At 68.2% G+C, this 47,483-nt stretch carries 48 protein-coding genes and 1 tRNA gene; 36 read left to right on the top strand and 13 right to left on the bottom strand.

Going from position 1 to position 47,483, the window contains the following annotated elements; all coding sequences use genetic code 11:
* Positions 1-29 precede the first annotated feature (29 nt).
* The 3 genes from Q7S93_RS19015 to Q7S93_RS03195 all read left to right on the top strand — a co-directional run bounded on the left by Q7S93_RS19015 (position 30) and on the right by Q7S93_RS03195 (position 2,124).
* Positions 30-260, top strand: a complete 231-nt coding sequence (locus Q7S93_RS19015) for a DUF6538 domain-containing protein (RefSeq protein ID WP_370652058.1) — start codon at positions 30-32, stop codon at positions 258-260.
* Entirely contained in the window at positions 196-1,191 is a 996-nt protein-coding gene (locus Q7S93_RS03200) for a hypothetical protein (protein WP_304712131.1), read from the top strand. Before Q7S93_RS19015 ends, Q7S93_RS03200 begins: the two co-directional genes overlap by 65 nt.
* A gap of 102 nt (positions 1,192-1,293) precedes the next feature.
* Positions 1,294-2,124, top strand: a complete 831-nt coding sequence (locus Q7S93_RS03195; protein WP_304712130.1) for a DUF5677 domain-containing protein — start codon at positions 1,294-1,296, stop codon at positions 2,122-2,124.
* Here Q7S93_RS03195 and Q7S93_RS03190 read toward each other — a convergent pair.
* The 3 genes from Q7S93_RS03190 to gph all read right to left on the bottom strand — a co-directional run bounded on the left by Q7S93_RS03190 (position 2,081) and on the right by gph (position 4,532).
* On the bottom strand, positions 2,081-3,481 hold the full coding sequence (locus Q7S93_RS03190; protein WP_370652056.1) for a DUF6538 domain-containing protein: 1,401 nt from the start codon (positions 3,479-3,481) through the stop codon (positions 2,081-2,083). The genes Q7S93_RS03195 and Q7S93_RS03190 overlap by 44 nt on opposite strands.
* Positions 3,482-3,718: 237 nt before the next feature.
* A tRNA-Val gene (locus Q7S93_RS03185) sits at positions 3,719-3,793 on the bottom strand.
* A 16-nt stretch (positions 3,794-3,809) separates the two neighbouring features.
* Positions 3,810-4,532 carry a phosphoglycolate phosphatase gene (gene gph, locus Q7S93_RS03180; RefSeq protein ID WP_304712128.1) on the bottom strand — a complete coding sequence of 241 codons (723 nt, stop codon included), beginning with the start codon at positions 4,530-4,532 and terminating at the stop codon, positions 3,810-3,812.
* A 90-nt stretch (positions 4,533-4,622) separates the two neighbouring features.
* On the opposite strand from gph, the gene glmU reads away from it, so the two are divergent.
* The 6 genes from glmU to Q7S93_RS03150 all read left to right on the top strand — a co-directional run bounded on the left by glmU (position 4,623) and on the right by Q7S93_RS03150 (position 12,365).
* A complete protein-coding gene (gene glmU / locus Q7S93_RS03175; protein ID WP_304712127.1) occupies positions 4,623-5,984 on the top strand; it encodes a bifunctional UDP-N-acetylglucosamine diphosphorylase/glucosamine-1-phosphate N-acetyltransferase GlmU in 1,362 nt (453 codons plus the stop codon).
* Positions 5,985-6,082: 98 nt separating this feature from the next.
* The gene (rpiA, locus tag Q7S93_RS03170; protein WP_304712126.1) at positions 6,083-6,766 is read left to right on the top strand and encodes a ribose-5-phosphate isomerase RpiA; all 684 of its coding nucleotides are present in this window, start codon (positions 6,083-6,085) and stop codon (positions 6,764-6,766) included.
* Positions 6,767-6,780: 14 nt separating this feature from the next.
* Entirely contained in the window at positions 6,781-8,163 is a 1,383-nt protein-coding gene (gene gor / locus Q7S93_RS03165) for a glutathione-disulfide reductase (RefSeq protein WP_304712125.1), read from the top strand.
* Positions 8,160-9,407 (top strand): O-antigen ligase family protein, encoded by a 1,248-nt coding sequence (locus tag Q7S93_RS03160; RefSeq protein ID WP_304712124.1) that lies wholly within the window; start codon positions 8,160-8,162, stop codon positions 9,405-9,407. The genes gor and Q7S93_RS03160 overlap by 4 nt, the downstream gene beginning before the upstream one ends.
* A 76-nt stretch (positions 9,408-9,483) precedes the next feature.
* Positions 9,484-10,863: a class II 3-deoxy-7-phosphoheptulonate synthase gene (locus Q7S93_RS03155; RefSeq protein ID WP_304712123.1), complete on the top strand. Its 1,380-nt coding sequence runs from the start codon at positions 9,484-9,486 to the stop codon at positions 10,861-10,863.
* Between the two features lie 125 nt (positions 10,864-10,988).
* Positions 10,989-12,365, top strand: a complete 1,377-nt coding sequence (locus Q7S93_RS03150; protein WP_304712122.1) for an MATE family efflux transporter — start codon at positions 10,989-10,991, stop codon at positions 12,363-12,365.
* Positions 12,366-12,369: 4 nt separating this feature from the next.
* Here the strand turns inward: Q7S93_RS03150 and Q7S93_RS03145 are convergent, their stop codons facing one another.
* Positions 12,370-13,272, bottom strand: a complete 903-nt coding sequence (locus tag Q7S93_RS03145; RefSeq protein ID WP_304712121.1) for a cobalamin biosynthesis protein CbiG — start codon at positions 13,270-13,272, stop codon at positions 12,370-12,372.
* Positions 13,273-13,407: 135 nt separating this feature from the next.
* Between Q7S93_RS03145 and Q7S93_RS03140 the strand changes: the two genes are divergently transcribed.
* From Q7S93_RS03140 to Q7S93_RS03105, 8 genes are all read left to right on the top strand, one after another.
* Positions 13,408-13,749 (top strand): lipoprotein, encoded by a 342-nt coding sequence (locus tag Q7S93_RS03140; protein WP_304712120.1) that lies wholly within the window; start codon positions 13,408-13,410, stop codon positions 13,747-13,749.
* Positions 13,750-13,839: 90 nt separating this feature from the next.
* A complete protein-coding gene (locus Q7S93_RS03135; RefSeq protein ID WP_304712119.1) occupies positions 13,840-14,760 on the top strand; it encodes a Gfo/Idh/MocA family protein in 921 nt (306 codons plus the stop codon).
* 118 nt (positions 14,761-14,878) lie between these two features.
* Complete coding sequence (locus Q7S93_RS03130; protein ID WP_304712118.1) at positions 14,879-16,975, top strand: TonB-dependent siderophore receptor; 2,097 nt, start codon at positions 14,879-14,881, stop codon at positions 16,973-16,975.
* Complete coding sequence (locus Q7S93_RS03125) at positions 16,969-18,207, top strand: PepSY-associated TM helix domain-containing protein (RefSeq protein WP_304712117.1); 1,239 nt, start codon at positions 16,969-16,971, stop codon at positions 18,205-18,207. The genes Q7S93_RS03130 and Q7S93_RS03125 overlap by 7 nt, the downstream gene beginning before the upstream one ends.
* Positions 18,208-18,264: 57 nt before the next feature.
* Complete coding sequence (locus Q7S93_RS03120) at positions 18,265-18,741, top strand: glutathione peroxidase (RefSeq protein ID WP_304712116.1); 477 nt, start codon at positions 18,265-18,267, stop codon at positions 18,739-18,741.
* 134 nt (positions 18,742-18,875) lie between these two features.
* Positions 18,876-21,269 carry a TonB-dependent receptor plug domain-containing protein gene (locus tag Q7S93_RS03115; RefSeq protein WP_304712115.1) on the top strand — a complete coding sequence of 798 codons (2,394 nt, stop codon included), beginning with the start codon at positions 18,876-18,878 and terminating at the stop codon, positions 21,267-21,269.
* A 12-nt stretch (positions 21,270-21,281) separates the two neighbouring features.
* Positions 21,282-22,553 carry an aminotransferase class V-fold PLP-dependent enzyme gene (locus tag Q7S93_RS03110; protein ID WP_304712114.1) on the top strand — a complete coding sequence of 424 codons (1,272 nt, stop codon included), beginning with the start codon at positions 21,282-21,284 and terminating at the stop codon, positions 22,551-22,553.
* Between the two features lie 90 nt (positions 22,554-22,643).
* On the top strand, positions 22,644-23,372 hold the full coding sequence (locus Q7S93_RS03105) for an aspartate/glutamate racemase family protein (RefSeq protein ID WP_304712132.1): 729 nt from the start codon (positions 22,644-22,646) through the stop codon (positions 23,370-23,372).
* Here Q7S93_RS03105 and Q7S93_RS03100 read toward each other — a convergent pair.
* From Q7S93_RS03100 to erpA, 4 genes are all read right to left on the bottom strand, one after another.
* Positions 23,342-24,034 carry an NnrU family protein gene (locus tag Q7S93_RS03100; protein WP_304712113.1) on the bottom strand — a complete coding sequence of 231 codons (693 nt, stop codon included), beginning with the start codon at positions 24,032-24,034 and terminating at the stop codon, positions 23,342-23,344. The genes Q7S93_RS03105 and Q7S93_RS03100 overlap by 31 nt on opposite strands.
* A gap of 49 nt (positions 24,035-24,083) precedes the next feature.
* Positions 24,084-24,800, bottom strand: a complete 717-nt coding sequence (locus tag Q7S93_RS03095) for a hypothetical protein (RefSeq protein WP_304712112.1) — start codon at positions 24,798-24,800, stop codon at positions 24,084-24,086.
* Between the two features lie 40 nt (positions 24,801-24,840).
* Positions 24,841-25,620 (bottom strand): exodeoxyribonuclease III, encoded by a 780-nt coding sequence (gene xth, locus Q7S93_RS03090; RefSeq protein WP_304712111.1) that lies wholly within the window; start codon positions 25,618-25,620, stop codon positions 24,841-24,843.
* Positions 25,621-25,696: 76 nt separating this feature from the next.
* Complete coding sequence (gene erpA, locus Q7S93_RS03085; protein ID WP_300573711.1) at positions 25,697-26,029, bottom strand: iron-sulfur cluster insertion protein ErpA; 333 nt, start codon at positions 26,027-26,029, stop codon at positions 25,697-25,699.
* 82 nt (positions 26,030-26,111) lie between these two features.
* Between erpA and Q7S93_RS03080 the strand changes: the two genes are divergently transcribed.
* The 12 genes from Q7S93_RS03080 to Q7S93_RS03025 all read left to right on the top strand — a co-directional run bounded on the left by Q7S93_RS03080 (position 26,112) and on the right by Q7S93_RS03025 (position 36,907).
* The gene (locus Q7S93_RS03080) at positions 26,112-27,290 is read left to right on the top strand and encodes a deoxyguanosinetriphosphate triphosphohydrolase (protein WP_304712110.1); all 1,179 of its coding nucleotides are present in this window, start codon (positions 26,112-26,114) and stop codon (positions 27,288-27,290) included.
* A 109-nt stretch (positions 27,291-27,399) separates the two neighbouring features.
* Positions 27,400-28,161 carry a cell division protein FtsN gene (ftsN, locus tag Q7S93_RS03075; protein ID WP_304712109.1) on the top strand — a complete coding sequence of 254 codons (762 nt, stop codon included), beginning with the start codon at positions 27,400-27,402 and terminating at the stop codon, positions 28,159-28,161.
* Positions 28,158-29,174, top strand: coding sequence for a beta-N-acetylhexosaminidase (gene nagZ / locus Q7S93_RS03070; RefSeq protein ID WP_304712108.1), 1,017 nt, complete (start codon positions 28,158-28,160; stop codon positions 29,172-29,174). The genes ftsN and nagZ overlap by 4 nt, the downstream gene beginning before the upstream one ends.
* A complete protein-coding gene (locus Q7S93_RS03065; RefSeq protein ID WP_304712107.1) occupies positions 29,174-29,989 on the top strand; it encodes a segregation and condensation protein A in 816 nt (271 codons plus the stop codon). Before nagZ ends, Q7S93_RS03065 begins: the two co-directional genes overlap by 1 nt.
* On the top strand, positions 29,986-30,636 hold the full coding sequence (scpB, locus tag Q7S93_RS03060; protein ID WP_304712106.1) for an SMC-Scp complex subunit ScpB: 651 nt from the start codon (positions 29,986-29,988) through the stop codon (positions 30,634-30,636). The genes Q7S93_RS03065 and scpB overlap by 4 nt, the downstream gene beginning before the upstream one ends.
* Positions 30,637-30,880: 244 nt before the next feature.
* A complete protein-coding gene (locus tag Q7S93_RS03055) occupies positions 30,881-31,093 on the top strand; it encodes a twin-arginine translocase TatA/TatE family subunit (RefSeq protein ID WP_304712105.1) in 213 nt (70 codons plus the stop codon).
* A gap of 116 nt (positions 31,094-31,209) precedes the next feature.
* A complete protein-coding gene (tatB, locus tag Q7S93_RS19010; RefSeq protein WP_370652055.1) occupies positions 31,210-31,779 on the top strand; it encodes a Sec-independent protein translocase protein TatB in 570 nt (189 codons plus the stop codon).
* The gene (gene tatC / locus Q7S93_RS03045) at positions 31,776-32,675 is read left to right on the top strand and encodes a twin-arginine translocase subunit TatC (RefSeq protein ID WP_304712104.1); all 900 of its coding nucleotides are present in this window, start codon (positions 31,776-31,778) and stop codon (positions 32,673-32,675) included. Before tatB ends, tatC begins: the two co-directional genes overlap by 4 nt.
* A 132-nt stretch (positions 32,676-32,807) precedes the next feature.
* Positions 32,808-34,088 (top strand): serine--tRNA ligase, encoded by a 1,281-nt coding sequence (gene serS / locus Q7S93_RS03040; protein WP_304712103.1) that lies wholly within the window; start codon positions 32,808-32,810, stop codon positions 34,086-34,088.
* Positions 34,085-34,861: a 5'/3'-nucleotidase SurE gene (surE, locus tag Q7S93_RS03035; RefSeq protein ID WP_304712102.1), complete on the top strand. Its 777-nt coding sequence runs from the start codon at positions 34,085-34,087 to the stop codon at positions 34,859-34,861. Before serS ends, surE begins: the two co-directional genes overlap by 4 nt.
* 2 nt (positions 34,862-34,863) lie before the next feature.
* The gene (locus Q7S93_RS03030; protein ID WP_304712101.1) at positions 34,864-35,520 is read left to right on the top strand and encodes a protein-L-isoaspartate(D-aspartate) O-methyltransferase; all 657 of its coding nucleotides are present in this window, start codon (positions 34,864-34,866) and stop codon (positions 35,518-35,520) included.
* Positions 35,521-35,623: 103 nt separating this feature from the next.
* Positions 35,624-36,907: a LysM peptidoglycan-binding domain-containing protein gene (locus tag Q7S93_RS03025; RefSeq protein WP_304712100.1), complete on the top strand. Its 1,284-nt coding sequence runs from the start codon at positions 35,624-35,626 to the stop codon at positions 36,905-36,907.
* A 27-nt stretch (positions 36,908-36,934) separates the two neighbouring features.
* Here the strand turns inward: Q7S93_RS03025 and Q7S93_RS03020 are convergent, their stop codons facing one another.
* Positions 36,935-37,774 carry an ATP-binding protein gene (locus Q7S93_RS03020; protein WP_304712099.1) on the bottom strand — a complete coding sequence of 280 codons (840 nt, stop codon included), beginning with the start codon at positions 37,772-37,774 and terminating at the stop codon, positions 36,935-36,937.
* Between the two features lie 175 nt (positions 37,775-37,949).
* Here Q7S93_RS03020 and yajC point away from each other — a divergent pair, with 175 nt between their 5' ends.
* From yajC to Q7S93_RS02990, 6 genes are all read left to right on the top strand, one after another.
* Entirely contained in the window at positions 37,950-38,237 is a 288-nt protein-coding gene (gene yajC / locus Q7S93_RS03015; protein ID WP_370652057.1) for a preprotein translocase subunit YajC, read from the top strand.
* A 35-nt stretch (positions 38,238-38,272) separates the two neighbouring features.
* Entirely contained in the window at positions 38,273-39,877 is a 1,605-nt protein-coding gene (gene secD / locus Q7S93_RS03010; protein WP_304712097.1) for a protein translocase subunit SecD, read from the top strand.
* A gap of 11 nt (positions 39,878-39,888) precedes the next feature.
* Positions 39,889-40,842, top strand: a complete 954-nt coding sequence (gene secF, locus Q7S93_RS03005; protein WP_304712096.1) for a protein translocase subunit SecF — start codon at positions 39,889-39,891, stop codon at positions 40,840-40,842.
* Between the two features lie 3 nt (positions 40,843-40,845).
* A complete protein-coding gene (locus Q7S93_RS03000) occupies positions 40,846-41,205 on the top strand; it encodes an Mth938-like domain-containing protein (RefSeq protein WP_304712095.1) in 360 nt (119 codons plus the stop codon).
* A 96-nt stretch (positions 41,206-41,301) separates the two neighbouring features.
* Positions 41,302-41,907, top strand: coding sequence for a urate hydroxylase PuuD (locus tag Q7S93_RS02995; RefSeq protein WP_304712094.1), 606 nt, complete (start codon positions 41,302-41,304; stop codon positions 41,905-41,907).
* A gap of 65 nt (positions 41,908-41,972) precedes the next feature.
* The gene (locus Q7S93_RS02990; protein WP_304712093.1) at positions 41,973-42,665 is read left to right on the top strand and encodes a squalene/phytoene synthase family protein; all 693 of its coding nucleotides are present in this window, start codon (positions 41,973-41,975) and stop codon (positions 42,663-42,665) included.
* A 1-nt stretch (position 42,666) separates the two neighbouring features.
* Here Q7S93_RS02990 and trmFO read toward each other — a convergent pair whose 3' ends face one another.
* A complete protein-coding gene (trmFO, locus tag Q7S93_RS02985; protein ID WP_304712092.1) occupies positions 42,667-44,064 on the bottom strand; it encodes a methylenetetrahydrofolate--tRNA-(uracil(54)-C(5))-methyltransferase (FADH(2)-oxidizing) TrmFO in 1,398 nt (465 codons plus the stop codon).
* Positions 44,065-44,201: 137 nt separating this feature from the next.
* Between trmFO and Q7S93_RS02980 the strand changes: the two genes are divergently transcribed.
* Positions 44,202-45,149, top strand: a complete 948-nt coding sequence (locus Q7S93_RS02980) for a hypothetical protein (RefSeq protein ID WP_304712091.1) — start codon at positions 44,202-44,204, stop codon at positions 45,147-45,149.
* Positions 45,150-45,161: 12 nt separating this feature from the next.
* On the opposite strand, the gene Q7S93_RS02975 is transcribed toward Q7S93_RS02980, so the two are convergent.
* The 3 genes from Q7S93_RS02975 to Q7S93_RS02965 form a co-directional block, all read right to left on the bottom strand.
* A complete protein-coding gene (locus Q7S93_RS02975; protein WP_304712090.1) occupies positions 45,162-45,773 on the bottom strand; it encodes a glutathione S-transferase family protein in 612 nt (203 codons plus the stop codon).
* 54 nt (positions 45,774-45,827) lie between these two features.
* Positions 45,828-46,670 carry a nucleotidyltransferase domain-containing protein gene (locus Q7S93_RS02970; protein WP_304712089.1) on the bottom strand — a complete coding sequence of 281 codons (843 nt, stop codon included), beginning with the start codon at positions 46,668-46,670 and terminating at the stop codon, positions 45,828-45,830.
* A gap of 13 nt (positions 46,671-46,683) precedes the next feature.
* Positions 46,684-47,483: ATP-binding cassette domain-containing protein (locus tag Q7S93_RS02965; RefSeq protein WP_441339425.1), on the bottom strand; the 800-nt coding region annotated here is incomplete at its 5' end.

The raw sequence follows: 47,483 nt of genomic DNA, 5'->3' as shown, positions 1-47,483 counted from the left end.
GAGATTCGGGGTGCCGACACTCGGGCCTGATGGTCAGGGGAAGGGTCTTCTACGTTCGTCTCAGAGTGCCGAGGTCGTTGGAACGAACGGTCGGGCGAACGCATGTCTGGCGGTCGTTGCACGCGACCAGCCTTGCTGGGCGTGGTTCAACGGGGGCAAGAGAGTCTCTCGCGCGATTCAAGCTGGGTGTTCAAAATGAAGTGGAGGGATCGCACTCTCGACGAGATTGCCGAACTGGTCTGCGGCAATGGTCCCGATGATGCGACCTACTTCCCATACCGCAGCAGCTACTACCTGACGCGCTTCTTCCGTGATGCGGATACCGACTACGCGCACGATGGATCGACGCGAAGTTTGTGGGTTGCCACGACGCTCGCTGAGATACTGAACGAGCCGCACCCAAACGCCCAAACGCCGCCCGATACCCTTTGCCGCGTCATTCGGACGTTGATGGACCCTGCCGATGCGAGAAACGAAGGGGCAGAGCGGTCAAATGCGTTAGCCGCGCTGAACATCCCGCTCTCGCGGGAAGGTTTTGAGGCTTTCTATGCCTCAGACAACCAGTGCTACCTCCGGCACATTGGAACAAATACGGTCGCCGCGCCTGCGGCCAACCCACACCGCCCGCTCTCAAAACTCGAAATCGAGCGGCGTGACTGGTTGAACCAGTATCTCGATCAAGCCAGTGAAGACGAACTAATTGAGGAGGTTCTCCTACCTCTTTTCCGCCAGCTTGGCTTTCATAGGATCACGGCGGCAGGGCACAGGGACAAGGCCCTCGAATACGGCAAGGACGTGTGGATGAAATACACCTTGCCGACGCAGCACATCCTCTACTTCGGCATACAGGCCAAGAGAGGGAAACTCGATGCTTCCGGCGTGAGCGGCGCGGCCAACTCAAACGTGGCCGAAATCCACAACCAAGTGACCATGATGCTTGGCCACGAGATTTTCGACCCCGAGGTTAGTCGACGAGTCTTGGTGGATCACGCCTTCATTGTGGCAGGCGGCCAAATTACGAAAGCCGCGAGGAACTGGATCGGGGGTAAGCTCGACCAAACGAAACGCAGTCAGATCATGTTCATGGATCGGGAGGACATCCTCAACCTGTTCATCGTCACGAACCTGCCGCTGCCGACCGGTGCGGTGCCTCAACCGGCACCGAAGGATGACGACGAGATACCCTTCTGAGAACGCATCTTCCTGCGACCCTCCACTGACAACTCGGACCCGTCCGCCAAGATGCCATTATCTCCGAAGAGCCTATCGCCCGGACTCAAGCCACTTCCCATCGTGGTCGAGAATGCCGAACGACTCCGCGAGATTTTATCGCGGCTCGATCAAATGACGGCTGACATCGGGACGGTGCGCGTCGGAAATAGCGTGGCGGCCAAGTATGACGAGATCGTCCAGCGGGCTGCACTGGTTCGCCAACGTGAAGCCCTCGATGCTGTGGTGACGCTTTGCGAAACGGGACATTCGGCTTTCGCCGTTTGCCTACTTCGCCCAGCCTACGAAGAACTCCTGTGGTTGGAATACCTCGCCAAGCACAAGGATGTGGCCAACGACTTGCTCATCAAGGCCGTCAAGCACGGCATCGCAGAGTCATTGGAAGCTCAGACTGACTTCATTGGCCGCGCGGCGATGCAGGAGTTGGGCTTCTCCATGCGCTTCGTGAAGGTCCGCCTCGCTGCCGATGGTGCCGTGGTCAAAGCTCTGCGAGAGCTTGGCGCGAAACTGGGATGGCGGCAGGGCGCCGACAGCCCAAGCGTCGCTTATCTGGCGAAGCAGGTGGGCCGAGAGAAGGAGTATCCCTACCTCTACCGCGCGACCTCGCGCTTCGTTCATTTCTCTCCGCATGAGCTTGTGAGGAGAGCTTGGGGCGATCCGAATGAGGTGAAAATCGGCTCCTCCAAGTTCGTGGGATATTGGTCAGCATTCGCGCTTCACTGGGGGCTGCGGATTTACGTCGAGACGTTCGCTGCCTGTGCTGACCTTGCCAATTTCCATGGGGCGGGGCCGAACACGCATGAAGAGTTGCTCGCCCTGATCGAGGCCTATGTTCCGCCGGTGCCAATCATCACGAGGGAAGAGCTTGAGTGGCCGTGGTCGGAGGCGAACTGATGCCCATGAGGTGCGACAGATCGAGCATCGGATAGTCCACCCGCTGCATCGCCTCGAACAGCGTCTTTGCGCGGAACCCTCGACCATAGGCCTCGGCGGTGAGCGTGCCCTCGGTGCCGCTACCGGAAGACCATCCTCCCAACGCCAGAGCTACATCATGGTCGATCCGGGCCTCACGCAGCGCATCGCGGAAGCAGTGGCGAAACGAGTGGAAGCATGTCTTCGGGCGCGTCGCCTTCGCCTTGTGGATGAAGCGTCGGAACCACTTGGAGAACGGGTCAGAGTAGTAGCCCGTGGTCGAAAGCGGCAGTTCGGGAAAGAGCTTCGCCGACTCGCTCCGACGAAGCTCATCCACGAAGTCCAAGAAGCCGATCTCGATTAGGCGCGGGTGGATTGGGACGAACCGTTCGCTCGTCGAGGTCTTGACCTTCTTGTCGGCACCGCCACCACTCGAACGGCTCGTGACGAGGAAACAATCCACCTCATCGACGCGCTGGATGTCGGCGACATCAAGCTGGCAGATTTCGTTCATCCGCATTCCTGAGAAGAGGGCGATGAGCGGCACCCAGAAGCGGGCGCGGCGCGGACGCGCGGGGCCGATGTCAGCGTAGCCGTGTTCATCGTCCACGCAGCCTCGATAGAGAGGGGCATGGAAGATCGCTCGAAGCTGGTCGTTCGAGAACGGGAGTCGCCGGTCGCGGCGATGCCTCGGATCGACGACCCGAAGGCCCCTCGCGGGGTTGCGGTCGATGTAGCCCTCGTTGACCGCGAAGTTCATCAGCGCGCTGAGGCACTTCAGATACGAGTTGATCGCGGCGTAGCCCAGCGTCGAGGTGAGCTTCTTGGCCTTCGCCATCTCAGAGGCTTCGACGGCGGTCATCTTGGGGAACCGCTTCTTGCTGTTGGTCGGTAGCCATCGAAGCATGTCCATCAACCGGCGACATGCTTCGCGGTCGATGGAGCGCAGCGGCGTATCCATCCCCAGCACCTCGCCGACGATGGGGATGGCGTTGTCGTAGATCATCCGCACCTTGTCGCCGCGCAACTTGGTTGCGTCGTTCAGAAAGATCGGGAGAAGCGTCCGTAGGGTCTTCTCTGGCGGCTTTGGCGGGTAGGGGGGCTCGACGGTTGCATCAGCGTTCTGAGTGGCTTCAGCGGCGATCTGAGGCCGATCTGCGCGGGGTTCACGCTCGCCCCGAAGGGCGACCTCAAGATCGTAGGCGACGATTCGAGCCTGCCTGATGGCCTCGGCTTTGTTGGCCGTCCCCAACGACCGCCAGACATGCGTTCGCCCGACCGTTCGTTCCAACGACCTCGGCACTCTGAGACGAACGTAGAAGACCCTTCCCCTGACCATCAGGCCCGAGTGTCGGCACCCCGAATCTCGCCGTGACCGTGACGACGGTGAAGAGGCCGTCTGGGACGGTTTGTGAACCACACTGGTGCAGCAGTCCGAGGGCCGAAAAGGCCTTTCGTCACAACGTGTTGACCCATCGTCGGAGGGGCGATTGTGAACCACGTTGGTGCAGCAAACAGGGTCGAGCGGCTCCCCGATGGGGAGAAACTTCAACCGTTTGAAAGTGTTGGAGAAAAATGGTGGATGCGACAGGGATTGAACCTGTGACCCCCTCGGTGTGAACGAGGTGCTCTCCCGCTGAGCTACGCATCCATCGGAAGGGATGCGCCTATAGCGTCTCGTTCGCCGCGGGGCAAGCCGGCAGTAGCTGCAAACAGGCGGCGGGCAGATCGGCGTAATGGTCGATCAGGATATCGGCCGCGAGCTCGGCCACGGGAACCTCGGTATAGCCGAAGCTGACCAGGATCAGGGGTACGCCGGCGGCCCGGGCGGCGCCGGCGTCGGGGGCGGCGTCGCCGATCATGACCGCGCGGTCGGGGCGGCCGCCGGCCCGGGCGATGGCGGTTTCCAGGTGGCGGCGGTCGGGCTTCTGGGCCGGGGCGGCGTCGGCCCCGACAATGGCCTCGAACAGGGATGAGAGGTTCAGGGCGTCCAGCAGATTGGTGGAAAGGTCCGTGCGCTTGTTGGTGCAGACCACCAGGCGCGCGCCGGCGCCGCGCAGGGTCTCCAGGGTCTCGACCATGCCGGGAAAGGGGACGCTCTCATCGGCGATATGGGCGTTGTAGCGGGCGATGAACCGCTCGAAGAGGCCGCCCATGGCGTCGTCCGAGATGGGCGCCCCGGCCTCGGTGAATCCGCGCTGCAGCAGCCAGCGGGCGCCCTTGCCGATGAAGGGCCGCGCCTCGGCCAGGGGCAGGGGGGCGTGGCCCTCCTCCTGCAGGATGACGTTCAGTGTGCCGACAAGGTCTGGCGCGGTGTCCACCAGGGTGCCGTCCAGGTCGAAGGCCAGACTCGCGCCGGCCAGGGCCGAGAGATCGAGGGGGGCGGCCATGGCGATGCGTCTCCTTTCGTCGAAACCTGTCGCCGTTTCGGCTAAACGCCCCATGATTGCAACGCCGTCGACTCGGGAAGGACCTCGCCCATGACCCCCAGCGCCCAACCGCGCGCCGCCGTCATCCTCGCCGCCGGCCAGGGGACGCGCATGAAGTCGCCGATCCCGAAGGTGCTGCACAAGGTGGGCGGCCGGACCATGCTCGACCGGGCCATCGATGCGGTGCAGGCGGCCGGCTGCGAGCGGATCCTGGTCGTGGTCGGGACGCAGGGCGCGGCGGTGCGCCAGGCGGTCGTCGCCCGGCTGGGCGAGGCCGCGGTGGTGGTCCAGGACCCGCCGCTGGGCACCGGCCATGCGGTGCTGGCCGCCCGCCCGGCCCTGCAGGACTTCGCCGGCGATCTGCTGGTGACCAACGCCGACTGCCCGCTGCTGGAGGGCAAGGACCTGGAGCCCCTGTTAGCCCTGCGCGCGCAAGGGGCGCAGATCGCGCTGCTCGGCTTCGAGCCGGCCGACCCCGCCCTCTATGGGCGGCTGATCCGCGGGGCCGATGGCCACGTCATCCGCATCGTCGAGGCCCGCGACGCCAGCGAGGAAGAGCGCCATGTCCGGGCCTGCTATTCCGGCATGATGGCCGCCGACGCCTGCAGCCTGTTCAACTGGCTGGACAAGGTGGGCAACGACAACGCCAAGGGGGAGTACTATCTGACCTCGGTGGTGGCCGTGGCCGTGGCGCACGAGGCCAATGTGCGGGCGGCCTTCGTGCCGGAAAGCGCGGTCATGGGCGCTGATTCGCAAGCCCAGCTGACGACGGCCGAGGCCATCTTCCAGCAGCGCCGCCGCCACCATTTCCTGAATGAGGGCGTCGCCATGCCGGCCCCGGACACCGTGCACTTTTCCTGGGACACCCAGATCGCGCCCGGCGCCACGATCGAGCAGTTCGTGGTCTTTGGCCCCGGCGTGAGCGTCGAGACCGGCGCGGTGATCCGGGCCTTCAGTCATCTCGAGGGGGCGAGCGTGGCGGAGCGGGCCCTGGTCGGCCCCTATGCCCGCCTGCGTCCCGGCGCGCAGATCGGACCTGACGCCCATATCGGCAATTTCGTCGAGGTGAAGAAGGTCGCCGTCGGCGCCGGCGCCAAGGCCAATCACCTGGCCTATCTGGGGGACGGGACCGTGGGGGCTGGGGCCAATATCGGGGCGGGGACGATCTTCTGTAACTATGACGGCTTCGACAAGTTCGAGACCCATGTGGGGGAGGGCGCCTTCATCGGCTCCAACTCGGCCCTGGTGGCGCCGGTGCGCATCGGCGCGGGCGCCTATATCGGCTCGGGCTCGGTGATCACCCGCGAGGTGGAGCCTGACGCCCTGGCCCTGGAACGATCGGCGCAGGTGGAAAAGCCCGGCTGGGCGCAGCGGTTTCGCGCCGGCAAACGCGCCAGGACCGCCAAGTCCTGAGGCCCTTGAGGCTTTCGGCCGTGGCCTTGCCGCCCGCAGGCGCCTAGAAGAAGACAAATGAGCCGCTTGCCTGGCCTGCGGCGAAATCCGGGATCAAGATGGACGCAGACGCACAGAAGAAGGCGGCCGGCGAGGCCGCCGCCGGCCTGGTGGAGGCCGGCATGGTCGTGGGCCTGGGCACCGGCTCGACCGCGGCCTGGTTCGTCAAGGCCTTGGCGGCGCGCAAGCTCGACGTGACCTGTGTCGCCACCTCGGTCGCCACCGCCGAGCTGGCCCAGGGCCTGGGCATGAAGCTGTCCGAGCTTGGCCCTGTGAAATCCATCGATCTCACCGTCGACGGCGCCGACGAGATCGGCCCGGCCCTGTCGCTGATCAAGGGCGGCGGCGCGGCCCTGCTGCGGGAAAAGCTGGTCTGGGAGGCCTCGCGCCGCTGCGTCGTCATCGCCGACGCCGCCAAGCGCGTGCCGGTGTTGGGGAGGTTTCCCCTGCCCGTCGAGGTGGTGGCCTTCGCCCATGAGACCACGGCCCTGCGGATCTGCGACGCCCTGTTGGAGTGCGACCTGGGCGTCGCCCCGCGTCTTCGGATGAAGGACGGCGCCCCGGTGCGAACCGACGGGGGAAACCTCATCTATGACGCAGCCTGCGGACGGATCGAGGATCCCGCGGCGCTGGCCGATGCGCTGAAGAGCGTCACCGGCGTGGTCGATCACGGCCTGTTCCTCGACCTGGCCGACATGGCCCTGGTGGGGACGCCCGATGGCGTCGTCACCGTCGAACCGTAAGGAGTGTCACCTCCGTGACCCAATACGACTACGACCTGTTCGTCATCGGCGCCGGCTCGGGCGGGGTGCGCGCCGCGCGCCTGGCCGCCCTCAGCGGCGCCCGCGTCGCGGTGGCCGAAGAGCACCGCGTCGGCGGCACCTGCGTGATCCGCGGCTGCGTGCCCAAGAAGTTCATGGTCTATGCCTCGGAGTTCGCCAGCCACTTCAAGCTGGCCAAGGCCTATGGCTGGACCGTCGGCGAAACCAGCTTCGACTGGCCGACCTTCCTGGCCGAAAAGGACAAGGAAATCGCCCGCCTGTCGGGGATCTATGTCACCAACCTGCAGAACGCCGGCGCCGAGCTGGCCCACGCGAAGGCGAGACTGATCGACGCCCATACGATCGAACTGGTGGGCAAGGACAAGACGGTCACCGCCGACAAGATCCTGATCGCCACCGGCGGCCGGCCCTGGGTCCCCCAGGACATGCCGGGGATCGAGCATGTGCTGACCTCTGATGAGGCCTTCCAGCTCGAGGACCTGCCCAAGCGGATCGTGATCGCCGGCGGGGGTTATATCGCCGTCGAATTCGCCTGCATCTTCAAAGGGTTGGGCGTGGATGTGACCCTGGTGCATCGGGGGCCGAACATCCTGCGCGGCTTTGACGACCATGTGCGCGCCCATCTGGCCGAGGAGCTGGAGAAGAAGGGGATCGACGTCCTGCTGGGCTGCCAGCACGAGGGCGTCGAAAAGACCGAGGCCGGGCTAGTCAGCCGCCTGTCCAGCGGCGCGACGCTGGAGTCCGATCAGGTGCTCTTCGCCCTGGGCCGGGCGCCCTATGTGGAAGGCCTCGGCCTGGAGAACGCCGGGGTCGCCCTGAAGGACGGCGCGGTGATCGTCGATGACTATTCCAGGACCAATGTGGACAACATCTGGGCGGTGGGCGACGTCACCGACCGCATCAACCTGACCCCGGTGGCGATCCGCGAAGGGGCGGCCTTCGCCCAGACCGAGTTCTACGACAACCCGACCACCTTCGATCATGAGATGGTCGCCTCGGCGGTCTTCTCCCAGCCGGCGATAGGCTCGGTGGGCCTGACCGAGGCCGAGGCCCGGCACGCCCACGGCAAGGTCGACATCTATCTCTCGCGCTTCCGCGCCATGAAACACGCCTTCGCCGGCGGGGACGAGCGCGCCCTGATCAAGCTGGTGGTGGACGAGAAGACCCAGAAGATCCTGGGCTGCCATGTTGTCGCCGCCGATGCGCCGGAAATTATCCAGATGGCCGCCATCGCCCTGAAGATGGGGGCCACCAAGGCCCAGTGGGACTCCACCTGCGCCGTCCATCCCACCCTGGCCGAAGAGCTGGTGACCATGCGCGAGAAATACATGCCGCAGGATCTGGGCGCGGTGGCGTGACGGCGCCTGGCTGGATCAGCGGACCGGGCTTCGCCCGTTGGTGCGGCTGGGTGCTGGCCTTCGCCGCGGTGATGACCGGCCTGCTGGGCTGGCTGGGCCCCCTGGGATTCGCCGTCCTGCTCAGCATCGTCGGCCTGCTGTGCCTTCCAGCCTTCCAGGTGAGCGAGGCCGACCGCCCCGCGGCCCTGGCCCTGCTGGTCCTGGTGATCTGGGCCTGCGGGTCGATCCTGTGGAGCCCCTACAGGCCTGACCCCCTGTGGAGCTCCAACGCCGTCAAGCTCGTCTGCCAGGGGCTGCTCTATTGGGCGGCCTATAGCGCCGTGCGCCGGGCTGCGCCCGAGGGTCTGCGCCGGGCGATGGTCATTCTGATGGTGGCGATCTCGGCCCTGGCGACCCTGATCATCGTCGAGGCGGTGACGGGAGCAGCCCTCTATCAGGCGGTCCGTCAGGCGATCGGCGACCCCATCCGCCCCGACCTCGCCGTCCGCAATGTCGCCCAGGGCGTCTTCGTCCTGGCCGTGCTCTGGGCGCCGGCCGCGCTGGTGGCGGTGCGGCTCGGCTGGTGGCGACTGGCCGTGCTGATGGCCGCTGCGATCGTGGCCGGCGCGGCGGGGCTGGCGGCCGATGCGCCGATCATCGCCCTGGCCGCCGCCAGCGCCGCGGGCGCCGCGGTCTACCGCTGGCCCAAGCGGGCCCCCCGGGGGCTGGCGGTGGCTGCGGCGGTCTTTTTCCTGACCGCGCCCCTGGTGGTCTGGGGGCTCCGCGCCCAGGGCGTCTACGGCCAGATCCACGAGATGGTCAGCCTCTCCTGGAGCATGCGCATGGACTATTGGAGCTATGCGGTCGACTGGATCGGCGACAAGCCCCTGCGCGGGTGGGGGCTGGACGCCAGCCGCATGTTCGGGCCCGGCATCCGCCTGCATCCCCATAACGGCGCCCTGCAGATCTGGCTGGAGCTGGGGGTGATCGGGGCCGCCGCCGCCACCGTCTTCTGGGTCGCCATCTTCCACCGGCTTGAACGACCGCAGGGCGACCTCGGCGCAGCGGCCGGCGCGGCCGCTGCGGTCAGTTATCTGACCTTCGCCGCCGTCAGCTTCGGCGTGTGGCAGGAGTGGTGGCTGGCCCTGGGCGCCCTGGCCGTGGTCGCCTGCGCGGGCGCCCAGCGGCTGCCGGTGCGGGCGGCGAAGGCCGCGACGGCGCAGGCTGCGCGCAGAGCATCGACCTCGCACCCCATATCGGAGTAGAAGGCGCGTCTTTCATTCCTTGCGGGACCCTGGCCCGCCTTGCCTCGCCACTGTGGCGATGCGGAGTTGCAGACCGATGAGCGAGACCTGGAAGCCGTCCTCCTGGCGCGCAAAGCCCGCCAAGCATATTCCGGAGGACTATCCGGACGCCGCGGCGGTGACACAGGTCGAGCAGACCTTGCGCGGCATGCCGCCGCTGGTGTTCGCCGGTGAGGCGCGGCGGCTGAAATCCCTGCTGGGCGATGTGGCCGAGGGCCGCGCCTTCCTGCTGCAGGGGGGCGACTGCGCCGAGAGCTTCAAGGAATTCCACGCCGACAATATCCGCGACACCTTCCGCCTGATCCTGCAGATGGCGGTGGTGCTGACCTTCGCCGGCGGCAAGCCGGTGGTGAAGGTGGGCCGGATGGCTGGCCAGTTCGCCAAGCCGCGCTCCTCGCCGGTGGAGAAGATCGGCGATGTGGAGCTGCCCTCGTACCGCGGCGACAACATCAACGGCATGGAGTTCACGCCCGAGGCGCGCGCGCCCGATCCGGAGCGCCTGCTGAAGGCCTACGCCCAGTCCTCCTCGACCCTGAACCTGCTGCGGGCCTTCGCCGGCGGCGGCTATGCCGATCTCTACAACATCCATCGCTGGACCCTGGGCTTCGTCAATGACAGCCCGCAGGGCGCCCGCTATCGTGAGCTGTCGGAAAAGATCAGCGAAGCCCTGACCTTCATGGCCGCCATCGGCGTGACGCCCGACAGCCATCCCGACCTGCACCGGGTGGAGTTCTTCACCTGCCACGAGGCCCTGCTGCTGGGCTTCGAGGAGGCCATGACCCGCGTCGATTCCACGTCTGGCGACTGGTACGACACCTCGGCCCACCTGCTGTGGATCGGCGAGCGGACCCGCCAGCTGGACGGCGCCCATGTGGAGTTCTGCCGCGGGGTGAAGAACCCCATCGGCGTCAAGGTCGGCCCGACCGTAGAGCCGGACGAACTGCTGCGGCTGATCGATGCGCTGAGCCCGTCCAATGAGGCGGGCCGCCTGACTCTCTATGGGCGGTTCGGCCACGACAAGATCGAGGGTCGCCTGCCGCGCCTGATGCAGGCCACCAAGGCCGGCGGCCGCAATGTGGTCTGGGCCATCGATCCCATGCACGGCAATACGCTGACCGCGGCCAATGGCTACAAGACGCGCCCCTTCGACCGCATCCTGTCGGAGGTGAAGTCCTTCGTCGAGGTCGCCAAGGCCGAGGGCGTGCACCCCGGCGGCGTCCACCTGGAGATGACCGGCCAGAATGTCACCGAGTGCCTGGGCGGGGCCCGAGCCCTGACCGAGGGCGACCTGGCCGACCGCTACCACACCCATTGCGATCCCCGCCTCAATGGTGAGCAGGCTCTGGAACTGGCCTTCCTGGTGGCCGAAAAGCTCAAGGAAGACCGGGTGGACATGGCCCGCCGCGCGGCGGTCTGAGACGTTCCGGGGCTGTGGCCCCGGGGCAACCCCCTGAGCGGTATTTCGGGCGGCGGTCGCGCCGGCCTTGCCAGGGGCTGGCGCGACGCCCACCTTCCGCGCCTCTTTGACATCTGGTGACAGCCATGGCCGGACCTGCGGCCCCTCCTGCGCCCGCCGTGGCGGCGCGCCTCAGCCCCGTGCGTCTCGACCTCGCCCAGCTCCTGAAGCTGTCGGGGCCGGTGGTGCTTGCCCGCCTGGGCATCATGACCATGGGCCTGATGGACGCCATCGTGGTCGGTCGGTACTCCGCCGAGCATCTGGGTTTCCACGCCATGGCCTGGGCGCCGACCTCGGTCGTTCTCACCATGGCCATCGGCCTGCTCACCGGCGTCCAGGTGATGACCGCCCGCGCCGTGGGGGAGGGGCGCCCCAACGAAAGCGGCGCGGTCCTGCGCCGCGGCCTCGTCTATGGGCTGTGGATTGGCCTGGCCAGCATGGTCACGCTTGCGGGACTAGGCCCCTTGGGCCTGGCGAATATTGGGCTGAGCGAGACTCTTGCCTCCGGCGCGGCCTGGCCGGTGATCGTCTTCGCCCTGTCCCTGCCGACCTATGTGATCTCGTGCGCCGCCAGCTTCTGGCTGGAGGGGCTGTCGCGGCCGGTTCCGGCCATGCTGCTGATGTGGGCGGCCAACGCCGTCAACCTGGTCTTCCTGCTGCTGCTGGTGCCCGGCGCCTTCGGATTGCCGGCCCTGGGCGCCACGGGCGCGGCCTGGGCGACCTTCGGGGCGCGCGCCTTCCTGATGATCGGTCTGCTGGCCTATATCGCCCTGATGCGTGACGCCCGCGCCCTGGGCGTGTTCGCCAAGCCGGCCCGCGATCCCCTGGCCGAGGCCGAACAGCGCAAGATCGGCTATGGCGCCGGCGCGTCGAACTTCTTCGAGGTGGCGGCCTTCGCCTCGCTGAACGTCGTGGCCGGCTGGATCGGCGTGCTGGCCCTGGCCGCCTGGACCGTGGTGCTGAACGTGGTGTCCCTGGTCTTCATGGCTCCCCTCGGCCTGGCCGCCGCCACGGCGGTATTGGTCAGCAGCGCCTATGGCGCCCGGGAGCGGGACGGGGTCGTCCGCGCGGGTCTGATCGGCTTTGGCGTCACCGCCGTCTTCGGGGTTGTCGTGTCCCTCGTGATCTGGCCGGCGGCGCCCTGGATCGCCGCGGCCTACACCACCGATCCGCAGGTGATCGCGGTGGCCGCTGCGGCCCTGGCGCTATCCTGCCTTTTCCTGCTGGCCGACGGCCTGCAGGTGGTGATCGCCCAGGCGCTACGGGCGCGCGGGGACGTCTGGCTACCCACCTTCACCCATCTGACCAGCTATATCCTGATCATGATGCCGCTGGCCTGGTGGCTGGCCCTGCCCATGGGCATGGGCGTGACCGGCCTCGTCTGGGCCGTAATCATCGCCAGCCTGATTTCAGCCGGCCTGCTGGGGTGGCGGTTCTGGCGGTTGTCACTCCGGCCGCTCTAGGCGATCAGCGGCCGACGCCGAGGATCCAGCCTTCTTCGCGCTCGGCGTCAGCCAGCACGGCCTCGTCCACCCCGGGCGGAGCGGCGAACAGCTCGGCGAGCTTGCCGGCTTCGTCCAGGCGGGCGAAATGCTCGGCCGTCTCGCGCACCTGCACCAGGTCCTTCACCTCGCCGGGCGGGGCCTTGATGTTCAGCAGGGACGGATAGATCTCGGCCACCACCGCCTCGACCCCTTCCAGGTCGGCTGCGGTCAGGGCCTTGAAGCCGGTTTCGAACGGCCAGAGGCGCACCGCGTCGCCGCGGGCCGCCTTCAGGCGCCTGACCGCCGGAATGCCCAGCAGGGCCTGACCGCCCACCGAGCCGTTGTAATAGAGCTTCCAGATCGAGGCGGCGCCCTTGGCGGCCACGTCGGCATGGCGGAACTCCGGCAGGTCGTCGGGACCATGGGGCCGCGTGCGCTTGGGCTGCAGGGTGGTCAGGGCGTCCTTGGGCGGACAGCCCCAGAAGGGGAAGGGGCCGCCGGTCAGCCGCCGGTTCAGCTCCGAGCCCACGCCGAAGCGGTTGTTGGTATTGTCGGCCTTGTCCTTGACCATCTTGTCGATCTGGGTCCAGACCGCCGGCCAAGGCGGATCGCCGGCCAGGTTCAGGCCGGCCGCAAACCCCCGGGGGAATCCCAAGGGAAAGTCGAAGCCGACCAGGGCGCGCTCGCCCCGCTTCTTCAGATCATCAAGGATCGTCCCCAGCAGCTTCTCGGCCTCGCCGCGGGTGGACGGATTGTGGGACTCGAACGACATGCGGAAGCGCACGTCGCGCTTGAGCACGCCGATCCAGACGGAATCGGTCCCCGTGCCCGGCTTGGCCGCCGCGCTCCAGTCGACAATGAGGTAGGCGCTGAAGAGGCGCGACACGGCATGGCTCCGACGGATGGGGAGGGGGACTTGCCTGCTTGTAGACCTTCCGCCGGGACCGGCCAATGGCGCGGTCGTTCACAAGACACACAAGATGGCTATGGTGCGCCTTCGTTCGGTTCCGGAGATTCCCCGATGAGAGCAGTCCTGTTCGCCGCCCTGGCCGCCACCCTGGCCCTGGCCGCCTGCGGCCAGTCGTCCGACACCGCCAACACCGCCGCCGCCCCGGGCGCCGAGGTCGAGGCCGTCCCGACGGGGCCGGAACTGAGCGGGGTCGGCGTGCTGTCCTCCCTGGAAGGCCGGACGGCGGCGATCGATCATGAGGCGGTCGAGGGCGGCCTGGCGGCCGGTCGAACCGAATTCCGCGCCTACGCCACCGTCCTGGCCGAAGCGCCCCTGGAGCCCGGCTCGCGGGTGGCGTTCAAGTATCAGGACGCCGAGCCCATGCCGGTGCTGACCGAGCTCAGCGCCCGCTAAGGTCTGGAGCGACGGCGCGGGCCGTCCGGGCTGTAGCGTCCGCCTTGCGGATCATGGTAGGCGGCCGGCTATGCAAAGGCCGGAGTTGATATGAGCGAGACCCTGCGAGGCGGCGTCATCGGCGCCGGCGTTTTCGGGACCTATCACGCCCGGCAGTATGCCCGCCTGCCCGGCGTCGCCCTGGCCGCTGTGCTCGACCCCCATCCGGAGCGGGCGGCGGCCCTGGCCATGCCCCTGGGCGGCCGGGCCTTCACCGATCTCGACGCCTTTCTGGACGCTGTCGATGTGGTGACGGTGGCCTCGCCGGCGCCCTGGCACACCGAACAGGCCCTGGCCGCGGTCAAGGCCGGCAAGTCCGTCTATGTGGAAAAGCCCATCGGCATAGACGTCGCCCAGGCCGAGGCCCTGGCCGCCGAGGCCGCCCGCCGCAACCTGGTTGTCGCCTGCGGCCATCAGGAGCGGGTCCTGTTCCAGGTGATGGGCCTGTTCGACATCCCCGCCCAGCCCCTGCGGCTGGAGGCCGTGCGGCATGGCACGCCCTCGGAGCGGAGCCTGGACGTCTCGGTGGTGCTGGACCTGATGATCCACGACCTGGACCTGGCGCTGGCGCTTTCCAAGGCCGCGCCGGTCACCGCCGAGGGCGAGGGCGCGATCCTGCACAGCGAGTCCTGGGATGTCGCCCGCAGCGAGGTCACCTTCGACGATGGCTTCACGGCGATCTTCGACGTCTCCCGGGCGGCCGAGGCCCGCAGGCGGACGATGAAGCTGGTCTATCCCACCGGGGAGTTGGAGATCGACTTCCTGACCCGGGAATTCCGCAACACCACCGGCTTCCCCCTGAACCCGGACTTCGCCGAGACCCCGGCCGCCAAGGACACCCTGGGCGCCAGCATCGAGGCCTTCCTCGCCGCCGTCCGCGGCGAGGCGCCGCGCCCCGTAGTGACCGCCGATGAGGCGATCCGCGCTCTGGATCTGGCCCTGGCCGTCGAGCAGGGGCTTTCGCCGGCCTGATCCCTGATGGCGTCGAGATGCGACGCAATCGCAACAATTGACTTGCCAGCCCCCTGATCACTGAGGCAGCAATGCGACTGCGAAGCGGTCGCATATTGTGGCCGTCCCGGGGGATATTATGCGGCGCACTCTGATGATTTCGGCGGCCCTGACCGCTCTGGCTTCCGGCGTTCAGGCGCAGGACGCCGAGGTGAGCGAGGTTGTGGTGACGGGGCGCGCCCAGCAGCTCTACCGGAGCCAGGAGGCGCAGGTCGGTCGCCTGCCCACGCCGCCGCTTGAGTCCAGCCAGGCGGTCCAGGTCATCAACGCCGAACTCATCGCCGACCAGGGCGCCCGCGACGCCCAGGACCTATACCGCAGCATTTCCGGGGTCAGCTTCTTTTCCTATGCCGGCGTCACCGCCCGCGGCTTTCGCCAGGAGGAGATCTTCTTCGACGGCCTTCGCGGCGACCCCTATGCCGGCTTTTCGGTGCCGCAACTGTTCAATGTCGAGCGGGTGGAGTTCCTGAAGGGCCCCGCCGGCATGCTCTACGGCCCCGGCGCTCCGGGCGGGCTGTTCAACTATGTGACCAAGAAGGCCGAGGATCCCTTCTCGGCCAAGGTGTCCGCGGTGGTCGGGACCGAGGCCCGTTACGGGGCGTCGGCCGAGATTAACGGCGCCTTGCCGGCGGAGGGCGTCGCCGGGCGCCTGGGCGCCTTCTATGAGGAACAGAATACGCCGCGGGTGAACGCGCGCTCCGAAATCCTGATCCTGGATGGGGGGTTGAAGTTCGACCTGCCGGTGGGTGAGTTGAATCTGCAGGCCACCTATTATGATCAGAACCTGCCGGGGAACCGTCTGCGGGGCGTGCCGACCGACAATCTGGGCGTCTTCCTCACCGACCGTCGCTGGAACCACAACGAGCCGGACGACTTCCTGCGGCTCGAGGCCAGCGTCGTGCAGGCCAGCTGGGCGGCGCAGGTCAGCGACTCCCTGACCCTCAACGCCGCGCTCCGCTACACCGAGGGCCTGGAGACCCAGAAATACCATGAGCCCTTTGGCCTGGCCGACACCGACGGCGACGGGGTGCTCGATACGTCGCGACGGCAGTACCGAGATCAGGTCCGGGACCAGTCCAACTGGTCGGCGGGCGCCAATCTGATCTGGACCTTCGATCTGGCGGGGGTGGAGAGCCGCCTGCTGGCCGGCGCCGACTGGTTCACCAACGACCTTGAGTTCCAGAGCCGCGGCGTCAATGGGACCTTTGTGACGAGCGCCACCGCCCCGACGCCGCTCAGCCTGTTCAATCCCGTCTATGACGTTACGCCGGTCAGCAATTACGCGCTGCCGGCCTACACCGTCTCGCTGACCGAGTCAGATCGGGCAGGGGGCTACCTGCTCTATGAGGCGACGGTCGGAAACCTCATCGGGACAGTGGGCGCCCGCTATGACAGCTTCGAAGATGTCTCCGGCGCCGCGGGCTTCGAGGATGAGGCCCTGACCTGGCGTACGGGCCTGGTCTATCGGGTCCGGCCTGACGTCTCGGTCTATGGCCAATGGGCGCAGAGTTTCGAGCCACAGGGCTCCGCCAACCAGACGCCGTTGGCCGGCGGCCCCTTCGACCCCACCGAGGGCGAGATGTTCGAGGGGGGCCTGAAGACGGAGCTCATGGGCGGCCGCGTGCAAGGCGGCGCGGCGGTCTATCACATCACCAGGACCAACATCCTGCAGGCCGACCCCCGGGGCGATGTCGGGGGTGACGGGGTGAACGACCTCGTGGCCTTCGGCGAGATCACCAGCAAGGGCCTCGAGATCGATGTCGCCGCCGATGTCACGCCCAACTGGGTCGTGACGACCTCCTATGCCTATAACGACACCCGCATCACGGCCGACAACGGGCGCACCGCCGTGACCAACAGCGTTGGCGACCGCTTCGCCAACGCCCCGGAGCACACGGTCGGCTTCTGGACTCGCTACCAGTTCCCGGACCTCGGTCTCGCCGTCGCCCTGGGCGGCGACTATGTGGACGTGCGGCGCTCGCTCTCGGACCAGAAGGTGCGGCCCTATCTCGTCTTCGACGCCTCGATCATCTATACGCGCGGCCCCTGGCGGACCCTGCTGCGGATTGACAACCTGACCGACGAGGTCTATGCGGCGTCGGGCTTCACGGACCGCACCGGCCACTTCCCCGGCGCCCCGCGGTCGGTCTTCCTCGAGCTGTCCCGGGCGTGGTAGCCGTCGACGAAGGCAGGCCTCTCGCGAGGCCGCGCCCCCGGAAAAAGGTCTCCAGGGTCTGGTGGGAGGTCCACCAGTGGGCCGGGCTGAAGTTCTCCATCCTGCTGAGCTTCATCCTGCTCACCGGAACCCTGGCGACCCTGAGCTCCGAAATCGACTGGCTGCTGCGTCCCGCCATGCGGGTCGATCCGGCCACCGTCTCGACTGAGGTCAACTGGGCTGCGGTGGCGCGCACGGCGGCGGCGCAGGCGGGAGAGGGGCGGGTCATCAGCCTGGAAGGCCCGACAGATCCGTGGTTCGCCGCCACCGCGATCCTGGAGGCCCCCGACGGGGGCCTCTCCTTCGTCTACGCCCACCCGACGACAGGGGCGTTTCAGGGCGAAGGTCATTGGGTCAGCGCCCAGCGCATCCTGCGCAACATGCATCGGCATCTGATGATGCCGGTGGCCATCGGCGTGCCGATCGTATCGTCCTTGTCCTTCCTGCTGGCGATCAGCCTCGTCACGTCCTTTGTCGTCTACAAGAAGTGGTGGCGGGGCTTTCTGAAGCCCATCCGGCTCAATGATCTGCGCACCGCCCTGGGCGACTTTCATCGGCTGGCGGGCCTGTGGAGCCTGTGGTTCGTCGTGCTGATGATCCTCACTGCGCTCTGGTATCTGGCGGAACAGACGGCGTTCCGCGCGCCGAACCTGCCCTCGGCCGAGGTCGAGGCGAGCGGCCAGGACATGGCCGGACTGGCCAGGCGCCTGCCGCAAACCCTGACCGCCGCACAGATCGCCAATCCCGAACTGAGGATCGAACGGATCCTGTTTCCCACCGCCAAGTCCGGCGCTTTCGTCCTGCAGGGGCAGGACAAGGCGATCCTGGTGCGCGCCAGGGCCAACGCCGTGTGGGCCGAGGCCGACACCGGCGAGGTTCTCCTGACCACCGACGCGCGGGATCTGAACCTGCACCAGCGACTGTCGGAAGCGGCTGACCCGCTGCACTTCGGAACCTGGGGCGGGCTGACCACCAGGATCATCTGGTTCCTTTTCGGCCTGGCGCTCACCGGACTGTCGGTGTCAGGGGTGGCCATCTACGCCCTGCGCCTGATCCGGGCCGAACGGCGGGAGCGGCGCTGGGGACCGGCCCTGGCGGTGAGCTGGGCCGGCATGGGGGTCTGGCGGTGGCCCGCCCTGATCCTGGTGATCATCGGCTTTCTGTTGATCCCGTCGGTCTTCCTGCAGGCCTGAGCTTTCGATGACCGCCGACCTCGCCTAGGCTGGGGTCCTGTCCATCAGGAGCGCCCCATGGCCGACGCCTATGACTTCGCCTTCCAAGCCATCGACGGGGGCGAGCTGCCGCTGACCACCTTCAAGGACAAGGTCGTCCTGGTGGTCAACACCGCCTCGAAGTGCGGACTGACGCCGCAGTATGAGGGGCTTGAAAAGCTCTATGGCGACTATCGCGACAAGGGTCTGGTGGTGCTCGGGGTCCCCTCCAACCAGTTCGCCGGACAGGAGCCCGGGACTGAGTCCGAGATCGCGGAGTTTTGCGCGACCACCTTCGGCGTCGACTTCCCCCTGACGGCCAAGACCGACGTGAAGGGCGAAACGGCCCATCCCTTCTATCAATGGGCCAAGGCCGAACTCGGCGAATCCGCCGACCCGGCCTGGAACTTCCACAAGATTCTGGTGGGCAAGGATGGCCGGCTGATCCGCGCCTTCGGTCCGCGCACCGAACCCATGGATCCAGAGGTTGTCGGCGCCGTCGAAGCCGCCCTCTAGACACGTCGGGGACAGGTTCGCCTGTCCCCGTTACCCCGACTCCCCAAAACTTCATCGCCCCGTCGCGGGCTTGTCATCCCCCCGGTTCAGAGCGGCCCGGTCGAGAGAGCTCGACCACGAATCGGGGATAGAAGATGTATCGGAACGGTCTCAAGCGCGGTCTTTTGGCGACGGCGGCTTTCACTCTGGCCATGGGCCCCCTGACGGGGCAGGCCGCCGCGGACGACGCCTCCACGGTGGATGAAGTCATCGTCACCGGGACACGGGAGCTGGGTCGAACCCAGTTCGAGACCCTCGCCCCCGTCGATGTCCTGTCTGAAGAGATGATCCAGGCCTCGGCCACCGCCCAGCTCGGCGAGAACCTGGCGCAGCAGATTCCCTCCTTCATCGTGCAGCGCCTGCCGACCTCCGATGGTCTGCAGTTCGTGCGTCCCGCCACCCTGCGCAGCCTGTCGCCTGACCAGACCCTGGTCCTGGTGAACGGAAAGCGTTTCCACCGCTCGGCCTTCCTGGGATCGCGGGGCGCGCAAGGGGCTGACCTGGCCCAGATCCCCTCCTATGCGGTGAAGCGGATCGAGGTGCTGCGGGACGGCGCTTCGGCCCAATATGGCTCCGACGCCATCGCCGGGGTCATCAACATCATCCTCAATGACCAGCCGGGCGTGCGCGGCTTCGCCCAGGCTGGGCAATTCGCCGAAGGCGACGGCGTGACCTATCGCGCCGGCGTGCAGGCCGGCGTCGAGATCGGTTCGGCCAACTTCAACCTGACCGCCGAATGGTCGGACGCCGAGGCCACCTCGCGCTCCCGCCAGCGGCAGGACGCCATCGATTTCCAGGCGGCCAACCCGACTCTGGAGGTCCCCGACCCGGTGCAACGCTGGGGCAATCCCGACCTGGAGACCCGTGCGCTCGGCCTCAATACGGTGGTCGACACCGGCGCGGCCGGCGAGTTCTATGGCTTTGTCACCTATACCGAGACCGAGGGCGTCAACGACATCAACTGGCGCAACCCCGCGGCCAATCCCGGCATCTATGGCGTCACTGCGGCCTTCCCGGGCTTTGACCTTCGCAGCATCTATCCCGCCGGCTTCACCCCCATCGAGGGCGTCGAGTCCCAGGACTATCAGACCCTGGCCGGCTTCCGGGACGTGACGGGGGACTTCACCTGGGATCTGAGCGCCGCCTATGGGCGCAACGACACGGCCTTCTCCCTCAACAACACCGTCAACGCGTCGCTCGGCCCCAACAGCCCGACCGATTTCGATCTGGGCCGGCTGGTGCAGTCGGAGTTCAACCTGAACGCCGATGCGGTCTACCGCATGGATATCGGCGCCCTGGCCGCGCCGCTGAACCTCGCCTTCGGCGCCGAGCGCCGCGTTGAGATCTATGCGATCCGCCCGGGCGACCCTGAGTCCTATGCGGTCGGCCCCGGCGCGGCCTTTGGCCTGGCGCCGGCCTCCAACGGCTTCCCGGGCTTCAGCGACATCCAGGCGGGCGAATGGGAGCAGGAAAGCTACGCCGCCTATGTGGATGTCGAGGCCCAGCTGACGGAAGCCTGGAGCCTGGGCGGCGCGCTCCGCTATGAGGACTTCTCGGAGTTCGGCGACACGGTGAACGGCAAGATCGCCAGCCGCTACGCCCTGACCGACAATCTGGCGCTGCGCGGCGCCTGGTCGAGCGGCTTCCGCGCCCCCACGCCGGGCCAGCTGAACTCCACCAGCACCTCGCAAGGATTGGACACGGTGACCCTGCAGCTCTTCACCTCGGGCCGCCTGTCGCCGACCAATCCGGTGGCGGCGTTCCTGGGCGCCGAGCCTCTGGAGCCGGAAACCTCCGAGACCCTCACCGCGGGCCTGACCTGGCGCACCGACCTGGGTTTCTCCGGCTCCATCGACGCCTATCAGATCGATGTCAGCGACCGCTTCTCGTCTTCGGCCGCTGTCACCGTGACCCCGGCCATCCGCGCCCAGCTGGTGGCGGCCGGCGTACCCGGCGCCTCGGCCTTCACCCGCATCAGCTGGTTCGCCAACGACTTCGACACCCGCACCCGCGGCGTCGATGTGGTGGGCGCCTATGACCGCGACCTGGGGCCGGGCCGGCTCAACCTGACGGGCGCCTATAACTACAACCAGACCGAGGTCACGGCCGGCTCCATCGCCGCCAATCCGACCCAGCAGCGCCTGTTCGAGGAGTCCCGGCCGCAGCACAATGCGACCGCCTCGGCCACCTATGGCGTTGGGCCGTTCGAGGTCCTGGGGCGCATGCGCTACTACGGCTCCTGGACGGACTCCACCGGCAACGCCACCGGTGACATCTTCCAGGACTTCGGGGCGATGACCTTCTTCGACCTGGCGCTGAGCTACGCCCCGTCGGAGTTCGTCACCATCCGGATCGGGGCCGAGAACGTGCTGGACTCCTATCCCGACGAGGCGGTGTTCCAGGCCAGCCGCGGGCTCGTCTACTCGCGGAACTCGCCCTACGACACCAATGGGGCGATGTACTACCTGCGCCTCGACACCAGCTTCTAAGGGCGCCCGGCCATGACGAAACTCACCCGCCGGGGCGTGGTCGCCGCGGGCCTCGCCCTGGGCGCAGGCTCAAAGGCCCTGGCCGGCCCCGTCCCCGCGGGGGGGATCGTCATGGCCGCCGACGAGACGTACTGGGCGGGGATCGCCGCCCAGTACGACGTCGCCTCCGACGTGATCCAGCTGGAGAACGGCAACTGGGGGATCATGGCCCGCCCGGTCCTGGCGGCCTATGAGCGCCACCAGGCGATGGTCAATCGCCGCAACTCCTACTATTCGCGCCGGGAGTATGGCGGCGACCTGGCCAGGATCCGCGCCCGGGTGGCCGCCAATCTGGGGGTGGAGCCGGAGGAGATCGCCTTCACCCGCGGCGCCACCGAGGCCCTGCAGGCCCTGATCGGCGGCTACAACCGGCTGAAGCCCGGCGACCAGGTGCTGATCGCCGACCTCGACTATGACTCCATGCAGAGCGCCATGGCCTGGCTGCGGGATCGCCGGGGCGCCGAGCTGGTTCGCATCAACCTGCCCGAACCCGCCACCCGCCAGGGCCTGATCGACGCCTATGCCGCGGCCCTGGACGCCAACCCCAAGCTGCGGCTGATGCTGCTGACCCAGGTCAGCCATCGCAACGGCCTGCAACTGCCGGTGGCGCAGATCACCGCCCTGGCGCGGGCGCGCGGGGTCGATGTGATCCTGGATTCCGCCCATGCCTGGGGGCAGGTGGCGACGAAACTGCCGGAACTAGGCGCCGATTTCGTCGGCCTGAACGGCCACAAGTGGATCGGCGCGCCCATCGGCGTGGGCGTGCTCTACATCGCCAAGCCCCGCATCCCCGACATCGACCCCTTCATGGGGATCGACGATCACCATCCCGAAGACGTCCGCCTGCGGGTCCACACCGGCACCTCGAACATGGCCGCCTATCTGGCCATGGAGGATGCGCTCGACTTCCATGAGGCCATTGGCGCGCCGGCCAAGGCCGCGCGGCTGACCCATCTGCGTCGCCTCTGGACCGAGCCCCTGCGCGGTGTTCAGGGCTTGCAGGTCCTGACGCCGGAGGATGACCGGCTGGGCTCGGCCCTGGGCGCTTTCCGCCTGCGGGGACAGACGACGCCGGCCCAGAACAATGAGCTGGCCAGGCTCCTGCTGGAGCGTTTCGGCGTCTTCACTGTCGCCCGGCACGGCCTGGCCAGCGGCTCCTGCGTGCGGGCGACGGTCAGCCTGTTCACCCGTCAGGCCGAGGTCGAACGGCTTGTCCAGGCGCTGCAAACCCTCGGCCGGGCCTGACGGGGCGAGGCGCTCGCCCTTGGCGACTCCCCTTGCGAGGGGCTAGGGAGGGGCCTTCGCCAGGCTGGGCTTGAGGGGCTTTTCGTGAGTATGCGGCGTCTGGGCCTGATCGGCGGCATGAGCGCCGAAAGCACGACCACCTATTATCAGCTGCTCAACCAGGGGGTTCGCGCGCGCCTCGGCGGCCTGCACTCGGCCGAGCTGCTGCTGTGGTCGGTGGATTTCGCCCCGATCGCCCAGCTGCAGGCGGCCGGCGACTGGGCCAGGGCCGGCGCGCAGCTGGCCCAGGCCGCCCATGTGCTGGAGCGGGCGGGCGCCGAGGCGGTGCTGATCTGCGCCAACACCATGCATCTGGAGGCCGACGAGGTCGCCGCGGCCATCTCCGTGCCCCTCATCCATATCGGCGACGCCACGGCCCAGGCTCTGACAGCCCTTGAGGTGAAGCGCCCCCTGCTGCTGGCCACCCGCTTCACCATGGAGGAGACCTTCTACCGCGACCGCCTGGAGCACTACGGCCTCGAGCCCATGATCCCGGGCGAGGGGGCGCGGGAGCGGCTGCACGCCATCATCTATGACGAGCTGTGCCAGGGGGTGATCGATGTCGGCTCCCGCACCGCGGTTATGGCGATCATCGAGCGTGGCCGGGCCGAGGGCGCCGACAGCGTGATCTTCGGTTGCACGGAACTTGGCCTGCTGCTGGAGGCCGATGCGGTGGGTCTGCCAGTGGTGGATTCGGCCCTGGCCCATGTGAATGCGGCTCTGGCCTTCGCCCTGGCGGACCAATCGCCTCAAGGCAGGGCGGCGACTCCGAACAGATAGGGGTGGCCGAGCAGCAAGCCGGCGTAGACGGCCAGCGCCGCCAGGGGCCGCCACAGGCCGATCTCGCCCAGGTTCAGGGACTGGCGCTGGGCCAGGATGGCGGCGAAGGGAATGTTCGAGGTCTGTTGGGCGAAGGCGTCCCACTTGGGTCCCAGGGCCCGGCGACGCTTGGAGTCGATGCTGGTGGTGCCGGCCAGGGCCAGCACCAGCAGGGTGCCGAACAGGGTCATGCTGGCGCGGTCGCCGTTGACGATCAGATGACCGCTCGCCCAGATGGCGACCCCCCAGAGGAAGGGGTGCCGGGTGATCCGCAGCATGCCTTTCACCGCGTCATCCCGGTCCAGGACGCCCTCCTGCTTGACGCTGGTGGGATTGGGCGTGGTCAGGCCGATGACGATGAAGACGACGGCGATAAGCTGCAGCAGGATCTGAGTGTGGCGCGTGGCCGGCCCGACCCCCCAGTAGACGGTGTTCCAGACCTCGCCGCGGGCCTGGCCATAGGCGAGGATCATCCAGGTCAGGCCGGCGATGGAGAGCAGCGAGAACAGGCCCATATAGGGGCCTTCGCCGATCCTGCGGACGACGCCGTCACGGACGCTGGTTCCGGAGATCAGCAGATGGATCATGACGAAGAAGGCGGCGGCGGCGGTCAGCTGGATCATCTGGCGCTCTCAAATTCGGCGCTGAGCATCCGCCGATGGATTTACAGCGTCAAGTAAAGGCTTCGTCCTCGTCGCCCTCAAACAGGTCGCGGGTGCGGGGCTCCCGCGGCGGCTCGCGCCGCGCGGCCGCAGCCGGGCGCGGGGACGGCTCGGCCTCTTCGTCCCAGGGCGGTGCGTCTTGGGGGGCTGGCGCGACCCGTTGGGGCTGGGTTTGAACCTGGGGCGGCGGGGCGGGGGGCCGGGGCGGGGCGGCCCGACGCAGGATGGCCTCGACCCGGGCGATCCAGCGGTTGGCCTCCTGGATGGCTTCGGCCGGCGATGGCGCCTTGCGGCGGGCCTCATCACCCGGCGACCACATGGCGATTTCGAAATCGGGATAGCGGGCGTCGTCAAAGACCAGTCTCAGGGTGATCTGGCCGCCGCCCGGCGTCGTCCGCTCCAGGGCGCGACGGGCCTCGCCGCGATAGGCGCGGGCGCGAACCTCGCCATCGACGATCAGCTCCGCGCCGACCAGCTCATCGATTCGATAGACCAGGCACCAGGCGCCCTGGTCCCAGGCCACGGCGGCGAGGTTGCGGGCGAAGTTGAAGCCGACGCCTCGACCATTGGCGACGATCACCGCGTCGGCGGGAAGTTTGAGGACGTGACGAAAGGCCCGGCGAATGCGCCGCTCCTCGTCCATGAACCATATGGCGGCGCTGCCGGCGAAGGTCACCGCCGTGCCCGCCAGGGCCAGCCACAGAAGGAGGCGCGCCGTCTCGTCCATGGGAAAAATCTAACCCCGTTCGCCGCAGCCGAGAAGCCGCTTAGAGGTCGAGCTCGATGACCAGGGGCACGTGGTCCGACGGCTTTTCCCAACCCCGCACGTCGCGATGGATGTCGCAGGCCCGAAGCAGGTCGGCGGCCTGGGGCGAGAGCAGGGCATGGTCGATGCGGATGCCGTGATTCCGCTGCCAGGCGCCGGCCTGATAGTCCCAGAAGGTGTAGGCGCCGGGCGCCCCGTCGGCCTGCAGATAGGCGTCGGCCAGGCCTAGCCACTTCATCGCCCGGAAGGCTTCCCGGGTGCGGGGCTGGAAGAGGGCGTCGTCGGTCCACCGCTCCGGGTGCTCGGCGTCGCGGGGCTCGGGGATGACATTGTAGTCGCCCATCAGGGCCAGGGGCTCCTCCAGGGCCAGCAGATCCTGGGCGTGACGGTGCAGCCGGCCCATCCAGTCGAGCTTGTAGTCGTACTTCTCCGTGGTCACCGGATTGCCGTTGGGCAGATAGATCGAGGCCACACGCACGGGCCTGGGGCCGGACACAACGGCCTCGATATAGCGCGCCTGCTCATCGCTCTCGTCGCCGGGCAGGCCGCGCCGCACGTCCTCCAGCGGGGTCTTGGAGAGGAGGGCGACGCCATTATAGGTCTTCTGGCCGAGGACCTCGACATTATAGCCAAGGCGTTCAAAGGCTTCGGCGGGGAACTTCTCGTCGACGCACTTGATCTCCTGCAGGCAGGCGACGTCGGGCTGGGCCTCTTCGAACCAGCGGACCACCGTCTCGATCCGCGCATTGACGGAGTTCACGTTCCAGGTGGCCAGGCGCATCGCGGTCTCCAGAGGTCGGGCGAAGCGCGAAGCTAAAGGCGCGACCGCTCCGGCTCAACGGAATTGGCGGCGGATTTCAGATCGAGAAGCTGACGCCGCAGCCGCAGCTGGACTTGGCGTTGGGGTTGCGGATCTTGAACTCCGCGCCCACCAGTTCGTCGACGAAGTCGATCTCCGAGCCCTTGAGCATGATCAGCGACATCTCGTCGACCAGGGCCGCGGCGCCATCGCGTTCGATGCGCAGATCGTCCGGCTCGGCGGCGTCCACCAGGTCGAGCTGATATTGGAAACCAGAGCAGCCGCCGCCCTCGACCGCGACGCGCAGCATGATCGGCTTGCCTTCGGTCTGGCTGATCGCCTTGAGCCGTTCGGCGGCCGCGGCGGAGAGGGTGAGATCGACTGTGGTCATGACCTGTTAATTCAACACGTGACTTGACCTATATGAGGGCTCCAGTGGCTTCGACCAAGAGGCCCGTCCAAAGAAGGCATTGATGGCCGCTTCCTTACCCTACCGTGTCGCCTATGCCGAGGACCCCGCCGCCTCTCGGGGCCGCAAGTTCGAGGAGGCCGAAAGCGCCACCCGCACGCCCTTCGCCCGGGACCGCGACCGCATCATCCACTGCACCGCCTTCCGGCGGCTGAAGGAGAAGACCCAGGTCTTCGTGGCCCATGAGGGCGACCACTTCCGCACCCGCCTGACCCACTCCCTCGAAGTCGCCCAGATCGCCCGGTCCCTGGCCGCCGCCCTGGGGCTGGACGCGGACCTGGCCGAGACCATCGCCCTGGCCCACGACCTGGGCCATCCGCCCTTTGGCCACGCGGGCGAGGACGAGCTGCAGGTGCTCACCCAGGCCTATGGGGGCTTCGACCACAACGTCCAGACCTTCCGTGTGGTGACCAAGCTGGAGCGGCGCTATCCGCTGTTCGAGGGCCTGAACCTGACCTGGGAGACCCTGGAAGGGGTGATCAAGCACAACGGCCCGGTGGCCTCCAAGCTGGATCGTCCCTCCTGGAGCGCCATCGCGGACTTCGACGGCCAGTACGATCTGCGCCTCTCGACCTGGGCCTCGGCCGAGGCCCAGGTGGCGGCGCTGGCCGACGACATCGCCTACAACAACCACGATGTGGACGACGGGGTGCAGGCGGGCCTGTTCCACCTGAAGGAGCTGCTGGACGTGCCCCTGATCGGGCCGATCCTGCATCAGGTCTTCGTCGACTATCCCGACCTGGACCCCGGCATCACCCGCCTGGAGGCCGTGCGGCGGATGATCGGGGCCATGGTCGGCGACGTCCTGGCCGAGACCCGCCGCCGGGCCGAGCGCCATGGCCTGGCCTCGCCGGAGGATGTGCGGATGATGGGCGGCGCCCTGGTGGCCTTTTCGCCGGACATGGTGGAGGACCTGTCGCAGCTGCGAGCCTTTCTGATGGAGCGGATGTATCGCCACTGGCGGGTCAACCGCACCCGCAGCCAGGCCCGCCGCATTCTGGCCGAGATGTTCAGCCTCTTCATGCAGGAGCCGGACGTGCTGCCCACCGAATGGTTCGCCCGGTCCAAGGACCGCGACGAGGCCGGCCGGGCGCGGGTGGTGTGCGACTACATCGCCGGGATGACCGACCGTTACGCCATCGAAGAGCATCGCCGACTTTTCCACCTCGACGTCTGGAATTAGCGCGCAGAACTGGCCCATCGGCCGCGCGCCTCCGATAGACTTGCCGCCAGATGCGGCCTGATTCGTCAGGCTGGTCCTCGACACCTGTTTTCCCCGCGGAGCCTTCGCGATGTCCGACCATGATCGCGGCGCCTATACGCCCCCCACCGATGCGCCGCTGTCGTTCGATGCGCGCCAGCCCGTGCGCGGATCGCGCCCGGCGCCCATGATGCTGCTGATCAGCGCCGTCGTCCTGGTGGTGCTGGTGATCGCCGTCGTGCTGATCTACCGCTCCGGCGCCCGCGAGGCCGGGGAACCGCCGCAGACCGTGGGAACCCCCGTCGGCGAGATGAAGACCGCCCCCTCGCCGGAGGACCAGCCGATCGATCCGGCCACCGGCTTGCAGATCTATCGGTCGGAAGACGGCGCGCCGACCCCGGCCGAGCCCAACTTCGTGCCCCCGCCGGAGGAGCCGCAGGCGCGGCCCGCGCCGGACCTGCGCCCCTCGGCGCCGGTGACCAGCCAGCCGACCCCCCCAGCCCAGCCGGCGCCCCAACCGACGCCCCAACCGACGCCGAAGCCGGCCGCCAAGGCGCCGGAGCCCGCGACCCCGGCGCCCAAGCCCGCTCCGGCCCCTGCGGCCGTGGCCTCGGGCGGGGCCATGGTTCAGGTCGGCGCCTTCTCGTCCGAAGCCCTGGCCGACGCCGGCTGGAGCGACGCCATGCGGGCCCTGCCGGACTCCGCCGCCGGCAAGGGCAAGCGGGTGGAGCCGGTCCAGAGCGACGGCAAGACCCTCTATCGCGGCTATGTCACCGGCTTCTCTTCCCGCGGGGAGGCCACCGCCTTCTGCGACCGCCTGAAGGCGGCCGGCCGCAGCTGTTTCGTCCGGTGAGCCTCCGCGCCTGCATTTTCGGCTGCGCGGGCCTGGAGCTGACCGCGGAGGAGGCGGCCTTCTTCGCCGATGTGAAGCCGTGGGGCTTCATCCTCTTCAAGCGCAATGTTGACAGTCCCGCCCAGGTCCGGCGGCTGGTGGACGCCCTGCGCGAGACCGTCGGCCGTGAGGACGCGCCGGTCCTGATCGATCAGGAGGGCGGGCGGGTGCAGCGCCTGGGCCCGCCGCACTGGTCGGTCTATCCGCCGGGCCGCGCCTATGGCGAACTGGCTGGCAACGATCCGCTGCTGCGCCGGGAGATCACCCGCCTGGGCGCCCGGCTGATGGCCCACGACCTGGCCGAGCTGGGCATCAACGCCGACTGCGTGCCGGTGCTCGACGTGCCCCAGGCCGGCGCGCACGACGTCATCGGCGACCGCGCCTATGGAAAGACGCCTGAGGAGGTCGCCCTGCTGGGTCGGGCCGCGGCCGAGGGGCTGATCGCCGGCGGGGTCCTGCCGATCATCAAGCATATCCCCGGCCACGGCCGCGCCACGGCCGACAGCCACCTGGATCTGCCGGTGGTGGACGCCGCCCTTGCGGAGCTGGAGGCCGTGGACTTCGAGCCCTTCCGCATCCTGTCGGACATGCCCATGGCGATGACCGCCCACGTGGTCTATTCGGCCATCGATCCCAAGCGGCCCGCCACCACCTCCCGCAAGGCCATCAAGCACGTCATCCGCGAGTCCATCGGCTTCCAGGGCCTGCTGATGAGCGACGACCTGTCGATGAAGGCGCTCTCGGGGACCTTCAAGGATCGCACCCGCGCCGCCCTGGCGGCCGGCTGTGATGTGGTTCTCCACTGCAATGGCGATCTGGCCGAGATGGCGCCGATCGCCGAGGCCTGCGGCGAGCTTTCGGGCAAGGCCCGCCGCCGGGCCGAAGCCGCCCTCGGTCGCCTGGCCCGGCGACCTGAACCCCTCGACCTCGCCGAGGCCCGCGCCCGGTTCGAGGCGGCCTTCGACGGCGGCTGATGAGCGACGCCGGCTTCCAGCCCCATCTCGACTTCGAGGCCGCGGCCACGGCGGCCGAGGACGGCGAGGCGCTGATCATCGACGTGGACGGCTATGAAGGTCCGCTGCACGTGCTGCTGGCCCTGGCCCGCACCCAGAAGGTCGACCTGCTCAAGCTGTCGGTCCTGAAGCTCGCCGAGCAGTATCTGGCCTTCGTCCATCAGGCGCGACGGCTGCGGTTTTCCCTGGCGGCGGACTATCTCGTCATGGCCGCGTGGCTGACCTATCTGAAGTCGCGCCTGCTGCTGCCCAAGCCCGAACGTCCCCAGGCCGAGGAGCCGCCGGCCGAGGAGATGGCCGCCCAGCTCGCCTTCCGCCTGGCCAAGCTCGACGCCATGCGCCAGGCCGCCGAGGCCCTGAAGGCCCGGCCGCAGCTGGGCCGCGACGTGTTCGGCCGCGGCGACCCGGAGGCCATCCGGATCATTCCCTCGATGCGGATCGAGGGCGACCTCTACAGCCTGATGGACGCCTATCTCGACCAGCGGCGTCGAGAGGAGAACCGCCACTACGCCCCCCGGCCGCCCCGGGCCTATCCGCTGGAGGCGGCCCGTGATCGCCTGCGCAGCCTGCTGCCGGAACTGGACCGCTGGACGCCCCTGGCCGGCGTCGCGCCGATCCGCACCGGCGCCGGCGAGGGGCCTTCGCGGGCCTCCTATCTCGCCTCCACCCTGTCGGCGAGCCTGGAGCTGGTGAAGGAGGGGGCCCTGGAGGCCCGCCAGCTGGAAGCCTTCGCCGACCTCTATCTGCGCGCCCGCCACGAAGGGGCTGCGGCATGAGCGCGTCCGACGAGCGCGCCCTGGAGGCGCTGCTGTTCGCCGCCGCGGGACCCCTGAGCGCCGCCGAACTGGTCGAGCGCCTGGGACCGGACGCCGATGTGGGCGGGGCGTTGATGGCGCTGAAGGCCCGCTATGAGGGCAGAGGGGTGGAGCTGGTCTGCGTCGCCGATCGCTGGCGGTTCCAGACGGCCGCCGACCTGGCCTATCTGATGACCGAGGCCCGCGAGGAGCCGCGGCGCCTATCCAAGGCCGCCCAGGAGACTCTGGCCATCATCGCCTATCATCAGCCGGTGACCCGGGCTGAAATCGAATCGGTGCGCGGGGTTCAGGCCAGCAAGGGCACCCTGGACGTGCTGCTGGAGCTTGGCCTGGTGCGCATGCGGGGTCGTCGCCGGACGCCCGGGCGGGCGGTCACCTACGGCACCTCCGACGCCTTCCTGGAGCTCTATGGCCTGGCCAGTCTCGTGGATCTGCCCGGTATGGCCGAGATGAAGGCGGCCGGGCTGCTCGGGCTGGACCTGCCGCCGGACTTTTCCGTACCCGATCCGTCGGCGGCGGGGGCTGACGAGGACCCGATCGCCCTGGACGACGCCCCGGAATTTCACACCGATTTCCTGGGCGGGGACGAGGACGGCCAGCCCTCCTGACCACCTTGTGAGCCGGGCCTTAGAGCCTGATGCGATCAGACGGAATCGTCTGATCGTTGAATCAGGCTCTAGACTCTAAAGTCTTGAGCGCGTTCCGATAGCCGGTTCCCACCTATCGGAACGCGCTCTTGCAAATCCCTCTGCGCCTCACCTTGGCGCTTGGGGGCGGGAGTCGCTATATTGATATGGAATTGAGGGGTGGCGACGCGGTCGCCTAGACCGCTCAGCATAGGAGTTTCGCCTTATGGGCTCGTTCTCGATCTGGCACTGGCTGATCGTTCTCGTCGTCTTCGCCCTTCTGTTCGGGGGGCGGGGCAAGATCTCGTCCGTCATGGGGGACGCCGCCAAGGGCATCCGCGCCTTCCGCGACGGCCTGAAGAACGAAGACGCCGAGGAAACCAAGCCGGACACCGTCAAGACCATCCCCGAGCGGGAAAAGGACGAGGTTCGCAGCTGATCGCCCGACCGGTCGTGGCGCTTCGGCGGCCGATCTTCGACGTCATCGGTTCAGGGCCCTCGCCCTGGGCCGCATTCCTTACTCCTGGTCTGACAAGGCCCTAGGCGACAACGGCCATGCTTCCCGACATCGGCGCAGGGGAACTCCTGCTCATCGGCATCGTCGCCCTCGTGGTGGTGGGGCCCAAGGACCTGCCGATGCTCATGCGTCGGCTGGGCCAGTTCACGGCGCGCCTGCGGGGCATGGCGGCGGAATTCCGCGCCAGCTTCGACGAGATGGGCCGCCAGTCCGAACTGGACGAGCTGCGCCGGGAGGTCGAGGCCCTGCGCAGCGGCAAGACCCTGGACGACGAGCTGGGGCGCACCGACGCCCAGTCGGTGATGCGGGAGATCGAGACCGGCCTCGCCAGCGGTGAGATGCAGGTCCACCCGCCCATGGGCCATCCCTATGTTGGCAGCCAGTCCTTGAGTGACCCGGAGCCAGCGGCGCCGACGGAGCCCGCCGCGAAGCCAGAGCCGAGCGCGGTGAAGTCCGAGTCCCCCGCGGCCAAGCCTGCCAAGGCCAAGGCCCCAGCCGCCGGAGCCGATGCGCCCAAGGCGCCCCGAAAGGCGGCCTCACCCTCGGCCGCCAAGGCGCCGGCCAAGCCCCGGGCCAGCCGGGCCAAGCCCGCCGGAGACCAGGCGTGAGCACAGTCGAAGACGATGATGATCGCGAGATCGAAGCCTCCCGCGCGCCGCTGCTCGACCATCTCGTGGAGCTGCGCAAGCGGCTGATCATCTGCATCGTCGCCTTCGGGGCCGGCTTTGGCCTCTGCTTCGCCTTCGCCGAGCCGATCTACATCTTCCTGCTGCACCCGTTCGAGGTGGCCGCCCGACTGATGGCGGCCGAGACGGCCGGCGGCGGGGGCCACGGGCCCTTCGCCCTGATCTCGGCGCTCAGCGGCTTCACCGACGTGCCCGCCGGCGGGGAGGGGCTTCGGCTGGTCTTTACCGCGCCACTGGAATTCTTCTTCACCAAGCTGAAGCTGGCCGCCTTTGGAGCGGTGATCCTCACCTTCCCGGTGCTGGCCTGGCAGGTCTACGCCTTCGTGGCGCCGGGGCTCTACAAGCGTGAACGCCGGGCCTTCCTGCCGTTCCTGGCTGCAGCGCCGGCCTTGTTCCTGCTGGGGGCAAGCCTCGTCTATTATATGATCCTGCCCTTCGTCCTGTGGTTCTCCCTGTCGCAGCAGATCATCGGCGACGCCGCCGTGACCGTGGAGCTGCTGCCCAAGGTCTCGGACTATCTGACCCTGGTCACCACCCTGTTGCTGGCCTTCGGCCTGTGTTTCCAGCTGCCGGTGGTGCTGACTCTGCTGGCGCTCACCGGCATCGTGAACGCCCAGATGCTCCGCACTGGCCGGCGCTACGCCATCCTCGGCGTCTTCATCGTCGCGGCCGTGGTCACCCCGCCAGATCCGATCAGCCAGCTCTCCCTCGCGATCCCGATCATCCTTCTCTACGAGGTCTCCATCTGGTGCGTGCGCCTGATGGAACGCCGTCGCAGGCGCGAGGATGACGCGGGCACGGATGTGATCCCCACCTAGAGTTTGAGCGCGTTTCACCCGTAAAACCGGAGTCCACTTTTACGGAACGCGCTCTAGAGATCCCCGCGGGCTTGGCCCCATGGCCGACGCGCTCTAGAGAAGGCCGCTCACCTCAAGAAGACCGCCGGCGCCATGCACGACATCAAGGCCATTCGCGACAATCCCGACCTCTATGAGCAGGCCTGGAGTGCGAAGAGCCGGTCCGGCGTCGTCTCCGAGGCGCTGGCCCTCGACGCCACCCTGCGCGCCGCCCAGACCGCCCTGCAGGAGGCCCAGAGCCGCCGCAACGACCTCTCCAAGCAGATCGGCCAGGCCAAGGGCCGCAAGGACGAGGCCGAGGCGGCCCGCCTGATGGCCGAGGTCGAGGCCCTCAAGGGCGATCTGGAAACGCAAGGGAGCGTCGAGCGCGAGACCGGCGAGGCCCTGCGCGACCTGCTGGCCGGCCTGCCCAATCTGCCGGCCCCCGACGTGCCTCCCGGCGCCGACGAAGCCAACAACCAGGAGGTACGCCGCTGGGGCGAGCCCTTCGCCATCGCCTCGCCCAAGGACCATGTGGACCTGGGCGAGACCCTGGGCCTGATGGACTTCGAGGCGGCCGCCCGCATGAGCGGCTCGCGCTTCGTGGTGCTGAAGGGCCAGCTGGCCCGGCTTGAGCGCGCGCTCGGCCAGTTCATGCTCGACCTGCAGACCCGCGAGCACGGCTATCTGGAGGTTTCGCCGCCCCTGCTGGTGCGCGACGAAGCGGTGTTCGGCACCGGCCAGCTGCCCAAGTTCGCCGAGGACCTGTTCCACACGGAGGATGGCCGCTGGCTGATCCCCACCGCCGAGGTCTCGCTGACCAATCTGGTGCGCGACCAGATCACGCCCACCGAAGAGCTGCCGCTGCGTCTCACGGCGCTCACCCATTGTTTCCGGTCCGAGGCCGGGGCCTCGGGGCGCGACACCCGCGGCATGATCCGCCAGCACCAGTTCCAGAAGGTGGAGCTGGTCTCCATCACCACCCCGGACCAGTCGGACGCCGAACACGAACGGATGGTCGGCTGCGCCGAGGCCGTGCTGAAGGCCCTGGAGCTGCCCTTCCGCACCATGCTGCTGTGCTCGGGCGACATGGGCTTCTCGGCCCGCAAGACCTATGACCTCGAGGTCTGGATCCCGTCGGAGGGGCGCTATCGCGAGATCAGCTCCTGCTCCAACTGCGGCGATTTCCAGGGTCGGCGGATGAACGCCCGCACCAAGGCCGCCGGCGACAAGGCGACCCGCTTCGTCCACACCCTGAATGGCTCGGGCCTGGCGGTCGGCCGCACCCTGGTCGCCATCCTGGAAAACTATCAGGACGAGAACGGCGCCATCGCCGTGCCCCAGGCCCTGCATCCCTATATGGGCGGGCTGACCCGGATCGGCGGCGACGTATGAGACTTCTGCTGACCAATGACGACGGCATCCACGCCGAGGGGCTGGAGGCCCTGGAGCGGATCGCCCGGCAGCTGTCGGACGACATCTGGATCGTCGCCCCGGAATACGAGCAGTCCGGCGCCTCCCGGGCCCTGACCCTGTCGGAGCCGGTGCGGGTGCGAAGCCTGGATGAGCGCCGCTTCGCCGTCACCGGCACGCCCACCGACTGCGTGATGCTGGGCATGAGCGAGCTGATCAAGGGCGCCAAGCCCGACCTCGTGCTGTCCGGCGTCAATCGCGGGGCCAATATCGCCGAGGACGTGACCATGTCCGGCACCGTGGCCGGCGCCATCGAGGGCATGGCCATGGGCGTCCCGGCCATCGCCCTGTCGCAGACCGGCGGTCCGAAGCCGAATGACCCCTTCTTCGAGGTGGCCGAGATTTTTGCTCCGGGTATCGTCAAGCGGCTGCTGGAGATCGGCTGGCCCAAGGACGTGGTCATGAACCTCAACTTCCCCAACCGACCGGCCGCGGAGGTGACCGAGGTCGAGGTCACCCGCCAGGGCTTCCGCGACGTCCAGGTGCGCCACGCCGAGCGGCGCAGCGACCTGCGCGGCCGGGACTATTACTGGATGGGCTTCCGCCAGGAGCGCTCCCAGCCGGAGGAGGGGACCGACCTGCGGGCCATCTACCAGGGCAAGATCTCCGTCACGCCCCTGCACATCGACCTGACCCACGCCGAAACCGTCTTCAAGATGCGCGGCGTCCTGGGCGGCGCCCCGCCAAAGGCCTGACAATGTCCAAGGACGAGGACAAGCCCGAGACCCGCCTGGCCCGCCTGGTCCTGTCCCTGCGTTCGCAAGGGGTGAGCGACGCCAAGGTGCTCAAGGCGCTGGAGGCCACCCCCCGGCAGATGTTCACGCCGGACCTGTTCCAGGAGCGGGCCTTCGAGGATTCGGCCCTGCCGATCGCCTGCGGCCAGACCATCAGCCAACCCTTCATCGTCGGCCTGATGACCCAGGCCCTGAAGATCGAGCCCCGCGCCCGGGTGCTGGAGATCGGCACCGGCTCGGGTTACCAGACGGCGATCCTCTCGCGCATGGCGCGGCTGGTCTACACGGTGGAGCGCTATCGCACCTTGCTGGCCGAGGCCGAGGCGCGGTTCAAGGCGCTGCAACTGACCAATGTGATCACCCGGTTCGGGGATGGCGGCCAGGGCTGGCCCGAACAGGCGCCTTTCGACCGCATTATGGTCACAGCTGCGGCCCCAGATGAGCCCCGCGCCCTGCTGGACCAGCTCAAGCCGGCCGGGATGCTCGTCGCCCCGATCGGCCGCGGCCCCGTCCAGATCCTTCGCCGCTATTGCGGGGACGGGAAGGGCGGCTTCACCGTGGAGGATCTTGGGGAAGTTCGCTTTGTGCCCCTTCTCGACGGCGTCGCCCGCGAACTGTGAGCGGCGCTGAAGATCGTATTCCGGGCAGGCTTGGCCGCCCGACTTAACCGACCGTTAACCCTGCGGCCCTGACTCAAGTTCGTATCTGACCCATGGAGCGGCCATGACGCACATTCTCACCCGTACGGCTCTGGTCCTGCTCGCCGGCAGCGTGCTGGCCGCGTGTTCGACCTATCAGAACGAAGGCGTCGAGCCGGTTCGGCCGAACTTCCCCGTCCGCCAGGGACCGGACGCCCAGGGGACGCCGCCGCAGGCCACGCCCATGCCCGGCGACACCACCCCGCCGCCCTCGGCCCTGCCCACCAGCCCGGTGGAGTCGCGGCCCCTGGATCCGCTGCCCTCGGCGCAGCCGCGGCCGGGCGACAGCTATCCGCCGCCCCCGCCGCCGCCGGCTCAGGAATATGAGACCGTCACCCGCACCTCGGCCACGGGCCAGGTGGTGGACGCCGATGGTCCGCCTCAGACCTATACTGTGGTCGCCGGCGACAGCCTTTATGGGATCGCCCGCAAGCTGGACACCAGCGTCACCCAGCTGGCCCAGGACAACAATCTGTCTGCCCCCAACTATTTGATCCGGCCGGGCCAGACCCTGAAAGGCCCGTCGAGTACGGCCAAGGCCTATGTGGTGGCCAGCGGCGACACCCTCTATGCGATCGCCCGGCGCTTCAACGTGCCGGCCCAGGGCGTCGCCGACGCCAACTCCATGCAGATCGCCGATCTGATCCGCCCGGGCCAGCGCCTGCTGCTGCCGGCCGGCTTCCGCGACACTGGCCCGATCACCAGCACGGTCCGCGTGCCTGTGACCCGTTCGGCCCCGGCCGCCAGCCCGCCGCCGCCGGCGGTTACGCCGGCCCCCGCCGCGCCGCGTCCGACGACGCCCGCCCCGGCGCCCGCCGCCCCGCGGCCGGCCACACCGGCGCCTGCGCCGACTGCGCCGCCCATCGTGCCGAGCACCCGCACCCCGGCCGACGCTCAGGTCTCGCAGCTCGGCCGCGGTCGGTTCGTGTGGCCCCTGCGGGGGGACATCCTCTCCACCTTCGGCCCCAAGGGCACCGGGCAGCGCAATGACGGCGTCAATATCCGCGCCCGCTCGGGCGAGGCCGTGCGCGCCTCGGCGGCCGGCGACGTGGTCTATGCCGGCGACCAGGTGCCGGGCTTCGGCAATCTGGTGCTGATCAAGCACGCGGACGGCTGGGTCACCGCCTATGGCCACCTGGCCCGCATCGACGTGAAGATGCAGGACAAGATCAGCCAGGGTCAGCAGATCGGCCAGGCCGGGGCCACCGGCGAGGTGGGCGAGCCGCAGTTGCACTTCGAGGTGCGCTTCGCCCCGACCCCGCAGGACCGCGCCCGACCCATCGATCCGATGCTGGTCCTGCCCCAGTAGGGATGGGCGCCGCCGGGGGTTGCGCCGTCAGAGGGGCAGGGTCTTGCCCTGCGCCCCGGCCAGGTCGCGGATGAATTGCCAGGCCACCCGGCCCGAGCGGGCGCCGCGCAACTGCGCCCACTGCAGGGCGTGGCGGTCCAGGTCCGGATCGTTCAGCTCATGGCGCGCGGCATAGGCGCGCACCGCCTCCAGATAGGTGGGCTGGTCCATGGGCGGGAAGCCGATCCACAGGCCGAAGCGGTCGGAGACGCTGACCTCTTCCTCGGCGTCCTCGGCCGTGGCGATCAGGCCGCGATCCTCCTGATGGCCCCGGGGCATCAGGTGGCGGCGGTTCGAGGTGGCCACGAACAGAACATTGGCTGGCGGGCCGGACACGCCACCCTCCAGCGCCGACTTCAGCGCCTTGGCGGCGGCGGCGCCTTCCTCGAACGACAGGTCGTCGCACAGCACTACGAAGCGCTCGTCCCGCCCCCGCAGCACGTCGAACAGGGCGGGCAGGGCTGTGACCTGGTCGCGGTCCACCTCCACCAGCTTCAGGGCCTCGTGCCCCTGGCCCACGGTCATGAAGGCCGCCTTGGCGATGGAGCTCTTGCCCGTGCCGCGCACGCCCCACAGCAGCACATGGTTGGCCGGCAGCCCCTGGGCGAACCGCTCGAGGTTCTCCACGAAGCGGGCCTTTTGCCGCTCCACGCCCACCAGGGACTCGAGGCTCAGCGGATAATCCGGGGCCGGGTGGAAGCCCCCGGTTTCCGGATCATGCCGGAAGAGCCGAGCGGCGGTGAAATCCACGATCGCCGGAGCCGGCGGCGCCAGGCGTTCCAGGGCTTCGGCGATGCGAATGAGCAGGGGCGAGAGGGCGTGATCCATGACTTGGCTGCTTAACCCTCGGGCTCGCATTGCAAAAGGGGGCGCCAGCGCATAGCTTCCGCCGACTTGAAGAGGGGCCGACGCACCGGGCCCTTGACCGCTTGCCGGAGAGGCTATGTTCGCCACGCCCGCCTTCGCCCAGACCGCCGGCGCCGCCGCCGCTGGGCCCCAGGACATGATCCTTCAGTTCCTGCCGCTGATCCTGCTCGTCGTCCTGTTCTATTTCCTGATGATCCGCCCGCAGCAGCGCCGGATGAAAGCGCACCAGAAGATGGTCGCCGAACTCAAGCGCGGCGACCAGGTCGTCCTGGCCAGCGGCATGCTGGGCAAGGTGGTTCGGGTCGAGGACAAGGAAGTCGGCCTTGAAATCGCCACCGGCGTGACCGTCAAGGTGGTTCGGACCATGATCTCCGAGGTCCGGGTCCGGGGTGAACCGGCGCCGGCCAACGATTCCAAGTCCTGACTGATCCTGCGCCAGCATAAGGGCGGCCTCGCCTCATGATGACCCTGTCGCGCTGGAAGATCATCGCCGTCGTTCTGGCGGCGGTCTTCGGCGTTCTCTTCTCCGTCCCGAACATGCTGCCGCAGCAGACGCTCGCCTCCATGCCGGCGTTCTTCCCGCGGCAGCAGCTGAACCTGGGCCTCGATCTGCAGGGGGGCTCTCACCTCCTGTTGGAGGTGGACACCCAGGCTCTTCGCGCCGAGCGTCTGGTCAACACGCTGGAAGATACGCGGGTGACCCTAACCGCCGAGGGCATCGCCTTTGCCGAACTGCGCGAGCAGGGCGGAGAGATCACGCTGCGGATCACCGATCCGGCCCGTCGCAATGATGCTGCGACTATCCTGCGGACCAGGCTGGGCGTGCCCTTGGCCGGGACGACGGGCGGCAGCGACATCACCGTCAGCACCGAAGGGACCGCCGGGCTGCGCATCAGCTTCGTCGAGGCGGCCATGAACGCCGAGGCCGCCAAGGCGGTCGAACAGTCCATCGAAATTATCCGCCGCCGCATCGACGAACTTGGCACCCGTGAACCCACGATCATTCGCCAGGGTGTTGACCGCATCGTGGTCCAGGCGCCGGGCGAGAGCGATCCGGAGCGCCTGAAGAACGTCATCGGCCAGACGGCCAAGCTCACCTTCCAGATGGTGGACGAAAGCGCAGACCTGGCCGCCGCCGCCGAAGGCCGGGCGCCGCCCGGCTCCGAGGTGCTCCCCAGCGAGGATGGCCTGAGCCCTTACATCGTCGTCCGCCGCCGGGCCCTGGTCTCCGGCGAGATGCTGACCGACGCTAGCCAGGGCTTCGATTCCCAGACCGGCGAAGCGGTGGTCAACTTCCGCTTCAACAGCTTGGGCGCTCGCCGGTTTGGCGAGGCGACCGCCTCCAGTATCGGCCAGCGCTTTGCGATCGTCCTAGATGGAAGGGTGATCTCGGCCCCCGTGATTCGCAGCGCGATCACCGGCGGCAGCGGCATGATCAGCGGCAGCTTCACGCCGGAAAGCGCCAATGACCTGGCCGTGCTGCTGCGGGCCGGCGCGCTCCCAGCGCCCCTGACTGTGGAAGAACAGCGAACTGTCGGGGCCGAACTCGGGGCTGACGCCGTGCGCGCCGGCCAGATTTCCACCGGAATTGGTTTTATCACCATTCTCGTCTTCATGGTCGTCGCCTATGGCGGCCTGTTCGGCGGCATCTCGGTGATCGCCCTGCTGATCAACGCCCTGCTGATCATCGCAATCATGTCGGTGACCCAGGCCACCCTGACCCTGCCGGGCATCGCCGGCCTGATCCTGACGCTTGCGGTCGCCGTCGACGCCAACGTGCTGATCTACGAGCGGATGCGGGACGAGATCAGGGCTGGGCGAACCGCCATCGCGGCCATGGATGCGGGTTTCTCCAAGGCCATGAGCAGCATCATCGACGCCAATGTGACCACCATCCTGGCCGCGCTGATCATGTTCCAGTTCGGTTCGGGACCGGTCCGTGGCTTTGCCTGGACGCTGTCGATCGGCGTCCTCACCTCGGTCTTCACCGCGGTTCTCGTCACCCAGGTGCTGCTGGCCCTGTGGTTCCGGGCCACGCGGCCCAAGACCCTGCCGATCGTCTGAGGTTGCGAACCATGTGGCCGCTGATCAGAATATTGCCTGTCAAAACGAACTTCCGGTTCGTCGTCTTCGCGAAGTATGCGGCCGTCGCCTCTGTCCTGGCGGCGATCGCCTCCCTGTTCCTGGCGCTCTATCCCCTGACGCCCCCCTGCGGCGGCATGAACTGCGGGATCGACTTCAAGGGCGGGACCTTGCTGGAGATCTCCACCGCCCCCCAGGCGGTCGATCTGAGTCGGGTTCGGTCCGAGCTTGGCGGTTTGGAGCTTGGCGATGTCCAGGTTCAGGCGTTCGGCGCGCCGTCCTCAGCCCTGGTCCGGTTCCAGACGCCGGAAGGCGAGAGCTCGGAGCAGGCCATTGAGGAAGTGAAGGCCGCCCTGACATCGGCCCTCGGCGAGGTCACCTTCGCCAAGACCGAGGTGGTTGGACCGAAAGTCTCGGGGGAACTGTTCCAGAATGGTCTTATGGCCCTGGGCTTCGCTATCGCCCTGATGTTGATCTACATCTGGTTCCGCTTCGAGCTCCAGTTCGGGGTCGGCGCGGTGGTGGGCCTGCTCCACGATGTGGTGCTCACCTTTGGGCTGATCGCGCTCTTTGACCTGGAATTCTCGCTCACCAGTATCGCAGCGATCCTGACGATCATCGGCTACTCGATGAACGACACCGTCGTCGTGTTCGACCGCATGCGGGAGAACATAAGAAAATACAAACGGATGCCCCTTGGGGAGTTGGTGGATCTGACGATCAACGAAACCCTTTCGCGGACCATCATCACAGGCCTGACCACCATTCTGGCCTTGGGAGCCCTGGCGATATTTGGGGGTCCCACCCTGTTCGGCTTCTCGGTGATCATGATCTTCGGCGTGGTGATCGGGACCTATTCTTCGATCTATGTGGCGGCGCCGATCATCCTCCTGTGGGGCGTCAAGCGGGGCGAGGAAGAAGCCGAGCCCCTGCCGGTCCGCACCTAGGCCGTGGCTCGGGACGCCCCCAGCCTGGACAGCTTCGGTCCCGGGGGCTTTCGCGTGTCCGGCGTCTGGCGGCCCGGCTCTCTGCTGATCGTGTCCGACGTCGCCGCGGCCTGGCCCGTCACCCGCCTGGCCGATGTCACGCCTGACTCCCTCTATCCGGTCTTCGCCGCCGGGGCCCGGGACGTGGAGTTTCTGCTCCTGGGAACCGGCGCGGCCAACGCCCTGCCGCCGCGGCCCCTGCGGGATCTGCTGCAGAAGGGCGGGATCGGCCTGGAGTTCATGGACACCGCGGCCGCCGCGCGGATGTACAATGTGCTGACCGCCGAGGGTCGCCGCCTGGCCTGCGCCCTGATCGCCCTCTGATCGCCCGGCTTCCGGTCAACACCCTCATCAAGGGACTGGACTTGCGCCGCGAGAAGCGCGGCTATAGGGCAGAACCAAGAAAACGGGGAAACGTCGATGCAGGGCCTGCTGTCCAACTTCCGCAATACGATGATCGTGAGCCTGCTGCTCTCGGTGGTCATGATCGTCGGCTACATGGTGCACAATCGCGGCGCCGACGTGATCTTCGTCCAGGCGGTGTTCCGCTGGATGCACCTGGTCTTCGGCATCCTCTGGATCGGGCTGCTCTACTATTTCAACTTCGTCCAGATCCGGAAGATGCCCGACATCCCGGCCGAGATGAGGCCGGCCATCTCCAAGCACATCGCGCCCGAGGCGCTGTTCTGGTTCCGCTGGGCGGCGCTGTTCACCCTGGTCTCGGGCCTGGCCCTGGCCTGGAGCCGCGGCTTCCTGCTCGAGGCGCTGAGCCTGGGCGCCGCCAGCGGCTTCGTCGTGCCGCAACACACCTTCATCGGCGTGGGCATGTGGCTGGCGATCATCATGTTCCTGAACGTCTGGCTGTTCATCTGGCCGAACCAGAAGATCGCGCTCGGCATGGTCGAGGCCGACGATGCCGCCAAGGCCAAGGCGGGCCGCACCGCCATGCTGTTCTCGCGCACCAATACGCTGCTCTCGCTGCCGATGCTGGTGACCATGGCCATGAACCAGACCATCTTCGGCTGACCGCCAAAACGGTTTAAGTCTCTGGGGCCCGCCGTCTTGGCGGGTCCTTTTGTTTTTGGAGCCCCATGAGCGAGGACGCGTCGCCGCCAGCCCAGGACCTGGACGCCCTGGTCCTTTCGGTGGATCCGGACCGTTGGCTGGCCAGCCGGCTGATCGCCGAGCCGGAGGCAAGGGCCGAGGTGGTGGCCCTCTACGCCTTCGACCACGAACTGGCCCGGGCGCCCAGGGTGGCGTCCAACGCCCTGCTGGGCGAGATCCGCCTGGCCTGGTGGCGCGAGGTGTTGGACGAGGCCTACGAAGCCCGGCCGGTGCGCCACCATCCCACCGCCCAGGCCCTGGCGCAGGTGATCGCCCGGCGCAGGCTGCCGCGGGCCGATCTGGAGCTGATGATCGACGCCCGCTATCGCGAGTTGGACCCTACGCCGATGACCCCCGAAGAGGCCGTGCTCTGGGCGCGGGAGACGGGCGGCGCTGTCGCCCGGCTGGCGGCCCAGCTCCTGGATCCTAGCGCGAGCCCCATGGCGGCGGAGGCGGCCGGGGCCGCCTGGGCCCTGTCGCGCCGGCGTCTGGCGGGTGAAGCGCTGGGCGACCCGGACGCCCTGTCGAGCCTGCGCGCCCAGGCCCGGGGCCTCAGCGTGGCGGCCTTTCCTGCCGGCGCCCAGGCGGCGCTCTCCAGAATCTATGCGACAGGCCGCGAGCCCTCGGCCCTGGGCAAGCGCTGGCGCATTACGCTGGCGGCGCTGACCGGCCGGGTCTGACCTACTCGGCGGCCAGGGCCGGCTGGCCGATCCAGGCGTCCAGGTCGGCCAGGGCGCGCTCGCCCACCATGCGCTTCTTGGTGCGGCCCCGTTCCTTGGACCCCAGGCGGCGGCCCTCGGCGTCCCGCTTGGGGCTCTCCAGGGGCGGGATCAGACCGTAATTGATGTTCATCGGCTGGAAGGAGCCGGCGCCCCCGTCCAGGTGGCCGCCGGTGATGTGGCCGATCAGGGCCCCCAGCGCTGTCGTCGGCGGCGGCGGGGCCAGCGGGCGGCCCAGGCGTTCGGCGGCGGCGAGGCGGCCGGCCAGCAGGCCCACCGCGGCGCTCTCCACATAACCCTCGACCCCGGTCACCTGGCCGGCGAACCGCAGGCGCGGATCGACCTTCAGCCGCAGGGCGCCGTCCAGCAGGCGGGGGCTGTTGATGAAGGTGTTGCGGTGCAGGCCGCCCAGGCGGGCGAAGACGGCCTTTTCCAGCCCTGGGATCATCCGGAAGATGTCGGTTTGGGCGCCGTGCTTCAGCTTGGTCTGGAAGCCCACCATGTTCCACAGGGTGCCGAGCGCATTGTCCTGGCGCAGCTGGACCACCGCATAGGCCTTCTCGTCGGGCTTGTGGGCGTTGGTCAGGCCGACGGGCTTCATGGGGCCGTGGCGCAGGGTCTCGCGGCCGCGCTCGGCCATCACCTCGATGGGCAGGCAGCCGTCGAAATAGGGGACGTGCTCCCAGTCCTTGAACTCCGACTTGGGGCCGGCCAGCAGGGCGTCAATGAAGGCCTCGTACTGGTCCCTGTCCATCGGACAGTTGATATAGGCCGCCGCATCCCCGCCCGGCCCGACCTTGTCGTAGCGGGACTGGCGCCAGCAGATGTCCATGTTCACCGACTCCACCGTCACGATGGGGGCGATGGCGTCGAAGAAGGACAGGGCGCCCTCGCCGGTCAGGTCGAGGATCGCCTGGGACAGGGCCGGCGAGGTGAGCGGACCCGTGGCGATGATCACATTGTCCCAATCCGCAGGCGGCAGCCCGGCGACCTCGCCCCGCGCGATGGTGACATTGGGGTGGGCCTCCAGCCGCGCGGTCACGGCGTCGGCGAAGCCGTCCCGATCCACGGCCAGGGCGCCGCCGGCCGGCACCTGGTGAGCGTCGCCGCAGGCCATGATGATCGAATCCAGCCGGCGCATCTCGGCGTGGAGCAGGCCGACGGCGTTGCCGGCCCAGTCATCGGCCCGGAAGGAGTTGGAACAGACCAGCTCGGCGAGCTTGTCGGTGTGGTGGGCGTCGGTGCCGCGCACCGGGCGCATTTCGTGCAGCACGACCGGGGCGCCGGCCTGGGCGATCTGCCAGGCGGCTTCCGAACCGGCCAGTCCGCCGCCGATGACATGGATAGGAGAGAGGCTCATGGGCGTTCCATTAGCAACGATCTGCGCACTTCGCGAGCCGGGCCTTGCAGGCGGGCAGGGCGCGCGCCTAGTTTCACCGCCGATGGTCGACGGCTCCAGGCGTTTCAAGCCTTTGGCGCGCCGGTCGGGGAGCTGAGATGAGCGACTTTTCTTCGGGTGATGCGCCCTTCTCTTCGGGCGATGCGGCCTTCGAGGGCTTTCGGCTGACGCGGGAGGAGCCGCGGGTCGTGCTGATCTGGGCCCTGTTCCACCTGATCGTCTCTTTCGTGAGCGCCACGGCGCTTATCCTGCTGGGGGGCGACTTCCTGCTGCAGGCCGAGAACGCCGCCGACATGACGGCGGAGGAACTGGCCGTCTTCATGCGGGACATGGCCCCGGCCTATCTGACCCTGGCGCCGATCGGCCTGTTCGTGGTCTCGGTGGCGGCGGCGGCGGTCTATCGGATTCACCTGCGGCCTGAGGAGGCGGCCGAGCGCGGCTATCTGCGCTTCGGCGCCGACGAGCTCCGGCTGATCGGCCTGACGCTGATCTACTATCTGCTGACCCTTGGCGGGGTGCTGGCCCTGTCCGTGCTGGCCGCTATCGGCGCCGGGCTCGCCTCCCTGGCGGGGCAGGGCGCCATGGCCCTGGTGGGGGGCGGCATGCTGCTCTTCTTCGGCGGGCTGTGGCTGTATGTCCTGGTGCGCCTGTCCCTGGCGCCGGTCCTGACCTTCGACCAGCAGCGGCTGGCGGTGTTCGGCTCCTGGAGCCTGACGCGGGGCCACTTCTGGGCGATGTTCGGCGCCTATCTGCTGGCGCTCATCTCGATCATCGTTGTCAGCCTGCTGGCCATGGTGATCTTTGCGGCGTTGGCCGGGATCGCCACCGTCGCGATGGGGGGCAATATGTCGTCTGTCGGCGAGGCCTTCCAGCCCGACTTCAGCTCGTTCAGCGCCTATGTCTCGGTCCAGACCGTGCTCTATCTGGTGTTCAACGCCGTGCTCACGGCCATCTACTATCCGGTGATCCTGGCGCCGCAGGTCATGGCCTACCAGGCCTTCCGCCCCGCGCCTGAGGCGCGAGGCGAGGGCGAACCCCTGGTCTAGGCTAAGGCGACCTTAGGCTTGAGCGCTCGGGCGGGCGCTGACCCGCTGATGCCAGGCGGCCAGATTGGCGTAGTCGGGATCCATCTCCAGACCGATCCAGGTGGCGAAGTCCACGGCCGAGAGGGCGCAGATGTCGGCGACGGTGAAGTCGTGGCCGGCGATGAAATCCCGGCTGGCCAGCTCCCGGTCCAGCCACTTCTGGGCGCCCGCATAGGTCTCCCGGTTCGACTCGCCGAAGTCCTTGAACTGGGTCAGCAGGGCGGCCGTATAGGGGTGGGCGTGGCGCCAGTAGTTGCCGATGGGCGTCATCAGCACGAACTCGACCCGGCGGACCCACATGTCCACATGGGCCTTTTCCAGGGCCGTGCGGCCAAACAGCGGCGGCTCAGGGTTGGTTTCCTCGAAATAGCGGCAGATGGCGACGGTCTCGGAAATGGTCGCCCCGTCATCCAGCTCCAGGGTCGGGATCTGGCCCAGAGAGTTCTTGGCCCGATAGTCCGAAGACTTGTGCTCGCGCTTGCGCATATCGACCGTGGTTTCCGGCAGGTCGATGCCCTTTTCCGCCAGGAAAATGCGGACACGGCGGGGGTTCGGCGCCGGCATGGGCGCGCCGTAGAGGATCATGGGTCAGCTCCAAATCGCTTAAACGAATGGAGCGACGCTATTTCGAACAGGCGTTTACGGAAACCCTGACGTTGCGTCAGCCCAGCCCAGCCCAGCCCAGCCCAGCGCCGGCAGATCGCGGGCGAGGCCGGACATGACGGCCGCCTCCCAGTCTGCGGGCCAGACGGCGCCGGTCGCCTGGGCGACGCGGCGGGCGCGGGGCAGGAAGAGGTCGCGCAGGTCGCGATTGGCGGCCAGCAGGTCGGCCTCCACCGCCCGGGGCGGGACCAGGGCCTCCAGCTCGGCGATCTGTTCGGGGGTCAGGAACGGATAGAGCTTCTTGGCGCCGCCGCGCTCGGCAGGACCGACGCCGTTCTCCTCCAGCATCAGCTCGATCAACAGGCGGCGGAGATGGCCGACGCCGTCCTGCATCACCACCCACTCCCGCCGTCCCACAGGCACGGGGGCAAGAGAGAGGACGCGCAGGAATTCGGTGACGAGGCCCTCGACGCGTCGCGCCACGGCGGCCGGATCAGGCGCCGGCCGGGGTCGCTCGGTCGGGCCCTGGCTTGAGTCGCCGAACAGCAGCTTCACATCGGCGGCCTTCTGACGGGCGAACTCTTCGGGCGTCGAGAGCAGCAGGTCGAACCGCTGCAGCTTGGGGGTGGTCCCATTCACCAGGCGGCCGAACTGGCTGAGGCGCAGGGCTGTGGCGGGCAGGGGGCCATCAGGGGCCATCAGGTCGGCGAGCAGGCCCGGCATGTCGTCGGCCGCCACCACCAGGGCGATGTCGATATCGCTCCAGGGGTCGCCCCGGCCAGCCCCCAGGCTGCCGGTCAGCCAGGCCGACAGGATGCGGCCGTCGGCGTCGAGCGCCGTCTTCAGCGCCTCGAGGAGAGATTGCTGATCGGGCGTCATGGCGGCCGTGACCTCAGGCGCTTTTGCGGCGGGCCAGGCGGCGCTGTTCGTGGCGATCCAGCACATCCTTGAGGTAGCGGCCGGTCCAGCTGGCCGGCTGGGCCGCCACGGCTTCCGGCGTGCCCACCGCCACGATCTCGCCGCCGCCGTCGCCGCCCTCGGGACCGAAGTCGACCAGCCAGTCGGCGGTCTTGATGACGTCGAGATTGTGCTCGATGACCACGATCGTATTGCCCTGGTCCACCAGTTCGTGGAGCACCTCCAGCAGCTTCTGGATGTCCTCGAAATGCAGGCCGGTGGTTGGCTCGTCCAGGATGTAGAGGGTGCGTCCCGTGGCCCGCCGCGACAGTTCCTTGGACAGCTTCACCCGCTGGGCCTCGCCGCCTGACAGGGTGGTGGCCGATTGGCCGACCTGGACGTAGCCCAGGCCCACCTTCTTCAGCGTGTCCATCTTGTCGCGCACCGGCGGCACGGCCTTGAAGAAGTCGGCGGCCTCTTCGACGGTCATGTCCAGGACGTCGGAGATCGACTTGCCCTTGAACAGCACCTCCAGAGTTTCGCGGTTGTAGCGCTTGCCGTGGCAGACGTCGCAGGGCACGTACACGTCCGGCAGGAAGTGCATCTCCACCTTGGTCACGCCGTCGCCCTGGCAGGCTTCGCAGCGGCCGCCCTTGACGTTGAACGAGAAGCGCCCGGCGCTGTAGCCGCGTTCTTTCGCCGTCGGCACGCCCGAGAACAGGTCGCGGATCGGCGTGAACAGGCCGGTGTAGGTGGCCGGGTTCGAACGCGGCGTGCGGCCAATCGGCGCCTGGT

The organism is Phenylobacterium sp., assembly GCF_030646615.1.
In the GTDB taxonomy this organism is placed as follows: domain Bacteria; phylum Pseudomonadota; class Alphaproteobacteria; order Caulobacterales; family Caulobacteraceae; genus Phenylobacterium.
Note: the sequence above shows the minus strand (reverse complement) of the source record. Positions and strands in the feature narration are given on the sequence as shown.

Excerpts from the sequence above, each read along its gene's own strand:
- Q7S93_RS03135 (WP_304712119.1), top strand. The coding sequence starts at position 13,840 with ATGAGCGAGACCCTGCGAGGCGGCGTCATCGGCGCCGGCGTTTTCGGG.
- Q7S93_RS02975 (WP_304712090.1), bottom strand. The coding sequence starts at position 45,773 with ATGATCCTCTACGGCGCGCCCATGCCGGCGCCGAACCCCCGCCGTGTC.
- Q7S93_RS03155 (WP_304712123.1), top strand. The coding sequence starts at position 9,484 with ATGAGCGAGACCTGGAAGCCGTCCTCCTGGCGCGCAAAGCCCGCCAAG.
- Q7S93_RS03115 (WP_304712115.1), top strand. The coding sequence starts at position 18,876 with ATGTATCGGAACGGTCTCAAGCGCGGTCTTTTGGCGACGGCGGCTTTC.
- Q7S93_RS03150 (WP_304712122.1), top strand. The coding sequence starts at position 10,989 with ATGGCCGGACCTGCGGCCCCTCCTGCGCCCGCCGTGGCGGCGCGCCTC.
- gph (WP_304712128.1), bottom strand. The coding sequence starts at position 4,532 with ATGGCCGCCCCCCTCGATCTCTCGGCCCTGGCCGGCGCGAGTCTGGCC.
- Q7S93_RS03200 (WP_304712131.1), top strand. The coding sequence starts at position 196 with ATGAAGTGGAGGGATCGCACTCTCGACGAGATTGCCGAACTGGTCTGC.
- yajC (WP_370652057.1), top strand. The coding sequence starts at position 37,950 with ATGATCCTTCAGTTCCTGCCGCTGATCCTGCTCGTCGTCCTGTTCTAT.
- glmU (WP_304712127.1), top strand. The coding sequence starts at position 4,623 with ATGACCCCCAGCGCCCAACCGCGCGCCGCCGTCATCCTCGCCGCCGGC.
- secD (WP_304712097.1), top strand. The coding sequence starts at position 38,273 with ATGATGACCCTGTCGCGCTGGAAGATCATCGCCGTCGTTCTGGCGGCG.
- Q7S93_RS02995 (WP_304712094.1), top strand. The coding sequence starts at position 41,302 with ATGCAGGGCCTGCTGTCCAACTTCCGCAATACGATGATCGTGAGCCTG.
- Q7S93_RS19015 (WP_370652058.1), top strand. The coding sequence starts at position 30 with ATGGTCAGGGGAAGGGTCTTCTACGTTCGTCTCAGAGTGCCGAGGTCG.
- Q7S93_RS02970 (WP_304712089.1), bottom strand. The coding sequence starts at position 46,670 with ATGACGCCCGATCAGCAATCTCTCCTCGAGGCGCTGAAGACGGCGCTC.
- Q7S93_RS03130 (WP_304712118.1), top strand. The coding sequence starts at position 14,879 with ATGCGGCGCACTCTGATGATTTCGGCGGCCCTGACCGCTCTGGCTTCC.
- surE (WP_304712102.1), top strand. The coding sequence starts at position 34,085 with ATGAGACTTCTGCTGACCAATGACGACGGCATCCACGCCGAGGGGCTG.
- secF (WP_304712096.1), top strand. The coding sequence starts at position 39,889 with ATGTGGCCGCTGATCAGAATATTGCCTGTCAAAACGAACTTCCGGTTC.
- rpiA (WP_304712126.1), top strand. The coding sequence starts at position 6,083 with ATGGACGCAGACGCACAGAAGAAGGCGGCCGGCGAGGCCGCCGCCGGC.
- tatB (WP_370652055.1), top strand. The coding sequence starts at position 31,210 with ATGCTTCCCGACATCGGCGCAGGGGAACTCCTGCTCATCGGCATCGTC.
- Q7S93_RS03105 (WP_304712132.1), top strand. The coding sequence starts at position 22,644 with ATGCGGCGTCTGGGCCTGATCGGCGGCATGAGCGCCGAAAGCACGACC.
- Q7S93_RS03055 (WP_304712105.1), top strand. The coding sequence starts at position 30,881 with ATGGGCTCGTTCTCGATCTGGCACTGGCTGATCGTTCTCGTCGTCTTC.
- ftsN (WP_304712109.1), top strand. The coding sequence starts at position 27,400 with ATGTCCGACCATGATCGCGGCGCCTATACGCCCCCCACCGATGCGCCG.
- Q7S93_RS02990 (WP_304712093.1), top strand. The coding sequence starts at position 41,973 with ATGAGCGAGGACGCGTCGCCGCCAGCCCAGGACCTGGACGCCCTGGTC.
- scpB (WP_304712106.1), top strand. The coding sequence starts at position 29,986 with ATGAGCGCGTCCGACGAGCGCGCCCTGGAGGCGCTGCTGTTCGCCGCC.
- Q7S93_RS03110 (WP_304712114.1), top strand. The coding sequence starts at position 21,282 with ATGACGAAACTCACCCGCCGGGGCGTGGTCGCCGCGGGCCTCGCCCTG.
- Q7S93_RS03140 (WP_304712120.1), top strand. The coding sequence starts at position 13,408 with ATGAGAGCAGTCCTGTTCGCCGCCCTGGCCGCCACCCTGGCCCTGGCC.
- trmFO (WP_304712092.1), bottom strand. The coding sequence starts at position 44,064 with ATGAGCCTCTCTCCTATCCATGTCATCGGCGGCGGACTGGCCGGTTCG.
- Q7S93_RS03025 (WP_304712100.1), top strand. The coding sequence starts at position 35,624 with ATGACGCACATTCTCACCCGTACGGCTCTGGTCCTGCTCGCCGGCAGC.
- Q7S93_RS03120 (WP_304712116.1), top strand. The coding sequence starts at position 18,265 with ATGGCCGACGCCTATGACTTCGCCTTCCAAGCCATCGACGGGGGCGAG.
- Q7S93_RS03095 (WP_304712112.1), bottom strand. The coding sequence starts at position 24,800 with ATGGACGAGACGGCGCGCCTCCTTCTGTGGCTGGCCCTGGCGGGCACG.
- Q7S93_RS03100 (WP_304712113.1), bottom strand. The coding sequence starts at position 24,034 with ATGATCCAGCTGACCGCCGCCGCCGCCTTCTTCGTCATGATCCATCTG.
- Q7S93_RS03065 (WP_304712107.1), top strand. The coding sequence starts at position 29,174 with ATGAGCGACGCCGGCTTCCAGCCCCATCTCGACTTCGAGGCCGCGGCC.
- Q7S93_RS03080 (WP_304712110.1), top strand. The coding sequence starts at position 26,112 with ATGGCCGCTTCCTTACCCTACCGTGTCGCCTATGCCGAGGACCCCGCC.
- Q7S93_RS02980 (WP_304712091.1), top strand. The coding sequence starts at position 44,202 with ATGAGCGACTTTTCTTCGGGTGATGCGCCCTTCTCTTCGGGCGATGCG.
- Q7S93_RS03030 (WP_304712101.1), top strand. The coding sequence starts at position 34,864 with ATGTCCAAGGACGAGGACAAGCCCGAGACCCGCCTGGCCCGCCTGGTC.
- Q7S93_RS03020 (WP_304712099.1), bottom strand. The coding sequence starts at position 37,774 with ATGGATCACGCCCTCTCGCCCCTGCTCATTCGCATCGCCGAAGCCCTG.
- Q7S93_RS03190 (WP_370652056.1), bottom strand. The coding sequence starts at position 3,481 with ATGGTCAGGGGAAGGGTCTTCTACGTTCGTCTCAGAGTGCCGAGGTCG.
- xth (WP_304712111.1), bottom strand. The coding sequence starts at position 25,620 with ATGCGCCTGGCCACCTGGAACGTGAACTCCGTCAATGCGCGGATCGAG.
- erpA (WP_300573711.1), bottom strand. The coding sequence starts at position 26,029 with ATGACCACAGTCGATCTCACCCTCTCCGCCGCGGCCGCCGAACGGCTC.
- serS (WP_304712103.1), top strand. The coding sequence starts at position 32,808 with ATGCACGACATCAAGGCCATTCGCGACAATCCCGACCTCTATGAGCAG.